We start from the raw sequence: 57,671 nt of genomic DNA, 5'->3' as shown, positions 1-57,671 counted from the left end.
CATTAAGTAGCGAATAGTAATTTATCGAGTCGTGCCAATCCGTGCTTGATAAACAATTACTTATGGGCTTAATTGCTACGTTTATTAGCACATTATGGCATTAAGTGTAGCTTTCTTGAGCTTAAATGCTAGTTGAGCTTTTTATCTGTTTTTTACTATTAAACTTTTATTTGGGAGCAAACCATGGCGGTTGAACGTACCTTATCTATTATCAAACCTGATGCTGTCGCTAAAAATGTGATTGGTGAGATTATTTCTCGCTTTGAAAAAGCTGGTCTTAAAGTGGTTGAAGCAAAAATGGTGCAGTTATCTCGCGCTGATGCAGAGGGTTTCTACGCAGTGCACAAAGAGCGTCCTTTCTTTAATGACTTAGTTGAGTTCATGATTTCTGGTCCAGTGTTTGTGCAGGTCTTAGAGGGTGAAAATGCGATTGCTAAAAACCGTGAATTGATGGGTGCGACCAACCCTAAAGAAGCAGCGCCAGGCACTATTCGTGCTGATTTCGCTGAGAGTATTGATGCTAACGCAGTACATGGTTCAGACGCCCCTGAAACGGCTGCCGTTGAAATTGAGTACTTCTTCGCTAAGTAATACAATTTCTATTTCAATGACTGAAAAGCAAAACTTATTAGGCTTAGATTTAGACGCCCTGAGCGCCGAACTACAGGCGGCAGGGCATAAGCCTTTTCGTGCTAAGCAGTTGCTGCGCTGGGTGCATCAGCGCGGCGAAGCCGATTTTGCATGTATGAGCGATTTGGCCAAGGACTTTCGTGCTGAGCTACAAAATCGCTACACCGTAGCCACGCTTACGCCTATCGTGGATAAAATTTCTAGCGATGGTACGCGCAAATGGCTGTTCGATGTGGGCGATAATAACGCCATCGAATCCGTTTTTATTCCTGAGGATGATCGCGGTACTTTGTGCATTTCAAGTCAAGCTGGCTGTACTGTGGCATGTCCTTTTTGCTCAACCGGTTATCAGGGTTTTAACCGCAATCTCACCACGGCTGAGATAATTGCTCAGCTTTGGTATGCGCGAGCTGAATTACTCAAGAATCAATCCGCTGCACGCACCGATGGGCAATTGCCTGTTGAACCATTACGCGTCATTTCCAATGTCGTGATGATGGGTATGGGTGAGCCCTTACTTAACTATCGCGAGTTATTGCCCGCCTTAAAATTAATGGTTGAGGATAATGCTTACGGCCTATCACGTCGTCGGGTGACGGTTTCCACCTCTGGCGTGGTGCCGATGATGGATCGTTTGGCTGAGGATTGTCCCGTGGCTTTGGCTGTTTCATTGCATGCGCCAAATGACGATTTACGCGATCGTTTGGTCCCTTTAAATAAAAAGTATCCTTTACGTGAGCTGCTTGCTGCTTGTAACCGTTATTTAGCACATGCGCCCCGTGATTTCATAACATTTGAATATATTATGCTTGATGGGGTAAATGACTCCGATCAGCATGCAGATGAATTAATTGCAATCGCTAAAGAGGTGCGTTGCAAATTAAATCTGATCCCATTTAATCCTTTCCCGCAATCTGGTTTGAAGCGCTCTTCCAATAATCGAGTGCGAGCTTTTGCCGAGCGTCTACAAGCGGCTGGTGTGATCACAACGACGCGTAAGACACGTGGTGATGATATTGATGCTGCCTGTGGTCAATTAGCGGGTGATGTTAAGGATCGCTCCAGAATTACTCAAAAGCGCCGTGGTGACGAGGTGATTCCCGTTGCCGATGGGGTTATTCCAATATACGAGGTACAAAAGTGAACCCTCAAGATCAAATGCCTGATTTAAGCAAAGAATCTGCGCCACAGCCCGAATTAGCGGATTCCTTAGGCGGTTTATTGCATGCCAGCCGTCTTCGTAAGAATTTAAGCTTAGAGGATGTGGCTAATGTGACTAAATATAGTAAGCGTCAATTACAAGCACTTGAAGATAAAAACTGGGATTTGTTACCTCAGGGTTTTGCTTTACGTGCCTTGGTGCGTAAGTACGCCCAGGCTTTAGACGTTGATCCTGCGTTAGCGCTTGAAATGTTGACTCGTGAGACGGGTAATAAGCCCGCTGTTGCTAAGGCGTCCAAGTCAAATTTAGTCAGTAGTCTGGATTATCGTATGTCGCCTACGCCGACCGGAGCACCTAAAGGGGGTGGTTTTTCCATTTTTACCATCATTTTCTTGTTGTTATTAGTGATTGTGATCGTGCTGGGTGTGGCACTTTGGCAGGGTGCGATTAGCTTTGATGACCTCAATTTGGGCTTTGTCAAAGACTGGTTTGAGGCTGTTTAAACACGATGATAAAAACAAATCTTGAGTTGAGTGATAAACCATTTGCTGTTGGTCCACTAAGACGGCACCATACACACCAAGTCAACATTCAATGGCAGGACCGGATTGTTGCTGTTGGTGGCTCAGCCCCGGTGGTCGTGCAGTCCATGACCAATACTGACACGGCGGATGCGATTGCGACAGCAATTCAGGTCAAGGAATTAGCCTTGGCAGGCTCTGAGTTAGTGCGTATTACGGTAAATACATCGGAGGCGGCTAAAGAAGTGCCAGCCATTCGTGAGCAGCTTGATAAGATGGGCGTTAATGTACCCTTGGTGGGGGACTTTCACTATAACGGTCATAAGTTGTTAAGTGATTATCCCGAATGTGCTCAAGCTCTTTCAAAATACCGTATTAATCCCGGCAATATGGGTGGTGGCAAGCGTCGCGATGATAATTTCGCCAAAATGATTGAGGTCGCCCTCAAAAATAATAAGCCAGTACGCATTGGGGTGAACTGGGGTAGCCTGGATCAGGACTTGATGGCCAAGATGATGGATGAAAATAATCATCGTGCCAAACCTTGGGAGGCGCAGGCCGTTATGCGTGAAGCGCTGGTTGTATCGGCTATTAGCAATGCTATGCGCGCTGAGGAATTGGGTCTGGCCGCAGATAAAATTATCTTATCTTGCAAGGTCAGTCATGTGCAGGATTTAATTGCCGTTTACCGTAATCTCGCTACTCGCTGTCATTATGCTTTGCATTTAGGTTTAACTGAGGCAGGGATGGGCTCCAAGGGCATCGTCGCATCGACGGCTGCCTTAGCAGTGCTGATGCAAGAGGGGATTGGTGATACCATTCGTATTTCATTAACACCTGAGCCGGGCGGTAATCGCGCTAATGAAGTGATTGTGGCACAGGAAATGCTTCAATCCATGGGACTGCGTGCCTTTACACCGATGGTGGTCGCTTGTCCTGGCTGCGGTCGTACTAGCAGTACGTTTTTCCAAGAGTTGGCGGATAGCATTCAGCAGTTTTTAAGAAAAAGTATGCCTGAATGGAGTCAACGCTATCCCGGTGTTGAAAATATGAATGTGGCGGTGATGGGATGTGTGGTAAATGGCCCTGGAGAAAGTCGCCATGCAGATATCGGTATTAGTCTACCGGGCACTGGTGAAGTGCCTGCGGCGCCAGTATTTATTGACGGCGAGCGTCGCATGACGCTAAAGGGTGAGGGTATCGCTGAAGAGTTTCAACAGATTGTCGAAGCATATGTTGAGCAGCGTTATGGTCAAAAGTCTTAATTAAAACTATTTACAAATCGTTCTTATGTCAAAAACCTTTAATAAAGTTCATGCCATTCGCGGCATGAATGATATTTTGCCCAATGAAAGTTATAAGTGGGAGCAACTAGAAAATATCATCAAATCCTTACTCGCACAATATGGATATCAAAATATCCGTACCCCCATTCTTGAGCAAACCCGTTTATTTGCACGAGGTATTGGTGAGGTGACCGATATTGTAGAAAAGGAAATGTACACCTTCACCATGAAAAAAGACGCTGATAAAGTCGACCCTGAGGATATGTTGACGATGCGTCCGGAATTTACTGCTGGCGTGGTGCGAGCCGCTATTGAGCATAATCTGTTATATGAGCGTCCGCTGCGGGCTTATGCCATGGGGCAGGTTTTTAGACATGAACGCCCACAAAAGGGTCGTTATCGTCAATTCCACCAATTGTCAGTCGAAGCGATGGGCTTCGATGGGCCGGATATGGATGTGGAAATCATCCTATTATTAGCCCGTTTATGGCGTAAATTAAAATTAACTAATATTCGTTTAGAGCTTAATTGTTTAGGTCAAAGTGCTGAGCGTGCACAGCACCGTGAGGCATTGATTGCCTATTTGGAAAAGCATGTGGCTATTTTAGACGAAGATGCTAAGCGTCGTATGTATAGTAATCCCTTGCGTGTGCTTGATACTAAAAATCCCACCATGCAAGAGATGGCTAATAATGCACCTAAATTATTTGATTATTTGGGGGCAGAGTCTAAAGCGCATTTTGAGGCGGTATGTGAACGTCTGCAGCAAGCAGGTATTGATTATGTTATTAATCCACGCTTAGTGCGAGGTCTAGATTACTACAACCTCACAGTTTTTGAGTGGGTGACTGATGCCTTGGGTGCCCAGGGTACTGTGTGTGGTGGTGGTCGCTATGATGGTTTATTTGAGCTCTTAGGCGGTAAAGCGACCCCTTGTGTAGGCTTTGGTTTGGGCTTAGAACGTTTATTAGAGTTAGCTGATGAGCAGGGTGTATTTGAGAGTCCGCAAGAAACAGAAATTTATTTTGTGCATCAGGGCGAAAAGGCTTCACAGGTAGCTGCCTTATTGGCTGAAAAATGTCGTGATGCGGGTTGGAAGGTGATGGTTCACGCCGGTTCAAGTGGCTTTAAATCACAATTTAAACGTGCTGACCTCAGCGGTGCTCGTTGGGCGGTTGTGATCGGCGAGGAAGAATTAGCGCAGAATAAAGTAGCACTTAAGCCGTTACGTGCAACAGAAAATGGTACTATTGAACATCAGTTTGAGGTGCCTCAAGCCGATTTAGTTCAGGTGTTAGCAGAAAGGAAGTAGTAAAGCATGGCTTTTGATTTAGAAGAACAGGAAAAAATTGACCGGCTTAAGGCATGGTGGGAGCGTTGGGGTAATCTACTCAGTGGTCTGATACTTGTTATCTTATTGGCTATTTTAGGTTGGTATGGTTGGAACTGGTACCAAAGCTATCAAACACGTAATGCGCTGGCCTATTATGATATTGTAAATAGCACCTATAAAGCCAAAGATGAGGCCAGTTTACGTCGTTTGCAAGAGGCTAATCAAATCTTACAAGATAAGTACAGTGCTAATGTCTACGCCGGTCGTGCGGCCTTGTTGGCTGCACGTGCTTATGCTGATAAGGGTGATGATGCTCAGGCTGAGGCCGAGTTACAGCGTGTGTTAGATGCTGCTAATAAGCATCCAGAATTACAAGGTGCGGCCAAGTTGCAATTAGCGACCTTGTACACGAATCAAGAAAAGTATGATTCAGCTTTCAGTCTATTAACGCAGGATGTCAGTGGTTACGAGGCATTGTTTGCTGATAAACGCGGTGATATCTATTTTGCTCAAGGTGAGCTCAAGAGTGCGCTTGAGCAATGGTCTCAAGCAATACAAACTGCCGGCGTAAGCGCTGAATTCATTCAGACAGTACAGTTCAAGCTTAATGTATTAGGAGGGGTAAATGAGCAACCTCAAAGCTAAATTCAAATCAACTCGTTTATTTGCTGTGGCTGCACTGAGTGCCATGAGTTTAAGTGCTTGCGGCTTATTTTCATCCGAAAGTCGTTTTGACCCGGTGGAGTTAACGAGTTATGAGCAAACTGCACAGGGTCATCTGGTGTGGTCCCAAGCGATTGGTTCTGCGGGTGATCATGGTTTTGCTCCTATCGTGTTGGGTGATGAGGTCTTTGCAGCAACGCCAAACGGTCAAGTTGCGCGTCTAGCCCTAGCAAATGGCGCTGTTCGCTGGAATACAAATATAGGCACGCAGTTAGCGGCGGGCGTGGGTACCGATGGTCAAGTCGTTGTCGTCACCACGCGTGATGGTCGTGTTATTGCTTTGGATGCAGCCAGCGGTTCGCAGTTATGGGAAAGTAAGACCTCAACTATAAGCTCAACACCACCCGTGGTTGCCGCTAATATGATCGTTGTGCGTAATGATGATTATCGTGTCCAAGGGTTTGATCGCCAAAGCGGTGAATTGCAGTGGTCATACATGCGTACCAATGCACTGCTATCACTAAAGACTGATACCCGCATGATTGTGGTGGACAACTTAGTGATTGTGCCGGTGCCAGTAGGACGTATTGTGGCACTTAATTTAGTGGATGGTCGACCGCTATGGGATATTAAAATTAGTTCAGCGATCGGTGCGACCGATTTAGATTCGGTCATTGATGTTGTTGGTTTGCCGGTACGAGTGTCTGATGCGGTATGCGCTAACAGCTATCAAGGGGCGATTTTATGTTATCAAGGCGGTAGTGCTCAAGTGGCCCCTCAACTAAAATGGACTCGTCCTTTTTCTAGTTCGGTTGGTTTAGGCGCCTATCAAAATCGCCTATTTGCCTCTGGTATGCACGGTGAAGTGACTGCCTTAGACGGTGCGAGCGGCGAGATTATTTGGCAGGATAATGAATTGCGGAATCGCGGTTTAACTAATCCGGTTTATTTTAACAATAAAGTTTTTGTTGGTGATTACCAGGGCTATGTGCACTTCTACGAGCCTAATACAGGTCAGTTACAGGGCCGTATTTCGGTAGGCGATAGTCGCGCTATTCAATCACCGTTGACTGCCACTCCCTATGGTGTGCTTGTACAAACGGGTGGTGGTCGTTTAGTTATGCTAGGTGCGCAGTGAGGTCAACATTTAAACCTGTAGTGGCCATTGTTGGTCGTCCCAACGTTGGTAAGTCCACTTTATTTAATCGTCTGACACGCTCACGCGATGCGATTGTAGCCGACTTCCCCGGTCTGACGCGCGACCGTCACTATGGTGAAGGGCGGATAGGTGATTCACCGTATTTGGTGATCGACACGGGCGGCTTTGAGCCTGAAACGAAAAGCGGTATTCTGGTCGAAATGGCCAGACAAACCGAGCAAGCCATCATCGAATCGGATGTGGTTATCTTTTTAGTAGATGTTCGCGCTGGTATTAACAGCCATGACCATGATATTGCAGTTAAAATTCGCCGTATTGGTAGACCGGTGATTCTTGCTGTGAATAAGGCTGAGGGTATGCAAGCGGGGCAGGCTGCAGCGGAATTCTATGAGTTAGGTTTAGGTGAGCCCTATCAAATTTCCTCGGCCCATGGTGATGGTGTTAAGCAGCTGATTGATTTGGCACTCGACAAGGCACATGAAACTTATGCTAAGCACGAGGATTTAATTAGTCTTGATGCGGAAGAGTCCTCTCTGGATGAGCTGTACGATCCGGAGGCAGAGCTTAGCGAAGAGGCCATTGCTGCCTTAGAACAAGAGGCAGATGCGCTTGACGTTGATGAGCTGCTGCCACATGAGGCTGAGGCAGCCGAATCTGCAACGGCGGCTTTTAACGATCATCGTATTAAATTAGCCATTGTCGGGCGTCCTAATGTCGGTAAATCCACGTTAATTAATACCTTGCTGGGTGAAGAGCGCGTGATTGCCTATGATTTACCTGGTACTACGCGTGATGCCATTGAGATTGAATTTAATCATGGTGATCGTAAATATACCCTCATTGATACAGCTGGTTTGCGCAAGCGTGGACGCGTATTTGAGAGCATTGAAAAGTTCTCTGTAATTAAAACATTGCAAGCCATTGAGGCTTCGAATGTAGTCGTTTTAGTGTTGGATGCACAGACTGAAATATCTGAGCAGGATGCGCATATTGCCGGTTTTGTTATGGAAAGCGGTCGCGCCTTGGTCGTCGCAATTAATAAATGGGACGGCTTGGACGACTATAACAAAGAGTGGATTGAGCGTGAGTTTAATCGTAAATTACGCTTTTTAAGCTTTGCCAAGATGCATAAAATCTCTGCCCTTAAGGGACGCGGTATCGGTGCTTTATTGCGTTCAGTAAATGAAGCCCATGCAGCCGCTTTTCTTAAGCTTTCTACGCCTAAATTAACCCGCATCTTGCGTGAGGCGGTCGAGCAACAAGCGCCACCCCGCAAGGGGATTTTCCGCCCTAAATTGCGTTATGCCCATCAGGGTGGTCAAAATCCGCCATTGATTGTGATTCATGGTAATCAGTTGGAAGCGGTGCCAGATTCCTATCGTCGTTATTTGGAAACGCGTTTTCGTAAGGCGTTTAAATTGGACGGCACACCGTTGAGGATTCATTTTAAATCCTCCCGTAATCCCTATATTTAAATTATAAAATAGCCTGTGACCTCAAGGGTTTAGGCTATTTTAGTTGAATTCTATCCTGTTCATAAAGTCACGATTGAGTTAAGCATGAGTAAGTTTTGGAGCCCCTTTGTTGAGTCATTACAGCCCTATGTGCCAGGCGAGCAGCCTAAAGAGGGAGAGTTTATTAAGTTAAATAGTAATGAATCGCCGTTTCCTGCGGCGCCGGCGGTGGTGGCTGCGATTAAAGCAGCTGCGGACGGTGCATTGCAGCTATATCCACCGGCTGAGTCGGAAGAACTGCGCCAGGTAGTAGCCGATTACTACGGGATTGAAGCAGCGCAGGTATTTGTTGGAAATGGCTCCGATGAGGCTTTAGGACATGCCTTTAACGCGTTATTTCGTCATCCAGGTAAAAAACTGGTATTTCCGGATCTCTCCTATAGTTTCTACCCAGTATATGCTGGTTTATATGAGATTGATTTTGCGACGATGCCAGTGACTGAGGATTATCGTATCAATATTGATGATTACTGTGCCTTAGATCCAGCAGAGGTTTCCAGTATTATTTTTCCAAATCCTAATGCACCGACCAGTGTGGCGCTGGGGCTAGATGAGATTGAGCGTCTCCTAAAAGCGCAGCCCAATATCCTGGTGGCAGTGGATGAGGCTTATGTGGACTTTGGTGCCGAGACAGCGATCCGCTTGATTAGGGATTATGCCAATTTGATAGTTTTTCAAACCCTATCTAAATCACGTTCCTTAGCGGGTTTAAGAGTGGGTTTTGCCTTTGCCCAGGCGGATTTAATTCAAGCCTTAAACCGTGTCAAAAATAGCTTTAATTCCTATCCTATCGATCGTTTAGCACAAGCTGGGGCGATTGCTGCATTTCAAGCGGATGATTATTTTCAAGAAACTCGTCAAAAAATCATCCAGTGGCGTGATGAACTCAGTGCGGATTTAAAGGCCTTAGGTTTTGAGGTGCTGCCTTCATCGGCCAATTTCCTCTTTGTCACTCATCCTGCACATGATGCAGAGGCATTGGCGCTCGCTTTACGGGAAAGAAAAATTTTAGTGCGTCACTTTAAAACAGAGCGTTGCGCCCCATATCTGAGAATTACAATCGGTCTTAAGGAAGCGTGTGATGCTTTAGTTAAGGCCTTAAATGATTATTTTAGTGCTACCGACACTAAATAAGCCTTTAAAAAGTGTTAAAGTAATAGCTTCCATTACATAATTACAATTTTAATCATATAAATACTAACGGAGTCTCAAGCATGAGCAATAAAGGACAATCATTACAAGATCCTTTCCTAAACACACTACGTAAAGAGCATATCCCCGTATCAATTTATTTAGTTAATGGTATTAAGCTACAAGGTCAAATCGAGTCTTTTGACCAGTATGTGGTGTTATTAAAAAATACCGTAACACAAATGGTCTATAAGCACGCTATTTCAACAGTGGTTCCTGCCCGTGCCGTTAATTTACAGGGCGAAGGGGAGCCGGAGGCTGAAGCTTAAGCCACGCCTAACATATACAGAGAGCACTTGGTATGACGACGATTACCAAGTTTTTTTAGCCGTAATAAGCCCGCTTTTTACGCGGGCTTTTATTGTTAATAGCCTGGTATATTAGTTGATTTCTATTACTTACTACCTTGAGGGAGATTCCCATACACGCACCTACAATGCAAGCATTTATTGTTGACGTTAATCTTTATGGCGATCTTGATTTCCAAGCCCATCACGAGGAGTTAATCATGTTGGCCAAAGGTGCAGGAGCAACGATTGTCGGCACCCTAGTGGCTAATCGAGAGCGTCCGGATCCTGCCTTTTTTATTGGTAAGGGCAAGGTTGAGGAAGCGGTGGCATTGGCAAAGGCGGCTAGTGCAGAGATCGTTATTTTTGGTCAACCCTTATCACCAGCACAACAACGCAACCTGCAAGAGGAGTTTAATTGCCGTGTGGTCGACCGAGTGGCACTGATTTTGGATATTTTTGCCCTTAGAGCGCAAAGCCATGAGGGTAAGATTCAGGTAGAGCTTGCGCAATTACAGTACATGCGTACCAGATTAAGTATGATTTGGTCCAAGTTCGAACAGCAGCAGGGCGGTATTGGCACCCGTGGTCCCGGTGAGACTCAGCTAGAATTGGACCGACGTATTATTGGTGGACGCATTAAGGCCTTGGGCGAACGTCTTAAAAAGGTGCGTAAGCAGCGTGAGAATCAACGTCGTCAACGTATGCGTAGTGGTACCTTTATGGTGTCTTTGGTGGGCTATACCAATACCGGTAAGTCCACATTATTTAATGCCATGACGCGGGCTGATGCGTATGCCGCCGATCAGCTCTTTGCTACGCTGGATACCACCACCCGGCGTGTTTGGATAGAAGGGGCGGGGCAGATAACTTTATCAGACACGGTGGGTTTTATTCGTGAATTGCCGACGACCTTAATTGAGGCCTTTAAGGCCACGCTTGAGGAGAGTTTATATGCCGATGTATTACTGCATGTGATTGATAGTAGTAGCCCTCAAAAAGAGGAGCAGATTTTTGAAGTAAATAAAGTTCTACAAGAGATTGGTGCGCAACACATCCCCACCATTCTTGTTTACAATAAGACTGATTTGACTGAGCAGGAGCCTAGACTGGAATTGGATGAGTCCGGCCGTGTTAGTCGTGTCTTTTTAAGCGCCGCCGAGCGCAGTGGTTTAGAGTTTCTTAGAGAGGCTATCGTTCTAACTAAACAGCAATTAGAGAAAACTATTGATGCTAAGTAAGATTTTTAATTTAAATGATCCGGGTTGGGGCAAAAAGCCTCAAAGCGATGAGGGTTCACGTGAGCCTAAGCGACCACAAGAGGGACCTAATAGTCCACCCGATTTAGACCAGGTTTGGTCTGATGTAGAACAAAAGTTTAAATCACTCTTTGGCGGTGGTAATCGCGGCGGTTCCCCCCAGGGTCCACGACCGGCAGGCGGCCGTTCTGGCAAACCCTTATCACCGAATTTCTTCCGTAAAGGCATTGTATTTGCTTTAATTGTCGGTCTGTTATTGTGGTTGGCTAGTGGCTTTTTTATTATTCGTGAGGGTCAAGTTGGCGTTATAACCCAGTTCGGTGAGTATAAACGTACGGTGATGCCTGGTTTTCAATGGCATATCCCACAACCAATCGAAAGTGTGGAGCATGTTGATATTGCTAATGTCCGTGCCTTTTCTATTGGTTACCGTGAAAACTCTCGCAACAAGGTTTTACCTGAAGCCTTGATGCTGACCGAGGATGAAAATATCGTCGATGTGCAATTTGATGTACAGTACCGCATCAAGGCGGGTGTGGCCGATGTGGAAAATGGGGATGTTAATACCCGCGCCTTAAGTCCTGCGGCGAGTTACTTATTTGCCACCGCTGACCCTGACGAGTCGGTACGCCAAGCGGCTGAAACCGCTATGCGCGAGGTGGTGGGTAAGGAATCAATGAATAATATTCTTTACGAAAGTCGTACTCAAGCGGCGCAAGATGTGATGCGTTTAATGCAGGTGATTTTAGACCGGTACAATACGGGGATTGAGGTGATCACCGTGGCGATTCAAAACGTACAGCCGCCGGAGCAAGTGCAGGCCGCTTTTGAAGATGCGATTAAGGCAGGTCAGGATAACGAGCGCCAGAAAAACGAGGGTCAGGCCTATGCTAGTCGCGTCATCCCAGAGGCTCACGGTCGTGCTTCTCGCTTATTACAAAGTGCTGAGGGTTATCGTGCCAAGGTGGTGGGTGAGGCCATCGGTGAAGCCGAGCGCTTTAAGCAAATCGCGTCTGAGTATGCGGCAGCACCTGAGGTGACACGCGAACGTATGTATATCAGCACCATGGGCGAAATCTATTCTAATGCCTCTAAGGTGATGCTTGATACGGCTGAACAGCAAAATAATCCTCTGATGTTTATGCCTTTGGATAGCATTTTAAATCGCAAACCTGCTGCTACCACTCGTACTGTGCCAGCGCCGCAGCAAGCGTCTGCGAGTGATGCCTCGTCCTTTGAGCATGGCAGTGCCAATGAATCGCACAGCACCACTAGCAGTGCCTCTACTGAGGCCGAGTATCGTAGCCGTAATTTAAGTCGTGATCGCGAAGCGTCGGCGCGCCGTTAATTAAGAGGAAGTTAGTTATGAAAAGACCTGTTTTTTGGGCAATATTACTAGGGCTTGCATTTATCATCATTTCCTCTAGTGTGTTTACGGTCAATGAGCGTAATTTCGCCTTGGTGTTTAAACTAGGTGAATGGCAGCGCACGGAGACAGAGCCGGGCCTAAAATTCAAAATGCCGGCCCCATTTGCTAATGTGGTATTCTTGGATAAGCGTATCCAGTCAATTGAATCCAGAGATGCTGAGCGCATTCAAACGTCAGAGAAAAAGAACTTAATTATCGACTCCTACGTTAAGTGGCGTATTTCTGATCCTCGTCTTTACTACATTTCTTTTGGTAACTCTACCCAAGCTGCGCAGGATCGTTTGGCCGCACAAATCCGTGATGCGCTTAACGCAGCGGTTAACGTACGAACTGTGAGAGCGGTGATTTCCTTTGATCGTGATGTGGTGATGCAGGAAATTTTGGCAAATATTTCTACTCGTGCGGCTCCGCTAGGTATCGAGGTGGTTGATGTGCGCTTAAAACGGATTGAGTTCTCAGCCGAGGTTTCTGATTCAGTCTATTCTCGTATGCAGGCTGAGCGTAAGCAGGAGGCGAATAGTCTTCGCGCCAGCGGGGCAGCAGAAAGTGAGCGTATTCGTGCGGAGGCGGATCGTCAAGTAGCCGAAATTATTGCTCAAGCGCAAGCCGAAGCCGAAGCGGTACGTGGTGCTGGCGATGCCGCAGCAACCAAAATTTATGCCGAAGCGTATTCGCAGCAGCCTGAGTTTTTTAGCTTTTTTAATAGCTTAAATGCTTATCGTTCATCTTTTGCTAATAAAGAAGATACGATCGTGGTTTCGCCGGATTCCAGCTTCTTTAAATACTTCGGTAATCCGGTTGGCGAGTAGATGGAGTAATGATGCGAGCTAGTAACTGGTTATTACCGGAATTTATTTCAGATATTCTACCGGCAGAGGCGCGTAGACTTGAGGAATTGCGTCGTCAGCTACTTGATTTGTATCGATGCAGTGGCTTTGAATTGGTGGCACCACCTTTAGTGGAGTTTACCGAGTCCCTTTTTGCTGGACAACGCAATGACTTACCACTTAAAACCGCTATACTAGTAGATCAATTGAGTGGTCGCACCATTGGTATTCGTCCCGATATTACCCCACAGGTGACGCGTATTGACGCACATTTACTTAATCGTCAGGGTGTAACGCGTCTCTGTTATTGTGGTGTGGCTTTTCATACTAAGCCCAACGATCTCATCGGGGACCGAGAATTGGTACAAATCGGTGCCGAGATATTTGGCTACGCAGGTATAGAAGCGGACTTACAGATTATCGGTTTGGCGCATCAAACCTTAAAAGTGGCCGGTGTTCATAATGCGACCTTGGATTTAAATCATCCCGGCATTATGCGAGCGCTGGTAGCCTCCCATCCCGTTTTAGAGTCTGAGGCTGATAAGTTGAACGCCTTTGTGCGCGAAAAAGCCATTACTAGTTTGCGGGTCTTTTTAAATCAGTTAGACGAGGTGCCTGAGGACATTAAAAAGGCACTCTTGGCATTACCCAATCTTTATGGTGGTAAAGAGGTGCTTGAGCAAGCGCGTCAATGCTTGCCTAAATTAGCCGAGATTGATAGCGCACTCAATGATCTAGAGCAGGTTGCACAGCGTTATCCAACGCTTAGCATCGATTTAGCTGATATTAGCGGCTATGATTATCACACGGGTATTAGCTTTGCTTTATATGCCGAGGGTTGGCACAATGCCTTAGTGCGTGGTGGTCGTTATGATAAGGTGGCTACGGCATTCGGCAGAGAGCGTCCTGCGACCGGTTTTAGTTTAAATTTGCGTAGTTTGGTCCAAGGATTAGCCCGCGCTGAGCCTGCTGAAGCGATTAAAACGCTTTGGACTGACGATGCGGCTCAGCTCGCCATCATCCAGCAGCTGCGCCAAGCGGGGCAGATTGTGGTACAGCTTTTTCCTAACACTGAGCAAACCATTGAGGAGTATGTCTTTACGCAAGAATTGGTCTTAGATAATGATCAATGGCAGTTAAAAAGCATTAATAATTAAATTACTGCCGAATATGCAATTTTTGCGATAGACTAGCATAGTTGCGGTTTTTTTTTTATCTAAAATATGAGCAAGAACGTTGTAGTGATAGGTACCCAATGGGGTGACGAAGGCAAGGGTAAGATTGTTGACTGGTTAGCAGAATCGGTGCATGGTGTGGTACGCTTCCAAGGTGGTCATAATGCCGGTCATACCTTATGGATTAACGGCGTTAAGACGGTATTACGTTTAATTCCATCAGGTATTATGCATCCACATACGGTCTGTTATATCGGTAATGGCGTGGTTTTATCCCCCGAGGCATTATTTTCGGAGATTAAGGAGCTTGAGAGTGCCGGTATTGATGTGCGCTCTCGCTTAAAGATTTCTGAAGCTTGCCCCTTGATCTTGCCTTATCATGTTGCCGTGGATAAGGCGCGTGAGGCTCAAAGCGGTGCCGATAAAATTGGCACCACGGGGCGCGGTATTGGTCCGGCCTATGAGGATAAAGTTGCGCGTCGTGCTTTGCGTGTGCAAGACTTGTTTATGCCAGAGGTATTCGAGAAGAAATTACGGGCGGCGGTGGATTATCATAATTCCATTTTAGAGCATCAATTACAGGTTGAGCCTATCTCATTTGCCGAGGTTAAGGCACTCTGTGAGGAGCTGGCTGAGGTGCTTGAGCCAATGGTGGCAGACGTATCGTATCTACTTTATGAGGCTAAAAAGGCGGGTAAGCGCCTATTATTTGAGGGTGCTCAGGGTGCTTTACTAGATATTGATCATGGTACTTATCCCTTTGTAACCAGTAGTAATTGCATTGCTGGTCAAGCCTCGGCAGGGGCTGGTGTGGGTCCGCAAGAGTTGCACTACGTGTTAGGTATTACGAAAGCGTATTGTACTCGCGTGGGTTCGGGGCCTTTCCCTTCGGAGTTGTTTTGTGATATCGGTAGGCATTTAGCCAAACAGGGTAATGAGTTTGGTGCGGTGACTGGCCGACCTCGTCGCTGTGGTTGGTTTGATGCCGCCGCGCTTAAGCGTTCAGTGATTATTAATGGCATTAATGGTCTTTGTGTTACCAAGCTTGATGTGCTGGATGGCTTAGAGGAAGTCGGTCTTTGCGTTGGTTATGAAATCGACGGCAAGCGTTTAGATGTGTTGCCTTATGGTGCTCACAAGGTAGCCGAGGCACAGCCCATTATCGAAATGATGCCAGGCTGGTCTGAAAGTACTGCGGGTATTAAGCGCTATGAAGATTTGCCTGAAAATGCACGTAAACTGGTAGCACGAATTGGTGAGTTATGTGATGTACCGGTAGCGATGATCTCTACTGGTCCTGAACGTTCAGAAACCATTATGCTAGATAATCCTTTCGGTTTATAATTAGCGCTCTTACGGATAATTTTAAAACAAAAGAGGGATTACACATGGGCATGCCACCAAGCACGGATAGAGACCTTTGGGTTAGTTGGAGTGATTATCACCGATTAATTGAACAACTAGCGCTCAAGGTGTATGAGTCAAAGTATCGCTTCGATGCCATTATTTGTTTAGCTCGCGGCGGTGTTAGGGTAGGTGATGTGTTATCCCGTATTTTTGATGTGCCCCTGGGTATTCTGGCGACAAGTAGTTATCGTGAGGCCGCGGGCACAGTGCAAGGTCATTTAGATATTGCTCAGTTTATTACTATCACACGTGGTAGTTTAGAGGGGCGTATTCTCTTGGTCGATGATATGGTGGATACGGGCTTTACTTTTCAAAAGGTCTATGAGCATTTGCTAAAGGAATTTCCGAGTATTGAGGAGATGCGTTCAGCCGTCCTATGGCTCAAGGGTCACGCTACTGTACAGCCAGATTATTACTGTGAGTATTTACCTACCAACCCTTGGATACACCAGCCGTTTGAGGATTATGATAGTTTACGCCCACATCAGTTAGAATCTTGGATTCGAAAGGGTACGAGTTCCGCAGATAGCTAGTTCTGTCGCTTAATCGCTCTACACCCCTTTATTTTCTGCTTTTTAAGCGGATAAGTATTAGATTTACTTGCTTTTTCTATGGTTTTAAGCTATAGTAGAGGGCTATTATTTTAGTTTCATTTATTAAACCTTTTTAGTTGATTGTCTATGCCACAAGTACGTATTAAAGATAATGAGCCGTTTGAAGTTGCTTTACGCCGCTTTAAGCGCACAATTGAGAAAACTGGTCTTTTAACTGAGTTGCGCGCTCGCGAATTCTACGAAAAGCCTACCGCTGAGCGTAAGCGTAAAAAAGCTGCTGCCGTTAAGCGTCACTACAAGCGCATCCGCAGCCAGCAATTGCCTCCACGTATGTACTAATTGATGTACTAAACGAGTAATTATCGTTATATTATTCTGAGTTGATTCCTGAAGACTTTATACAGGAGCTACTTGCACGAGTTGATATTGTTGATGTTGTCGGCAAGTATGTTCAACTAAAAAAAGGCGGCCAAAATCTCCAGGGACTTTGCCCCTTTCATCAAGAAAAAACACCTTCATTTACCGTGAGCCCTACGAAGCAGTTTTATCACTGCTTTGGTTGTGGTGCTCACGGTACTGCTATTCGTTTTGTCATGGATCATGTGGGCCTGAGTTTCCCCGATGCCGTACGGCATTTGGCGGACTCGGTCGGTATGGTGGTGCCTCAACCGAATTATAGCCCTGAGGCGCGAGCTCGTTTTAAAGCACGTAAAACACGCTATGACCTATTGCATGAGGCCTTAGATAAGGCACAAAACTTTTATCATCATCAATTAAGTCAATATCGTCCTGCGCAGGATTATCTGTTGCAGCGCGGCTTAACGCCTGAAGTTGCTCAGCGCTTTGGATTAGGTTGGAGCGGCAGCGAGCGTCAGAATCTGCGACATGTTTTTGAAGACTATGCTGATGAGATCTTAATTGACGCAGGTATTGTTATTCAAAACGAGCAAGGCTTGCGTTATGATCGCTTTCGTGAGCGCATTACCTTTCCAATCTACAATCAACGGGGTCGTATCATCGGTTTCGGGGGGCGTATCATTGGCAAAGGGCAGCCTAAATACCTTAACTCGCCTGAGACTGAGCTATTCCATAAGGGTAGCGAGCTCTACGGCTTATGGGAAAACCGACAAGGTATTCGTAAGGCTGCCACCGTGCTAGTGGTGGAGGGCTATATGGATGTGGTGTCCTTGGCTCGTTATGGTATTGACTATGCTGTAGCCACGCTTGGCACCGCAACCACGGCCGATCATATTAATAAATTAGTCAAAGTAACGAATCGCATTGTTTTTTGCTTTGACGGCGATGCCGCAGGCCAACGAGCGGCATGGCGTGCCTTGACGACTTCTTTGCCTTTATTGCGAGATGATATTGCTTTACGCTTTTTGTTTTTACCGAAAGAGCATGATCCCGACTCCTTTGTGCAAGCCTATGGCTTAAAGAAGTTTGATGAAAAGGTGAGTGAGGCTCAGCCTTTGTCAGCCTTTTTTTTAGAGACACTGGCAGCGGATTACAATTTAAATGAGGCGGAGGGTAGGGCGGCTTGTCTTAATGCAGCGATTAGCTTAGTCGATCAAATACCGACCTCAACGATTCGCACCCAAATTGAAAAAGAATTGGCACGCTTAGTACGTTTTACTGCCGATGAGTTTAGCGTGGTCTTACAGCGTCATCAAGCGGGTAAAAATAGTACAACTAGTGTGCACTCAATGGCATCATCTAGCGCTAGTGAGCCGCTGCCCGAGCGTGTTGCGCCGACTGCGCCGTTGTCGGAGCATGCTACTCAAACAAGGAACACTAGCAGCTATCGTGCCACCCCCACTTACCAACGTGCTCGACCCAAAGCTGATGCTATCCGTCAGCCGATGCCTTTAGCGCGCCAGCTATTGAGCCTATTAGCGAATCATCCGAGCCTTTTGGATAAGATTGGGGAGCGACAGCTTGAAATTCTGCGTCAACATCCCCATATGGAAGTTGTCGTTGAGTTTATCAGCTTTGCTTTTCGTAGTGGGGCACGTCATATTGGTTCTCTGATACAGCAAGCAGAACATGGAAGCCCGCTTCATCAGCTCCTACTCTCATTAGGCAAAGATAGCTCAAGCATTGAGGCACTCCCAAATCCTGAGGCGGAGTGGAACGATGCACTTAAAAAGCTTGAACTGGATATTTTACAAGCTGAAATCAATACATTAATAAGCTCAGGGATGGAAACAGAAAGTGAACGGCGGCGTTATATGGCGGTGCTAGCGCGTTTTAATTTTCTAAAGTCTTAAGCAGTTCATGCTACAATATTTAGTTATTTTACCGCCGAAACTTATGTTGACAGGGTACTCATTAAATGGTTAATAAAACTAGCACTACAAAAAAAGTGGCTGCCAAAAAAGCAGCATCAAAAGCATCCGAGTCTATTGATGAGACTATCAAAACTACGACAGCGTCAACTGAGGATGTAAGCGGCGCCGTTGCAAAAAAAGCGGCAAAAAAAACTACCGCTAAAAAAGCAACGGCCAAAAAAGCCACTGCAAAGAAAGCGGCAGCAAAAAAGGTTGCCGCCAAAAAAGCGGTTGCTAAGAAAGCACCAGCAAAAAAAGCGGCTGCTAAAACCGTCCCTGAAATTAAAGCGGCTCCAGCTACCAGTGATGATTTCGATGATGATTTCGATGGTGAATTATCGGATGATTTCGATGCCGATGGTGATTACGATGAGTATGATGATGCGGATGAAATCGTTGATGTAGATGAGGACTTAGACGAGGTTGCGGCGACATCTACTAAGAGCCGTGCTGCCAAGGCAGGACGTAAGAGTCGTTCCGGCCGTGGGGCTGGCGGCAGTTCACGTAATGCCTCTCCTGAAATGTTGGAGGAGCGTCGTAGCCGCCTTAGACAGTTGATTAAGCTGGGTAAGGATCGGGGTTATCTGACCTTTAGTGATATTAATGACACCATGTCGGATGATCTGGTAGATACCGATGCGATGGATAGCATTATCGGCACCTTCGACGAGATGGGGATTAAGGTCTACGACCAAGCGCCTAGTGCTGAGGATTTATTACTGAGCGATGCCAATCCTATCAGCGATGATGACGATGTTGAGGATGAGGCTGAGGTTGCATTAACCACGGTAGATTCAGATTTCGGTCGTACCACAGATCCGGTGCGCATGTACATGCGTGAAATGGGTCAAATCAACCTCTTGGATCGCGAGGGTGAGATTGAAATCGCTAAGCGTATCGAAGACGGTTTAAAGCACATGGTGATGGCCATCGCAACTTTCCCTGCAACCATTGAAGAAATTCTCAATAGCATCACCAAGGTACGTGAGGGTGAAGCTGCCATTGATGACTTTGTTGATGGCTTAATTAACGAAGAGGGCGAGGATTACGCAGGCTCTGGTGTGACTGCTGAGGGTGAAGAGGCGCAAACCGGTGCGATGAGCTCTAAGCAAATCGAAAATCTTGAGCTTCAAACCTTAGAAAAGTTCGATATTATTGAGCAATGCTATAAAAAAATGCAGGCCGAGGTTGATGCCGGCAATATTCGCTCCAAAGTATATTTGGAGGAGCAGGCTAATATGCTTGATGAGTTGGTCGGTATACGCTTTACCGCAAAAATGACGGAGTCCTTATGTGACTTGCTACGTCATAAAATGGAGAGTGTGCGGGCCTTAGAGCGTTCGATTTTAGCTACGGTAGTGGACCGTGTGAAGATGCCACGTTCTGATTTTATCTCTACTTTCCATGGTAATGAGACGAATCTTGATTGGGTCCATCAGGTACTTGCTAAAAAGCCACCCTATGCAGAGGTTTTAGAACGTGCCATTCCTGATATTCAAGATGATCAGAAAAAGATTCTCGAGATCGAAGACGAGATGATGATGTCAGTGCAAGAGCTAAAAGAGATCAATCGTCGTATGGTTAATGGTGAGAATAAAGCCAAAAAGGCCAAGAGCGAGATGATTCAGGCAAACTTGCGTCTGGTGATTTCGATCGCTAAAAAGTACACGAACCGTGGCTTGCAATTCCTGGATCTGATCCAAGAGGGTAATATCGGTTTGATGAAAGCGGTTGATAAGTTTGAGTATCGTCGCGGTTATAAGTTCTCAACCTATGCTACTTGGTGGATTCGTCAAGCGATCACTCGTTCCATTGCGGATCAGGCGCGGACAATTCGGATTCCGGTGCATATGATTGAGACAATCAATAAGATGAACCGTATTACACGTCAAATTCTCCAAGAAACTGGTGCGGAACCTGATCCAGCAACAATTGCCCAGAAAATGGATATTACCGAGGATAGAGTTCGCAAGATTCTTAAAATTGCCAAAGAACCTATTTCTATGGAAACACCAATAGGTGATGACGATGATTCACATTTAGGTGATTTTATTGAAGACACAACCACCATGTCGCCGGAGGAGGCCTCTACTTATAAATCCATGCAGGAGGTATTTGATGAGGTACTGAACTCCTTAACTGAACGCGAGGGTAAGGTACTCCGTATGCGCTTTGGTATTGGTCTAAGCTCTGATCAAACACTAGAAGAGGTGGGTAAGCAGTTTGATGTAACACGTGAACGTATTCGTCAGATTGAGGCAAAGGCCTTGCGTAAATTGCGCCATCCAAGTCGTGCAGATAAGTTAAAAAGCTTCCTAGATAGCGACAACTCTAACTAGTGATTTTTTGTTATTCATCTGATCTTAAAGCCGAGAGTGAGCCCCCTCATGACTCGGCTTTTTTACTGTATCTATGTATTACCGAGCACAACATGCATAATGAAAATGATATTGTGATGTCAATCAAGGGCATCAGTAAATCCTACGATAATGGCTTTACCGCATTAAAAGAAGTGAATTTAGATATCCATCGGGGCGAAATTCTAGCCCTTTTAGGTCCGAACGGTGCAGGTAAAACCACGCTTATCGGTATTATCACTGGCTTGGTCAAGGCGAGTTCGGGTGAGGTGGTAATGAATGGATTAAATACCATGCAACATCAGCGCCAATTACGTCAAAAAATTGGTTTGGTGCCTCAAGAACTGCTGACAGAGTCTTTTGAAACCGTGTTAAACACGGTGCGTTTTAGTCGAGGTTTATTTGGCTTAGCACCTAATCCCGCATTTGAGGAACAGTTGCTGAAGGATTTATCGTTGTGGGACAAGCGTCACAATAAAATTCTCAGCCTCTCGGGTGGTATGAAGCGGCGCGTGTTAATTGCTAAGGCTTTAATTCATGAGCCGGAGGTTTTATTTTTGGATGAACCAACGGCTGGCGTCGATGTGGAGTTACGCCATGACTTATGGCGTATGATACGTCGCCTTTCCCAAGACGAGTCATTAACTGTGATTTTGACCACGCATTATATTGAAGAGGCCGAGGATATGGCGGACCGAATTGCGGTGATTAATGCGGGTGAAATTATGCTGGTCGAAGAAAAGGAGAGGCTGATGCAACAATTTGGGAAAAAAACACTGCGCATCAAGCTAAAAGAGCCACTTACCGAGTTGCCCAAAGCGTTGCAGGAGGCTGCCTTGGAGTTGGTGGATAATGGACAAAGCCTGCTGTATACCTATCATCAAGATGGTGACGTGGCTAATCAGGACGGTGCTAGTTTATCAGAGCTACTCAGCTTATTATCGGCCAATAATATAGAAATTCTGGATTTGATCTCGCAGAAAAGCAGTTTAGAAGAGATTTTTGTTTCTTTGCTGGAGAATCAAGATGGCGCAGCGAAAGCGCTTAAGGAGTAGGGATGAATTTTTTTGCAATTAAAGCGATTTATCGTTTTGAAATGGCGCGTGCTTTACGTACTTTTTGGCAAAGTATTTTTTCACCGGTGATAACGACTTCATTATACTTTATCGTTTTTGGTGCAGCGATGGGCTCTAGAATCGGTGATATCTCAGATGTCAGCTATGGCGCTTTTATTGTACCGGGCTTATTAATGATGTCTTTGCTAGGCCAAAGTGTCAGCAATGCCTCTTTTGGGATTTATATGCCGCGTTGGAATGGGGCGATTTATGAGGTATTATCAGCACCGATTAATGCAATGGAAATTATGCTCGGCTATGTCGGCGCTGCAGCCACAAAAAGTATTATTTTGGCTATTTTGATTTTAGTCACTGCTCGTCTTTTTGTGGATTATAGTATTCAGCACCCAGTCTGGATGGTGATCTTTTTACTACTGACAGTGATTAGCTTTAGTATGTTCGGATTTATCATCGGTCTCTGGGCGGATAGTTTTGAGAAGCTACAAGTCATTCCTTTAATGGTATTGACACCCTTAACTTTCTTAGGCGGTGCCTTTTATTCAATAGACATGCTCCCCGGTATTTGGAAAACGATTGCCTTATTCAATCCGGTGGTTTATTTAATTAGTGGTTTCCGTTGGAGCTTCTATGGGGTATCTGATGTTAATCATATCTTGAGTTTTGGGATTATTCTCGCTGTATTATGTGCGTGTAGCGTATTAATCACTATTATTTTCAAAACCGGGTATAGACTAAGACCGTAGTCATGGTAGGCGGTGGTCAATGAGTTTATAGTAATGAGCGATATTGGATTTTTCTGATATCGCTTTTTTGTTAAAAATACGTTTTTTTGTGCTTGTCTCATGAAAAAAATCGGGGTGATTTTTTTACAATTGATCGTTTTTTTCTTGGCTGTGCTGATACATATGTTTTTTTGGCTTAGGTATGAAGCATACTTTCCTGTTTATCCTGAGTGGTTTATTCATTTGGTGCTCAGAATTTGCCAAATAAGTCAAAGATACTGCGGTCAAGAGACGCTTTACGACTTGTATTTCTTGAGCGGTTCCATTATTAATGTCAGCGTACTTGCGCTAAGTATCTATTTGATTTATCGTTTTTTAAAATCAAAGCAAAAAGCCGATAGCAGTACTTAGTCTGTCTATCGGCTTTGCGTTTTAGTCAAAATGACAAGCTACTTATTATCTTCCACTTTACGTAGATGTGGGAAGAAGAGTACATCACGGATGCTGGCGCTATCGCTTAAAAGCATAATTAAGCGGTCAATCCCGATACCACAACCACCGGTGGGTGCCATACCATATTCTAAGGCACGAATATAATCAGCATCGTAGAACATGGCTTCTTCATCACCCGCATCCTTTGCTTCAACCTGTGCTAGGAAGCGTTGTGCTTGATCTTCAGGGTCGTTTAACTCCGAGAAACCATTGGCGATTTCACGACCTGTAATAAAGAGCTCAAAACGCTCAGTAATGTCAGGATTATCATCCGAAGCACGTGATAGTGGGGATACCTCAGCCGGGTAGTCAATGATAAAGGTAGGATGCCATAGTTTACTCTCTGCCGTTTCTTCAAAAAGCGCCAACTGTAAAGCACCTAAGCCAGCACGACTTAATACCGGGCCATCCACTTCTGAGCCTAACAACTTTCTTAATTCATTGCGTACAAAGTCGACGTCTTGTAATTGGGCTTCAGTGTATTCTGGCGCATGCTTTAAAATGGCTTGGATAATAGTTAGCCGCTCAAATGGCTTGGATAAATCCAGTGCTTGACCTTGATAGCTTAGCTCCTGCGTGCCTAGGGTGCGTTGCGCAACCTCGCGAATCACAAATTCGGTAAAATCCATCACCCAGCGATAATCACGGTAAGCAGCATAGAACTCCATCATGGTAAATTCCGGATTATGGCGCGGGCTGACCCCCTCATTACGGAAGTTACGATTAAGTTCAAACACACGTTCAAAGCCACCCACGATCAGACGCTTTAAATAAAGCTCTGGTGCAATGCGTAAGTACATATCCATGTCTAAGGCATTGTGGTGGGTAATAAAGGGTTTGGCCGCAGCGCCCCCAGGAATCGGGTGTAGCATTGGCGTTTCCACTTCCATAAAGTGATGCTCCGCCATGATCTGACGTAGGTTATTGAGCGCTTTACTGCGGGTGCGGAAAGTCTGACGTGTTTGCTCGTTCATAATCAGATCGACATAGCGCTGACGATAACGAATTTCTTGATCGGACAAACCGTGGAATTTATCTGGTAGTGGGCGCAAGGACTTTGAAATCAGACGCAAGCGATTAGCATGAATGGATAATTCACCGCGATTAGTTTTAAACACGCGTCCTTCAACCGCTAAAATATCACCAATATCCATGTGCTTAAAGGCCTCGTAGGCCTCCTCGCCAATGGCTTTTTTATCTAAGTAAATCTGGATGCGACCGCTACTATCTTGGAGAGTTGCAAAGCTCGCTTTACCCATAACGCGCTTTAGCATCATACGGCCGGCAACCTTAGCTGGATTAGCTTGGGGGTCAAGCACTTCTTTTTCTAAATCATCATATTTAGCGTGTAAATCAGCAGCATGGTCTGCGGGTACGAAATCATTAGGGTAGGCTTGTCCCTGCTGACGTAACTCGGCTAACTTTTGACGACGTTCGGCAATTAAACGGTTCTCATCAAGTTGGCCTTCAGCAGTGGCTGTGCTATTTTCTTGTTCTGACATATTTAAATTCCTTGTTTTAAGCTGGCCTCAATAAAGGGGTCTAAATCCCCATCCAGCACCTTTTGTGTATTTGAAACTTCAACTCCAGTGCGCAAGTCCTTGATGCGACTTTGATCCAGTACGTAAGAACGAATCTGATTACCCCAGCCTACATCACTTTTAGCATCTTCGACGGCTTGTAGTTCACTTTGACGCTTGCGCATTTCATACTCATAAAGCTTAGAACGCAACATGGACATGGCTTCGGCTTTATTACGATGTTGAGAACGGTCGTTTTGGCACTGCACCACAATACCCGTAGGATTGTGCGTAATACGCACAGCTGAGTCGGTACGGTTCACGTGTTGGCCACCAGCTCCACTGGCGCGAAAGGTGTCGATACGTAAGTCGGCAGGGTTAATTTCAACCTCAATTGAGTCGTCAATTTCCGGATAAACATAAATGCTGGCAAATGATGTATGTCTGCCCTGAGCCGAATCAAAAGGGCTTTTACGTACCAAACGATGAACCCCGGTTTCAGTTCTTAAAAAACCGTAAGCATAGTCACCCTCAATTTTAAGTGTGGCGGATTTAATACCGGCCACGTCACCATCGGACTCTTCGAGTACCTCGGCTTTAAAATCCTTATGCTCACAATAGCGCAAATACTGTCTTAATAGCATCGATGCCCAATCCTGGGCTTCGGTACCGCCGGCACCGGCCTGAATGTCTAAAAAACAGTTTAAGGGATCAGCGGGATTAGAGAACATCCTTCTGAACTCAAAATCTTCAATGATTTTGGCGTAGCCAGCCACGCTTTTCTCAAGGGCAGCAAAGGCTTCCTCATCATTTTCATCAATAATCAAATCAAGTAACTCTTGGCTATCCTGCAAATTGACTTTAAGCTTGTCTAGTACTAACACTACATCATCTAGGCTCTTTTTCTCCTTGCTGATAGCTTGAGCTTTTTCTGGCTCATTCCAAAGTTCGGGATTTTCAAGCTCTAAATTAACCACTTGTAAGCGTTGCCACTTACCTTCGTAGTCAAAGATACCCCCGTAAACCGGCTTCTCGTTCGATTAAATCATCAATTTCAGCAGCCAAACTATTTTGCTTTTCGGCTTCCATGGATTATTCCTTTAAGTGTAAAATATATTATCTCTTCTAAACCCTATATTTTACAGGGTTTAGCAGCTTTTTGGGCAAAGTAGAAAGGTTTAAATGCTAAGGACTTGGTGGGTTAGAGATGTTTCTATAAGCGCCACCTACTGTACCTACCATCTCATCAATTGCGCCGCGAGGATTTGGGTGAGCGCAAGCAAGGAGCGTACTTAGCAGTCCTAGCAGTAATGCTTTAGTCAAGGTATTCATATCCATTTGAATCAAGATCGATAGGCACAAAAGCTAATCACTGAACCGCCGTGTAAGCTTCTGCATGTTGTATCAGTAATTGTACATTGACTTGCCCATTCCATTCATTGGCTTTCAGCTCATAAACCACACGTGCCATCTCTGGTAGTAGTTCTGTATGATTAAACCAAATGGCGTCATATAGCACCTGATCTTTTTCCAGTCGTAGCTTTAAATGCTTATCTTTGAGGATGCGTTGGGAACGCACGATAAATACATCATTAAAGCAGGGCGGCGGAAAACCGGCACCCCATACTTGTTGATCTAGTAAAGTGGCCACCCGGCTGCTCGCATGTTCAGTAGCAAGCGGACCATCGGTTTCAATCACAGAGGCAAAGCTGCTTTTACCGCTCATCGTGATAATGGCTTCGTGTAAGGCGAGCTTAAAAGCCTCAAAGTCTTCTTGGCGAATACTTAAACCGGCTGCCATGGCATGACCACCAAATTTTAAAATCATCTCAGGATGACGTTTAGAAACCAAATCTAATACATCTCTTAGGTGTATCTCTGGAATAGAGCGTCCAGAGCCACGCAGCTCACCATTATCGGCTGGTGCAAAGGCGATTACCGGGCGCCAAAACTTTTCTTTAAGGCGTGAGGCAACGATGCCAACCACACCCTGATGCCAATCCTCCTTATAAACAGCAATGGAGGCTAAGGGGGTAGCATTTTGCTCCTCTTCTTGGGCTAATGATTCCAAGGCCTGCTCATTCATTTCCTGTTCGATATGGCGACGCTCTTGGTTGATTTTATCGAGTGCCTGAGCTAGTTGCATCGCTTCTGCTTCATCTTCGGTGATTAAGCAACGAATACCAATGCTCATATCGGCTAGACGTCCAGCGGCATTAATTCGAGGACCGATTCTAAAGCCTAAATCACTGGCACTGGCTTGATGATAACTGGTACCAGATACCTCAAACAGGGCTCGTATGCCGGGGCGCATCAGTCCTCTGCGCATGCGTTCAAGACCTTGGCTTACTAGAATACGATTATTTGCATCTAGCTTGACCACGTCAGCCACTGTACCGAGGGCCACTAAATCCGCTAAGCTGTCTAAACGGGGCTGATTAGTTGCATCAAAATGACCACGCTGCTTTAATTCGGCCCGCAACGCCATGAGTAAGTAGTACATCACCCCCACGCCGGCCAGGTTTTTTGATGGAAAATGGCAATCCGCTTGGTTAGGATTAACAATGGCTAAGGCAGCGGGCAATTCATCCCCGGGTAGGTGGTGATCCGTCACAATCACATCAATGCCTTGTGCTTGGGCATAATTCACGCCATCGACACTGGCAATGCCATTGTCCACGGTAATAATCATGTCAGGTAGCTCATCGTAACGTGCCAAAATCAGATCAATGACTTCACGTGATAGACCATAACCCGTCTCAAAGCGATTGGGTACCATGAAGTCGACCGTAGCGCCCATAGCTTTAAGCCCACAGATTGCTACTGCGCAGGCAGTGGCACCGTCACAATCGTAATCAGCGACAATCAAGAGGCGCTTATTTTGTTCAATGGCATCAGCAATCAACTGTGCCGCTTTTTGGTTTTGGCTCAGTTGCTGGGGATGGATTAATTGATTCCAACGGTAGTCGGTTTGGCTTGCGGATTGTACACCGCGCGCTGCATATAAACGGGCGAGTAGGGGGTGTAGGCCGCTCGCCTCAAGTGCTTGACTATGTGCTGTTGAGCCTTGACGCTCTTTGATTATGACTGATGCCACCATGATTTCCAATGATTTGATTGTTTAAAGGTATTGACTGTGCGTTGCCAGAGGCTCAATGGTTGAAGCTTGATTAACTGATCGTAGCCGGCCAATAAAAACCGGCTGCTTTTGGGAACCGCAGTAACGGGTCCTCGATAAATAATTGGCGCGTGGCTATCCGCCTCATCCTGCCCTGGTTTTAAACTATTAAATGGGTTATCAGCCTTGGCCTTGGCTGCGGCACGGGCGTGATGGTATTGGGCACTTTGGACCGTGTTAATATCCGCTTCAAGTTGCGGCAACAGATCAAGCCATTGGCCCCAATTCTCATTGCGATAGGCTTGCTCTAAGGTAGTAATCACGGCATAGGGAGATAAGGGAGTCGCCTGAATTTGCTTAGGATGTACACCGCCGTATAGCCACGGGCTGTTAATTTCTTTCAGTCCTTGAGCCTTGCGCTGCTGATTGACCTCATGCTCATGCCAAAGCATTTGCACTTCGTTTAGCAATTGGCGTAAGGACTGATTTTTGTCGTCTTTAGGCCAATAGTCGTGTAATTCTTTATACGATAATAGATTTGGTGTGGCAATACTGCCGGCAAAGGATTGGGGCAGGGAAATGACCCAATGATCGGCATGAATTGCAATTAATTTAATTTTTTTCTCAGCAAATAGATATTTGACCGCTTCAAATAATGCTAAGCTTTGCTCTTTAGTTATCTGTAGCTCATGACTTGGGAACAAGCGTGTACTTTGGAAGTCTATGTGTATATTACAGAGGGCTAGCGTGTAAATGCCGTGATAGTCATCAATGCGTTGCGTCTGATAATCCAAACTTGGCAACGCATCCGCATAGCGTTGACCGGCAATGGGGTTAAAATCCTGCTGTTGCACCTGATAGTATTCCGCTGGGGTGCAGCCAATCAGCTCACTATCAAGTTGATAGCGAGTCGGCTGATGCTGCTGTAAGCGCTTAATAAAGGCCGAGTCTTGAGGGATTTCTTTGATAAGCGCAGTTGCGATGCGCTTTGGTGGTAGTGCACCGGTAATAATAATTTCCATCATATAATTGTAATAGTTAACGCAGTAGAAAGGTTTAAAGTGTTCAAAACACCATATGAATTATGGATCGGTAGTCGTTATGCCGGTTTAACTCGTTCGCGCGGGCGCGGTAAGCGTCGTGACGGCTTTGTGTCATTTGTAGCCGGTAGTTCCATGGCCGGTATTGCTTTGGGTGTGGCCGCGCTCATCGTCGTGATGTCGGTGATGAATGGCTTCCAAGTGCAAGTCCGAGATCGTATGTTATCAGTTATTCCCCATATACAGGTCTTTCAAGCAGATGTGGATGCAGTGACAGGCTTAGAAAAATGGCAAGAAATTGCTGCTATTGCACAGCAAAACCCCCATGTTATCGGTGCCTCGGCCTTTGTTTCGTCGAGCGGTATGCTGAGCCGAGGCGATACCTTACGTGGGGTAGAAATCCGCGGTATTGATCCGCTCAATGAGCATCAGGTCTCTGATTTGCCTAAGCAAATGATTGCCGGTGAGTTGGCAAGCTTAGAAAAAGGCTCTTTTAATATTGTGCTCGGTCGTTATTTGGCTAATATGTTGGGTGCCTATGTGGGGGATACGGTGCTGTTAATGTCGCCTCAAGGCTCAATTAACCCATCGGGTTTTGCCCCTAGAATGCGCCAATTTACCGTATCCGGCATTTTCTCATCGGATCATTATGAGTACGACTCCTCCATGGCCTTTATCAGCGTGGATGATGCAGCGATTTTATTTAGGGACAAGGGCTTAGCCGGCGCCCGTTTGCGCATTAAGGATATGCTCAAGGCACAAACGGTGGCCGATGAGCTGTTAGTTTCTATGCCTGCAGGTTTGGTCGTCAGAGATTGGACGCAGGATAATCGCACTTGGTTTGCAGCGGTTAAAACTGAGAAGCGTATGATGTTTTTGATTTTAACCTTAATTGTGGCGGTGGCTGCCTTTAATTTACTGTCATCTTTAGTGATGGCGGTTAAAGATAAGCAGTCGGATATTGCGATTTTACGTACTTTGGGTGTGAGTCCTTTTTCTATCGCAAAAATCTTTTTGGTGCAGGGGTCCTTAATCGGTATTATCGGCACCTTCTTGGGGGTCGTGTTGGGTTGTTTGATTGCCTATCATATTGATGTGATTATTCCGGCGATTGAAGGGCTGTTCGGTGTGCAATTTTTGGATCCGAGCATTTACTTTATTACCCAATTACCATCCGAGCCGGTGCCTCATGATATTTTAGTGGTGGCTGTGGTGTCTTTGGTGCTGTCGTTATTGGCTACACTGTACCCAAGTATTCGAGCTTCACGTTTACAACCAGCGGAGGTGCTACGTCATGACTAATTCCGTAGCTAATCAAGCCGTGATTATCGCCAAGGATGTGACCAAGGTCTACCATGACGGTAGGGAAGAGTTGCAAATACTTAGTGGTGTTAATATCTCAGTGGCTTTGGGCGAGATGCTAGCCATTGTTGGCGCATCTGGTTCAGGTAAAAGTACCTTATTGCATATTCTTGGCTTATTGGATAAACCAAGCTCTGGTGAGGTATTAATTGACGGCCAAAGTAGTCACAATTTATCGGAGCATGAGCGTAGTCTTATCCGCAATCGTAAATTAGGCTTTGTCTATCAATTCCATCATTTATTGCCCGAGTTCTCAGCCTTGGATAATGTCGCCATGCCCTTAATTGTACGCCGGATGCCGCGCTCAGAAGCACGCGAACAGGCGGCTGAGGTGCTTGAAAAAGTGGGCCTAGCAGAGCGCATATTGCATAACCCCGGCCAATTATCTGGTGGTGAAAGGCAGCGTGTGGCCCTAGCACGTGCTTTAGTGACGCAGCCTTTATGTTTGTTGGCAGATGAACCTACTGGTAATCTTGACAGCCGCACAGCGGCCAATATGTTTGATTTGCTAGTGCAGATTCGTCAAGATTTTAATACTGCTTTTATTATTGTGACTCACGATCAGAAATTAGCTGATTTAGCCGACCGTCAACTCCTGATGGAGCGTGGGGTGCTATCAGCCGCTAGATAAGAGTTATATTAAATTCTGATGCCTATGTTGATCGATAGCCACTGCCATTTAGATGATGCTTTGTTTGACTCTGACCGCGAGGATGTGATTCAATCTGCACAGTCTGCTGGTGTCAAAGCTATTATTATCCCAGCCGTGATGCAGGCAAATTTTGCTGTGGTACGACAAGTGGCGCAGCAATTCGAGGGTGGTTTTTATACCTTGGGTATTCACCCGATGTGTGTGCAGCAAAGTGATGAGGAGGATTTAGACTTTTTGGCAGATGCGGTAAAGGAATCCATGTCAGATCCACGTTTTGTTGGTATCGGTGAGATAGGACTGGATTTTTTTATCAAGAACATTGCTGAGGGTGAGCCGCGTCAAAAGCAAGAATATTTTTATAATGAACAATTAAAGTTAGCTCGACGTTATGATTTCCCCGTGCTACTGCATGTGCGCCGTTCACAGGATATCATTTTGAAGTATTTGCGTCGTTATGATGATTTACGAGGCATTGCGCATGCCTTTAACGGGAGTGAGCAGCAAGCTAATCAGCTGATTGAATTAGGTTATTTACTTGGCATTGGTGGCGCCATGACTTTTGAACGTGCCAAACAAATACGCGCTCACGCCACACGTTATGATTTGAGTCATTATGCCCTGGAGACCGATTCTCCGGATATTGCGCCTGCGTGGTTGGGGTCGCACACAGCCCGTAATACACCTGCTCAGGTCAAGGGGATTGCCGAAGCCTTTGCTGTGCTTAGAGGGCAGAGTTTAGCAGAGATACATCAACAAACAGGGGAAAATGTCTTAAACACTTTCCCCAAAATCAAAGCGTTATTGATTTAACACAAGTGCTGGATTAGTACATGTGTAAACCGCCGTTGATAGCGATATTGGCACCGGTCATAAAGCCTGCGCTTTCAGAGCAGATATAGGCGACTAATTCACCGATCTCCTCAGGCTTACCTAAACGACGCATCGGGATTTGTGGGATGATTTGCTCATTCACAATCTCTTGAGGCATTTGAGCTACCATCTCAGTCATGATATAACCCGGTGATACCGTGTTAACGGTAATGCCTTTAGCCGCAAACTCTAAGGCTAAGGTTTTGCTAAAGCCATACATACCGGATTTAGCAGAAGAGTAGTTAGCTTGACCAAACTGACCCTTGCTACCATTGACCGAAGAAATGGTCACAATACGACCCCACTTGGATTCAAGCATATCATCAATGACTTGCTTAGTGACATTAAATACTGAATCTAAGTTAGTACGTAATACGGCTTCCCAGTCTTCATAAGACATTTTGCGGAATGAACGATCCTTGGTGATACCGGCGTTATTAACCAAAATATCAATTTTGAAACCATCCGCATGAATTTTTTCAACCATTTGCTGACAAGATTCAAAATCGGCAACGTCAACAGCATAAGCTTTAAAATCATAGCCGTCTTCTTTTTGCTTGGCGAGCCACTCAGTGGGATTGTCGGATACATAGTAGGCAACTAGTACTTGATGACCGCGATCGGCAAGTGAACGAGCGATAGCAGTACCTAAACCGCCAATACCGCCGGTAACCAAAGCTGTTCTTTTTGTTTCACTAGTCAAAACACTTCTCCTAAAAAGGTTAATTAATAACGTGTTAATACTTATCTAAATAATAACAAGTTATTATGAAAATAATGTTGCAACGCAACAAAAAAAGTTCGAAATTTAAGCTTCGTCAAAGGATAAACAGGGGAGAAATTCACCGCTTTTTGGGTTTCTATAGTACAAAATACCGGAGGCGATACCAAAGTAGGCCCCGTGTAGAAATAAATCACCGCTTTCTACACGTTCCTTAACCGTTGGGAAGGTCATTAGATTATTAAGACTATGCTCAACCACACCTAATTCAATTTGACGAATCCAAGAGACCTCATCCTCTTCAGCTTCGGGGCGTGGACCGATTTTATCCACCACACCTTTGATTTGCGACATCCATTTGCCGATAAAATCACTTTTTGAAAGCGGGGCGATTTTATTCGCATAGGCGCGCACACCGCCACAGTTAGCGTGACCTAAGACCACAATATGACGTACACGCAGTGCATTGGTTGCGTATTCGACCGCCGCAGAGGTGCCATGTTGGGTGTCGGCATTAGAGTGACCGCTCTCGACTGAGGGCACTAAATTAGCAATATTACGAATGACAAAGAGTTCACCCGGTCCAGCGCCGAAAATAATCTCCGGTGCTACGCGTGAGTCACCACAGCTGATGACCATAATTTCAGGGACCTGTCCCTGCTCACCGAGTTGCTTATAGAGATGGCGCTCCTTTTCCATGCGCCCGTTAAGGAAGTCGTTATAACCGTTAATTAATCGTTGGGGAAACATAGTTAAAAAGATTAAGTTAATACCCTTATATTTTACACTGCAGCACACCATTTCTCTTTAAAAAAGCCGCTTTGAATGGACAAATTTAGCCGCTGGTGAACTATGTAATTGCTGTTGCAGTAGCCTAAGCCTATGGATGACAGGGTTTGGAAAGATGGTAATTTGGTTTTTAATGATCTTGTCGGCGCTTAGTGGTTTTGTGGTAGTGCAGCAATTACCAAGTTTGGTGGCACTTACTAACTTATTGTGGGCCTTTGGCCTTTGTTTAGTGAGTGGCTTGTATATTACTTTTTTTAGTACTTGGCGTGCTGAATTACGGCAGCCCTTAGTGTTGCTTATGAGCTGTTTGTTGCTGTTTTTAATGAGTTTTACTTATGCCACGTGGCGTGCAGAAACTAGACTAGCTGATGCACTGGCGCCCCAGCATGATAATCAAGTATCTAAATTGGTAGTAGAAGTCAGTGATCTAGTGAACTACGGTGATAGCTATTTACAGTTTGCGGCGCGCGTTCTGAGCTCTAGGCCAGCAAGCGGGATTCCTAAGCAGGTGTATTTGCGTTGGTCCTTTGGCGCTTTTAGTGGACCTTATCAGCAAAGACCACCACTGCAAGAGCCCATGCCTGAAATTAAACCGGGTGAGATCTGGGAATTTTCGGTGTTATTAAGAAAACCTTATGCGGCCTTTAATCCAGGGCAAGGGGATATGCTGAGTTATCGCTTTGCGAATAATCAGCGTGCGATTGGTACGATTAAGGGGCAAGGCAAACGTCTGGCTGAGCAAGGGGATTGGCGTTGGTCTATAGAAGTAGCGCGCTGGCGCCATGAGTTACGTAAGACAATGAATCGTTACTTAGTCGATAAGCGCTATGGTGCCGTTATGATCGCTTTGGTGATGGGTGATCAAGCAGCGATTTCGCAAGAGGATTGGCGCCTATTTAATCGGGCTGGATTAACCCATTTGGTTTCAATCAGCGGCACCCATATTACGATGCTTAGTTCTTTAGCCGCTTTGCTCAGCCTAATGTTGTTACGCCGTTGCTCCTTGGCTACAAAACTGTTGGCTGAGCGTGTGGCAGCACAGCGTTTAGCGGCTATCGTTGCTCTCTTTGTTGCTTTTTTATACTGTCAAGTAGCGGGCTGGGGTGTGCCAGCACAGCGCAGCTTTTTTATGCTGTTGATTTTTTTTGTAAATTGGCTATTTGCTTTGCAATGGTCTATTCAAATGGTGCTTAGTCTCGCGGCCTTATTCATATTAGTACTTGATCCGTGGGCATTGATGAGTATTGGCTTTTGGCTTTCCTTTGCGGCTATGTTGCTGCTAGTTACTCTTCTCAAAGAAGTGGCTAAAGGGCAGAATCTCAAGCAACGATTACAGTTCGCTATACGCTCATGGCTGCGGGCGCAGCTTGCGGTGTTTGTCGGCTTAGCTCCCTTATTAGCTTTGCTGTTTAATCAAATTTCATTGATTTCACCGATAGCCAATGCCTACGCTATTTTTATCATCGGTACTGTAATCACGCCCGCAAGTTTACTGCTAGCCTTTACCTCACAATTTGATGCCTTAGCCTTTATTAACCAAGCGCTTGCTGATGCCGTGCATTTTTTATTGTACTTAACGCTGACACTCAGTGCCAAACTGGCGGCCTGGCCTTATGCCTTATTAGATGTGTCAATGCTTTCAAAAGCAGCTGTGGTGTTTGCCTCGATGGCGTTCTTGCTGTTACTTAAGGTAGGTTTATCTAAATGGACTGTGCTTGCGATGTTGTCTTTTGTGCCGATTGTTAGTGGCAGCGGTAGTACTAAGGAGCTTTTAAAGGCAGGGGAATGGCAAGCCCATGTGTTGGATATCGGTCAGGGTAGTGCAGTTTTAATCAGTACCGAAAATAAGCATTGGTTATTTGATTTAGGACCTCGTACCTCCTATGAACATGAGGCTTCTAATCGTATTACGATACCGGTCTTAAGAGCTTTGGGTGTTAAACATCTGGATTATGTTGTGGTCTCGCATAGTGACCTGGATCATGTGGGTGGTTTTTCTGAATTGATTAGTCAAGTGTCAGTCGGGCATGTGTTTGCCTCTTTTCGAGTGGATCAGTGGCTTAATCAGGAGGAACAGGTATTTGCTAAGGACTATAGTCCATTAAATTCCGCACTTAAGGCAGAGGCTTGTTATGCTGGGCAGCAGTTCGAGCACGATGGGGTGCGTTTTAGCTTTATTTGGCCTGAGCCCCTGGATACCTTACCGCTTAGCGCAAAAAGTGCCAATGCAGAGAGCTGTGTGTTATTAGTTGAGGGGCGCTACCATAAGTTGTTGCTTACTGGCGATATTGATAAAGGTGTGGAAAATAAACTGCTGGTGGCACAGCGTTTGCCACCGGTGGATGTGATGGTGGTTGCTCATCATGGTTCAAAAACCTCTTCCTCTAAGGCTTTTGTAGAGCATAGCCAAGCGACGATAGCGATTGCTCAAGCAGGGCATTATAACCGCTATCATCACCCTGATCCGCAAGTGGTCCGTCAATGGCAGCAAGCAGGCAGTCTTTTTTACAGCACCATTGATAGCGGCGCCATCCGGGTGCAGTCACGTGCCTTGGGTCTATTGCATCAAGCAGAAAAAGAGCAACGAAAGCGTTATTGGCATTAAAGGACTATAATAGAACAAGCTTAAGTTGTTAGATCAACGCTAAAATTTATAGGATAGCTCATTGAACAATAATCATTTTATGCCAGTGGATTTGCATTGCCACTCTACCATTTCAGATGGTGTTTTAGCACCTGCCGCAGTAGCTGAGCGTGCCTACCATAATGGGGTACGTTTGTGGAGTCTCACTGATCATGATGAAGTAGCAGGTCAAGCAGAAGCACAACAAGCGGCCCAGGCCTTAGGCATGGATTATGTCACGGGGATCGAGATTTCAGTGACGTGGCAGGATCGTACCTTACATATGGTGGGCTTAGCCTTTGATCCTGAAAATCAGACCCTAAATGAGGGTTTAGCGGCGATTCGTGAGGATCGTAACAGTCGCTCATTTAAAATTGCTGAAAAATTCGATGCCTTAGGTATTCCAAACACCTACCAAGGTGCTTTAGCCTTGGCTGACAACCCAGACTTAATCAGCCGTTCTCATTTTGCCCGTTATTTAGTACAGGCAGGGCATTGTAAAAGCATGCAGGAGGTGTTTGATCGTTATCTGAGTGATGATGGGCCAGCCAATGTACGAACAGCCTGGGCCTCATTACCCGAAGCCGTGTCTTGGGTGAAGGCGGCTGGTGGGGTTGCGGTGATTGCGCACCCGGGACGTTATAAGTATAGTCGCAGTCAGTTTGTGGAGTTATGGCGTACTTTTAAGGCCTTGGGCGGAGAGGGTGTTGAGGTTGTCACCGGTTCACACACACCGGATCAGTATTATCAATACGCTGATGTTTGCAGACAATACGGCTTTTTTGCTTCTGCCGGATCGGATTTCCATGGGCCTAAGGAGGGGCGTTTAGATTTAGGTCATTTACCGCCCTTACCAAGTGGCTTAACACCCATTTGGCATCATCTTGGGTACCGCCAGTATTAATTTGGATTGAATAATGAGTAAGGCGTTTGTAAAAGAAGATAGCGAGCTTGATGATGACTTAATGACTGCGGATGCATCAATTCCGCAGGGCGTTAAAAACTATATCACGCGTGAGGGCTACAATAAAATGCGTGAGGAATTAGCGGATTTGCTCAATAACGAGCGTCCCGCTGTGGTCAATACCGTTTCTTGGGCCGCCTCAAATGGCGACCGTTCGGAAAATGGTGACTATATCTATGGTAAAAAGCGCTTGCGTGAAATCGATCGACGCATCCGTTTTTTAACTAAACGCATTGAAAGCATTGAGGTTGTGGATACGCATCTACAAACAAATCGTGATCAAGTGTTTTTTGGTGCCACGGTCGACTATATCAACCAAGACGATGAGGCTTTCAAGGTGACCATTGTCGGGATAGATGAAGCAGAGCCATTAGCCGGAAAAATCAGTTGGATATCACCGGTTGCACGTGCCTTAATGAAAGCAAAAGAGGGGGATGTGGTGTTTGTTAAAACCCCTAATGGCATGCAAGAACTGGAAATCCTTGAGGTTACCTACCCAGAACACTAAGGTTTTGCTCCGTGTACATTGATTCTTGATGATAGATAGTTGATAATGATTCTCAATATTGTATTATTTCATCATACTTAAGTTAAATTGAGGAGTGTCAATGACTAAGTTAGCAAAAGTACTGTTAGTGTCTTTTTTGTTTAGTCTACCCACTCGCTTATCGGCGTTTGAATTAAAGCACAGTGAGGGTATCGTAAAGTTGGCTACACCCCCTCAAACCATCGTTAGTTATGATTTGGCGATACTTGACAGTTTACATTATCTGCAAATACCAGTGGTTGGTATGCCCGATGTGCGTCAGCGTGAGCCATTTCAAAAATATGGGGAAATGCCTAGCGTTGGTACCTTGTTTGAGCCTGATTATGATGCTTTGAATAGTCTTAAGCCTGATTTGATTTTTGCCAGTCGCCGCACTCAGGATAAGTTAAGCAAGCTGAATCAAGTCGCACCGGCTGCCTATTTGTCAACGGCGCCGGGGCAGTTTTTAAGTGATTTTAAATCGCATCATTTACATCTAGCGAAAGCTTTTTCAAAAGAAGCGGAGGTAGAGCCTAAGTTGGCAGCAATTGAGGAGGATTTAACTAAGCTACATCAACTCAATCAGGGGCGGACTGCAGCCTTATTAATGGTCTTTAATGATAGAAAAATCATCAGTCAAGGAGCCGGCGATGTGATGGCTTATGCCTTTGAGGTACTAGGACTTAGCGTCGTGCCGACTGCTAAGCCTGAGCCAGCTGCTCAAGCCAAAGCTCACCAAGCTCATTCACCAAAGAAGCGTAAGCAAGGGGCAGCTGAAAATGCTTACCGACGTCATCAGCAACAACTACAAGCCATCGCCGAGGCAAATCCTGATTGGTTGCTTGTGATGGATCGCCAACAAATGCGTACAGGAAAGCTGCAAGCGGATGCCATCATTCAAGCGCATCCTGTGTTAGGCAATATGGATGCGGTAGTGCATAAGCGGGTACTTTATCTTGACCCGGCTAGGTGGTATTTGATGCGAGGTGGTCTTGATAACTTGCACCAACTTATCACTACGACGAGCCAAGCGATGCAAGGAGACTAAAAGCGCATTATTTTAATGACGAGCCGCCATTCTTCTTTATTAATCCGCTTTTCATCTTAAAATGATGGGTTAATTATTTACTCAATTCATGGATATAGATTGAATGTTAGATTTTATTCGTAAACATCAGAAGTGGATGTTGGTGTTCATCATTATTCTTGTGGTGCCGTCTTTTGTGTTTTTAGGCGTAGCAAACTATCAAGGCATGCTAAGTAATGATGCAACACTTGCCCAAGTAAAAGAGCAAAAAATTAGCCGCGAGCTATTTAATATGGAATGGCGCGATCGTCTAAATCAGCTTAGAATCCAAGGTGGCAATCAGTTCGATATCAGTCAGGTAGATGTTCCGCAAAATCGTCGCGCCTTTTTAGATCAAATGATTAATGCACGTGTGCTGCATGAGCAAGTGCTGGCTAAGCATTACTCAGCGACTGACGATATGGTGCGCCAAGCCATTGCTGCAGATCCTCAGTTCCATGATGAGGGTCGTTTTAGTGTACAAAAATACAGTGATTTTTTACAACGCCTCGGTATTGATGCCAATATGTACCAAAATAGCGTGCGTTATAGTTTGGCCTTGGAGCAGGTGACTGAGCCTGTTACTGCTGCATTATCGGTGCCCGTAGCGGTGGAAAAGGCAGTACTCGCTTCTTTATTACAAGAGCGCTCGGTACGTTTAAGACTGTTTGAGGCCTCAACATATTTTGCAGAAAATGAGCCGACAGAAGCTGAAGCAAAAAGCTGGTATGAGCACAATAAAGAGTCGCTCAAAGTTCCTGCCTCAGTGGATGCACAGTATATTATTCTGAATGAAGCGGCGGCGGTCAAGGCGGTACCTCAACCGACGGATACCGAATTAGAGCAGTATTATGAGTCTAATAAAGCGCGCTACGTATCACCGGAGCGTCGTTCCATTAATCATATTCAGTTAAATCTACCTACCGCAGCAACGCCTGAACAAGTGGCTGAGGTTGAGCAAAAAGCAACTGAGCTCAAGCAACAATTAGATGCTGAGCCAGCAAAATTTGCTGAGTTAGCGAAGCAATACTCTGATGATGCTGGTTCGAAGCAATCGGGCGGTCGTTTGGGTATGCTCGCCAAGGGAGATATTCCGGAGTTAGATGAGCTGGCGTTTAGCCCCGCAGAAACCGGTATTTATGGTCCGTTGCGTATTGATAACGCCTTGCATATTATTCAGCTTGATAGCATTGAAGCCGCAGTGACAAAACCCTTTGCTGATGTACGCGATGACTTAATTCATGAAGTCCGCTTACAAGTGGCTTCCGACCGCTTTGCTGAGTTATCGAGTGAGTTAGTATTATTGGCCAATGATGCGCATCAAAGTTTAGAAGATATTTCTACACGTTTAGAATTGCCCATTCATACGGTAAAAGGGGTAGGCCAAGCAGGCATGGTGGCTGGTGCTGAGCAAACTGAGGACACAGCTATTTTTACTAAGTACCCGCAACTGCGTGAGACCTTATTTAGTCATGCCTTATTAGAGGAAGGCGCAACCTCCGGGGTAGTGGAATTATCACCCACCGAATTGGTGGTGCTTAAAGTAAGTGAGCACACGCCAGCTTATGTACCCGAATTTGATAAGGTTAAAAATGAGGTGGTGACGGCGGTTAAAACGGAGAAAAGTCTGGCTCAAGCAAAGGCCTCTGCAGAGGAAGCAATGGCTAAGCTAAGCTCTGGACAAAGCACCTCATTAACAGATTTTGATGAGCCCATCACGGTTAGCCGCTTAATGGGTAATTTACCACAAAGTTTATTAGATGCGATTATGTCGGCGCTGGTAGATAATTTACCGTCTTATACCACCTTCTGGATCCCTCAGGGCTATGTGGTGGCTAGAATTGAGTCGGTACAAGAAAGCCAAGCAGCTGACGATGGCTTGAAAGCACAGATTGAACAGTTATTGTTGATTGGTCAACAAACGGAGCTGCAAAGACAGATGCTATATACGCTTAGAAATAATATGAAGGTCAAAGTTTTTGACGAAAGTGAGCGTGTCATCAACGATGTGGGCATGGAATGATGCTGATGCCAGTGCATAGCTAATAATAAGGGGTTGTGACGTTTTGTGTTACAACCCCTTTTTAGTGACTGCCTGTAGGCCAATATTAGTTTTTAATGCGAGTGATTCGATGGACTGCGCGAATGGTACGTAGCTTACGAATCACTTTGGCTAAGTGGTCGCGATCCTCGACTTGAATGGTGGCATGAACCTTAGAAATATTCATACCACCGTCCTTGGTGGTGATATTAATAATATTTGAATCCGCCTCGGCAATTTTAATCATTAATGCTCCTAAGGCACCTTTTTCATTGTCCAAAGTGATTTCTAAGCGCGTCGATAAATGCTTAGAGGGATCCTCATCCCAGGCTACCTTAACCCAACGCTCAGGTTCTTTTTCTTTGGATCGTAAAGCGGTAGGACAGTCATTGGTATGTACGACAATACCGTAACCAGGTCGTAATACAGCCATGATCTGATCGCCGGGGATCGGCATACAACAAGGCGCTAATTGAACAGCTTGTCCTTCTTTGCCTTGGATTAAAATGGTGGAACGATAGGCGGTTGACATTTCATCTAGCACGGCGGCCGTGGTTGCCAACAGTGGATTGTCGATCAAGAAACGCCGTGCTACCACCTGTGCTAGGCGTGTGCCCAGACCAATATCTAGAAATACTTCATCAATGCTCTTGGCACCGGCATTAATTGCCAAGCGATACCAAATCGGGTCTTCATCTTCAGGGATGCGAATGCCTAATTCAGCCATCGCTCGATGTAACAGCTTTTCGCCGAAGCGCATGGAGTCATTAGAATTTGATTTACGTAAAAAATTACGGATTTCTGCGCGTGCTCGTCCAGTACGTACAAACTCCATCCATGAGGTTTTAGGGGTGGCGTCCTCAGCCGTGATGATATTTACCGTTTGGCCGCTGTGCAATGGTGTATTGATGGCAACTGCTTCACCATCAATCTCGGCCGAAACAACGTGATTACCCACATCGGTGTGAATAGCATAAGCAAAGTCAACTGGTGTCGCACCGCGCGGTAATGAAATAATCTTACCGCGTGGTGTGAGCACAAATACCGCATCGGGGAAAAGATCTACCTTAACATAATCCAAGAACTCCGCTGAGTCATGCGTTTGTTGTTGGATATCGAGTAGCGACTGTAACCATTGATGCGTTTGCTGCTGAATATCGTTAAGATTGGCTCCCTTGGATTTATAGATCCAATGCGACACCAAGCCTTTTTCAGCCATATTATGCATATCACGGGTACGGATTTGAAATTCAACGGCATTACCATGTGGACCGATTAGGGTCGTATGCAATGACTGATAGCCGTTAATTTTAGGGATCGCAATATAGTCTTTAAACTTTCCCGGCACCGGTCGATAGAGCTGGTGTAATACACCGAGCGCTAAATAACACTCCGGCAGAGTATTAACAATCACTCTAAAACCATGCAAATCCAGGACTTCCGCAAAACTTTTCTTTTGCTCGACCATTTTTCGATGCACGCTGTAGAGTGACTTTTCACGACCATTGACCTCTGCCTCAATGCCTTGGGCTGTTAAGCTAGAGACCACGGTATCGAGGATTTTAGTTAACACCTCACGGCGATTACCCTTGGCTGCCATCATCGCTTTTTCAAGCACTTGATAGCGGAAAGGGTGGGCCGCAGCCAGACAAAGATTGTGGAATTCACGTACTAAGGTATTGAGACCAAGTCGGTCAGCAATAGGGGCATAAATTTCTAGGGTTTCACGTGCCACACGGCGCCCCTTTTCAGGTGTCACGCCGCCTAGAGTGCGCATATTGTGCAATCTATCCGCTAGCTTGACCAAAATCACACGTACATCCTTAGCCATGGCCAGGAGCATTTTTCTAAAACTCTCAGCCTGTTGTTCGGCCTTTGATGTAAAGCGGATTTTATCTAATTTGGTGAGGCCGTCAACGAGTTCAGCAACGTCGCTATTAAAGGCTTCAGCAATTTCCTGTTTGGTGACGTCTTGATCTTCAATGGTGTCGTGCAATAATGCTGCCACCAAAGCATTAATATCTAGCTTCCACTCAGCGCAGATCTCACACACGGCTACCGGGTGCGTAATATAGGGTAGACCGCTATCACGCATTTGCCCTAGATGTGCTTTATCTGCAAAATGATAAGCACGGACAACGGTATCGATATCTTCATCAGAGAGATAAAGACTGATTTTTTGTAAAAGATTATCAAGAATCCCAGCCTTTGCGGGATCCTTGTCCTGTGACTTAGCTTTAGCGTAGCTATTTAATAATAAGTAGTTTTGTACCACAACTTGAAGGTTTTTTGCTTTAGGCACAGCCTTGTCCTCGCGTGATGCTGAACCACGTCTAAAACGACTTAAGAAATCGCTTGCGCCTTTTTTACTCATAAGCTTGTATTATTCCAATTCATTACGCACAGTACAAATGCCACTACTTTCAGTATAAAGCATTAAAGCGGCACTTTGCGAAGCATTTCTAAACCAGTTTTACCTGCTGCAATTTCGCGCAAAGCAATCACGGTAGGTTTGTCACGGTTGACATCGACACGCGGTTCATGACCTTGTGCAATTTCACGGGCACGGTAGGTTGCTACTAGGGTTAAATCAAAGCGGTTATTAATTTTTTCTAAACTATCTTCAACGGTGATACGAGCCATATGTTAATAATTCTCATGAAAATGGGTTAAAAACTGAAGCCATTCATTAAAGATGGCTTCAATATACTGATAAAAAAGCTGGTGAAGGCTATTTATTGAGCTAAAATTCCATAACTTTGGAAGAGCTCACTATGCTTTTTTGCTTGACTGGCAAAACGCAGACGAGCAACCGCAACAATTTGTTGCAATTGCTGTAGCGCCACACTAAAGTCATCATTAATAATAACATATTCACATTTATCAGCTTGCGCTATTTCTTTGCTCGCTGCAAGGACACGACGCTCGATCACTGCCTGACTATCTTGGCCACGCTTATTTAAGCGTTCATTTAAAATTTCAATCGACGGTGGCAGGATAAAAATATCAATCACTTGTGGAAATTGCTCACGTACTTGAGCAGCACCTTGCCAGTCAATTTCCAATAAAATATCTTGTCCCTTGTCGATACGCTCCTGGACATAGGCTTTAGGAGTGCCATAGTAGTTGTCGTGCACTTTGGCCCATTCCAGCAGTTCATTACTATCTCTTAGCGTTTCAAATTCCTCGACCGAGAGAAATTTATAATGCACATTATCCTGTTCGCCGGGACGCGGCGCACGGGTAGTGCAGGAGATAGATAAGCCGATATTGCTGTCTTCCTTTAAGAGTGCACTGATCAAGCTGGATTTACCAGCACCACTGGGTGCCACAACCATAAAGACATTGCCTGGGAAATTTTTCATGGATGCTACTTTGATAATTCAATAATTCAATTAATATATTACAAATTGTACATAATTTAGATCGTTTATCGGAGTTTTAGGTGCAAAGTTGGCAAGAGTTAATTGAACATGAGCAGTCGCAATCTTATTTTAAAAATTTATGTTTATACCTTGAGCAGGAACGTGCCGCAGGGCAGGTGATTTATCCACCGTCTGCAGAGATATTTAATGCCTTTAAATTAACTCCTTTGGAACAAGTTAAGGTGGTGATTTTAGGTCAAGATCCCTATCATGGTCCGCAACAAGCCCATGGATTGGCATTTTCAGTAAATCCAGGCATAGCCATACCACCATCGTTAAAAAATATTTATAAAGAGTTAGCAAATGATATTGCAGGCTTTACCACGCCGAGACACGGGGACTTACGCAGTTGGGCCAAGCAGGGGGTATTTTTACTTAATACGGTCTTAACCGTGCGTCATGCGGCTGCGCATTCGCATGCCGAGATTGGCTGGGAGCGCTTTACGGATGAAGTGATTGCCACCTTAAATAAGCAAAAAACTGCTTTAGTCTTTTTATTATGGGGCTCGCATGCCCAGAAAAAAGGTCGCTTTATCGATAAGCAAAAGCATTTGGTACTGACTGCCCCACATCCTTCACCTTTGTCTGCTTATCGGGGATTTTTCGGCTGTGGGCATTTTTCAAAGGCGAATAACTATTTAATTAAGCACGGTGTGGCGCCTATTCATTGGCAGCTTTAAGGAGCTCGGCCACTGCCTGTCAAGCACATTGCGTATGGATATCCATAGTTAGTTCTGTTGATTGTTGTTTGATCTGCTCTGTAGGAAACTGAAATACCAACACACATTTCAGGAGTAGAAAATGACAATATCCAAGCATCATCCCATGACAGGCGGTGCCGCTGCATTGCCTGCGCAAGGCAAAGCAACAGTGGCAGCTCGGGGTCGCAGCTTGTGGCGACAAAGTGGTCAAGCCATGACCGAATACATTATCATTGTGGCCTTAGTGGCGGTGGCTGCCATTGCTACTTATCAGCTGTTTGGTCAAGTGGTTCGTTCGCAAACTGCTGCCATGGCCAAAGAACTGGCTGGTGAGGACGGTACTGCGCAATCACAGATGGCACAGTCAGCAGCCCAGTCGGCCGAGCAGCAGACGGCCTCAAAATCTTTAAAATCCTTTACTGGCAACGCAGACGCCGCCGGTGGCTAGTCATTGTTAAGAGGGTGTTGACGATGAAAGGCTTTAAGGCGCTCGCTTTGTCTTGTCCGCTTAGCTATATGCGCATGTTTAGAACACAACAGGCATTGAACCAGCAAAGCGGACAGGCATTGATACTCGGTTTAGCCATGTTACTGGTATTGGTCGTGCTTTTGATGAGCTTATTTCAACAAAGTCGACTAGTGAATGCTAAGGCTAAACAAATTCATACCGTAGAAGCGGCGGCTTATTCTGGTGCCTTAATCCAAGCGCGTGCTTTAAATATGCAGGGCTATATCAATTTGGCTCAAGTTGGTCATCAAATCGCGATGGCGCATTTAGTGACCTTAGGCTCTTGGGCCAAGTTTGCGGCCACTGAAAATCGTCAATACCTCATTGCTAATCCACCTTCTTATCTGATTGGTATGATGTTTGGTATTTCTCATCAAAATGCTTATGCGGCCTCACGTCGAGCAAGTTCAATTATTTCTTTTGCAGAACGTCATAATGAGTTAGAGCAGCGCTACGCCAAACACGATGAGATTGTGAATCAGGTGCTATTGGAAGTCGCTTACGCAATTCGAAAGCATCAAACAACGACGCGTGATGCGGCGATACAAGCAGTAATTGAAGCCAATTATCCGGCCTATCAAGTGGCTATCACAGACGCTGCTCTCAGTTCAGCTACTGTTGATATGTCAAAGCAAGTACGTTGGCAGCTGACGGAGCAAGATAATCAGCATTTCACTACGGTTTATAAGCCAAGCGGTAATTATCGCTCCTTGATCAATCAGGTTGCAAAAGTATATAAATTTTTAGATCCGCGTCAGGAATTAACAAGAAATAACTGGCCTGTGAGTAAACGTTGTCCGCATTTACGCCATGAATTAAGACGCCAAGGCACTACCATTTTGAATCAGCATGGTAATTGGCAAGCTACCGATACGCAATCTTTCCATGCTTTACGCTCTAACCGTTGGATTGGCTGCTATTACCGTGAATATCCGATGGCTTGGGGTTGGGTTTCGGGGGCATTGAATACTATCCCAGAGGGTATGGAGTATAGCGAAAATCCGCCGGATGATTTTGCGAATCAAGACTTTTGGCGCTGGGTCAAAGAGGCGACACAGTGGGATTTATTAGGCGGCGTACAAAATCCTTTGGCTAACTCCCGCGCTATCAAGCAGCGCGTGCAATGGGGTGGTGGCGGTTTAGTGCCTTATGTGGATATCAATCCTGAGGCTAAGGATAAATTAAGCTTTCAATTGCATTTAAGTGGGCCTGAAGTGGACGGTCAATTGATGACGGTGAGTGCCCAGGCTGAGAGTTTTTTTGAGCGTTTTAAAGCACGTACTGACGCTAAGCATGAAAAAGCCAATCTATGGCATCCCTATTGGTTAGCACGTTTAACTGAGACCGCTGAATCCTCCTCAGAAGCGGCTGACAGTGCTAGCAAATTAGCAAATTTTAAGGAGTAGCTATGGCTAGTTATTTATTGACATCATGCCGCCATCCAAGTTTAGCAGCGCAAAGTGGTCAATCCATTGTGGAAAGCTTGGTTTTGTTGTTAGTGCTGATAGTCTTTTTTAGCGCCATCCCATGGTTTGGGCGTATTAGTGATATTGCACTACAACAGATGAATGCTAGCCGCTATGCCGCATTTCAATTAACGCGGCATGAAGAGGGTATTGATGAAGCCGATTTAAAGCATCGTTTCTTTTTATCAAAAGAACATCAGTGGCGCGATCGTGCGCATAACAAAATCATTCAGCACGATAGGATTCACGTTCAATTGGATCGCTCAAAAAAACTAGCCGCCGCAATGCAGCCGGGTGCAGATGAAATCCATGCAACAAGGCTGCGGCAAGAGTGGCAGGTTGAGGATAAGGGAGTGGCAGCGGTGCATGTGACTACCCGCCCTCACTACACCCAAGTTGACGATCGAAGTCATGTAGCGATGAGTCCAGGACTGTCATTTTTTGATCAGCAACTGCTTAATATTCAACGGCATACTGCCATATTGACTGGTGCGGCGCATAGTGCCACCGATATGAATGCGCATCGCCGAACAGCAGAAAGTGATTTGGCGTGGGGTGAAGCAAGCCAAGCTTCTTATGAAAGTGGTCGTAAGGTGGCGGAGATTGCTGCGCCTATTGATGCCGCATGGAAGCGTCCTGCACCAGTTTTTGATTGGCTATCTCCTTGGGCAGGGGCATTACCCGGCCATCATTTAGAGCATGTAACAGATGGGAGTAAGTGATGCGGCTGACTTTAAATGATTGCAGAGCGCTGTTGGTCTTGCTATTGATGATGGCGAGCACACTTGGCAGGGCTTCAGAGATTGAGCAAGGGGCGACCATGGTGGCACATGAAGTAAGTCAACGCCTATCGCTGGAGCTTAGGGAAAAGGTTTTTCAAGGGCAGGTGTTTTCTCAAGCACTGAGTGCCTGGCAAGTGAGTTCGGAGACTGATTTTTCTAATTTGCTGAGGCGCTTAGCTATGCAAAGTGTTTTTCAGCAATATCACAGCATTGGCAATGTCATCATCTTAAGCGGTGAGTTGGGCAAGTATTCGCTCTTGTTGCAGCTTGAACGCATCAATTTCGACGCTTATCAGGGCCTCTTAAGTGTGATGCCGGCGACTCCGTTTGCATCTCATACGAGCTCATCGGCACCGCTCTATACGCACTTAGTCAATGAGTTTAAGGGGCTTAGTCCTCAACGCTTAGCTTGGTTGCCATCATCGTCGTTGCTATTAATGAATATCCAAAGCGATAATCAGCGCTCGCAACAGATTTATTTTGATGCGATGGATATTGCATCGTTCCAGCAGCAGCTTGAGAACAATTTAATCTTAGCTGGTTGGGAGCGGAGTAACAGCACAGAGTTTGGGCTCAGTCTGTGGTCTAAGCAAGAACGTCAAGTTCGTCTGTATTACAGTGCGCAGGCCGAAGGTACCGCACTGTATGTATTAAGTGATGACTTATCAAAGGATAGTTATGAAATTACAGATCAATAAAAAAGCGACGGTTGTGATTTCTTTGGCCATTTTTGCCGGCTTGTTAGCTGCTTGGTCAGCACAAAAGTACATTAATGAAAAGGTGGAAATGTTGGAAGCGCAAGCTCGTGTCGAGACCGTGCAACGTGTCGTGGCAGCCTATGATTTACCAGAGGGCACAAGAATTGATTCACACCATGTAGCGGTGCGTGATATTCCTAAGGAATGGGTTGCCGGTGGCAGTATTTTGCCCGAGGAATTTATTCATATTCAGGGGCAGGTGGTGACAGCTTCGCTAAAGCGTGGTGATCAGCTTTTATGGGCAAATACGGCGCATGTTAAAAGCAAGCCTTTTTCTGACAAAATCAGCCCAGGACGTCGTGCCGTCACCATCCCAGTGGACACCATCAACTCGGTCTCAGGTATGTTGGTGCCTGGCGATTTAATTGATCTTTATGTCTCCTTTGAATATCGACGCAAGCAAATTACCGCCCCCTTATTACAGGGTGTATTGGTAATGGCTACGGGTCAACAAAGTCGTCCGGGTGTGGAGCCAGGTGATGTTAATTCAAGGTATTCCACGGTAACCCTGGATACAGCACCGGAGGAGGCGGCAAAGTTGGTAGCGGCCAGACAAGCCGGCACCATTACGGCCTTATTACGTAATCCGGCGGACGATAAAGCCGCTCAAAAAGGGGTGAGAGGTGATTTAGCCAATATGCTCGGTATTGCGACACCGCCACCACCGATTAAGCGTAAACCACAGGTGATTTATGGTGATCAAAATAATAAGAAACTGCCTAATTTAGCCATTAATCCAGAGGTTGAAACGAGCACCAAGGACGATCGCGGTGTCTTTGACTTACCAGCTCAGGAGGATTTGGTTAGCGCTTGGATTAACTCATTACCTAAGACCCAAATTAGTGAGGAGCTTAGCTTAAATGGCCCGCTAACTGAGGAACATGAAATGGTATTAGGCGATTAACGGTCTAGCACTTGAAATGCTTTACAAAAAGAGGAGATGTCTAATGAGTCAGTTTAAATCACATGCAAAAGAGGGGTATATGCTTAAGTCCTTAAATACTATTTGTTTTTATGTTCTGAAGATTTTGCTACTGCTATTCCCTGCGCTTGCCATGGCGCAGCAGAAAATTAATTTAACCGTAGGGCAAATTCATGTTTTGCCATCTGAAAATATAGCGCGGGTAGCGGTAGGTGATGGAAATGTGCTGAATGCCGTAACCGATGATGATAAGGAGGTGGTACTCTTTGCCAGAGCAGCGGGAGATACCAGCTTACAGTTATGGGATGTGGATGGTAACTCCAAAAATTATCATATCACGGTAGGCTCGGCCGTGCAGAATCGCTTACAGCATGAGATTCGCAATATGTTGAATCGCATTCAAAATGTTAAAGCGACTGTACTCGGTGAAAAAGTCATCGTGGAGGGCGAAAAATTAAGTGATGCCGATAGAGAACGTGTGCAGTTATTAGCTAAGCATTACCCACAAATAATTGATATGACCAGTCAGATAGGGTGGGATCAAATGGTGTTATTGGATGTGCAGATTCTCGAGATTCCAAGAAGTTTTTTACAAGAGCTGGGCGTCAGTTGGCAGAGCAATACGGTGGGAGGTTTTAATGCCGGTGTGGTTTGGGATAGTGTTGGTCGTAATTTATTAACGCGACCTGGTGAACAAGCGCTGGATGCTGTTTTAGCCCAAAGTCACCCCCTTGGCTATTTCGGCGTGAATGCTTTACTGAGCTCTAGTCTTAAGGCCATGACGAATGAAGGTAAGGCCGTGATGCTAGCGCAGCCTCAGTTAATGGCTCGTAGCGGTGCGACCGCTGAGTTTTTAGCTGGCGGTGAGGTGCCATATGCCATCGCAGACGGTAACGGTAATACCCAAACCGTGTTTAAGCCTTACGGCGTCAGCCTACAAATCACACCACGGATTGAGAAAAACGGTATTGTACGCTCGAGTATTAATGTGGAAGTAAGCTCCATTGATGGTTCTATGGCTTTGCAGGGTGGACCAGCGCTGAAAATTCGTCGTACTAATACGGAATTTAATGTGCGTTCGGGTGAAACCTTAGTGCTGTCCGGATTTATTTCTCGGGATCAAATGCAGAACATGGATAAGGTGCCGGGAATGGGTGATGTGCCAATCTTAAATGCTTTATTCCGTTCTAAAAAGTTTCAAAACCAGGAAACTGAATTAGCTATTTTTGTGCGCCCGGTCGTTGTCTCCTCAGATAATGAAGATATGCAAAGACGGATTATGCGTTCTCAGGCTATTGTCGATAGTAGCTTTGAACAACAACCCTTAATTAATGTAGCGATTCGCCAAGAGGTGGGTTCTAAAGCTGCACAGATGCCAGTATCTACTCAAGCGAAAGTGCAGAACGGTCGTGTTGATGTGGCTAAAACCTTTGCTGCGCATCATTTTTATAGTCGCGAGCTACCGGCATTCACCGTGCCTAAAAAGTCCAAATTAATCCTTCGCCCGCTTAATTCTAAAAAACTAAAAAAAGGAAAGGCCTCATGAATCGACTATGCTTAAATTTACAATTTGAAGATGGTAGATGCGAAGAAAAGTGGTTTGACTTACCCCTTGATATCGGCAGGCATAGTCAGGGATTAGTGCTTAAAAGTTGGCGCGTGGCAAGAGAGCATGCCAAAATCGAAGCTAAGGACGGTGAGCTTTATCTGCAGGATCTGGGCTCCTTGGGTGGTACGCTATTAAACTCGCAGCGTATTCATCATCTTCATCCCTTAAAGCTCAATGATCAAATCGTCATCGGTCCTTGCTTAATACGCATTGTAGCGATTGATAGTGGTCAGGAACCGGGGCACACAGTTAACGACGCCTCTGATCCTCAGAAAAACCGTGTGCAAACCACGGCAAGGCCTTTGTCTAAAGCAGACTCCGCTACTATTATGCCTCAGGCTGTACCACCCTCCGAGCGGACGAGCGGTATTGTGCAAGCGCCTGATGCTAGGACCTTGATTGCGCAACGAAATCAATTGCATAAGCTTTTGCTTGAAGCACTCGATCTGAAGCGTAATAACATCACGGCAATGGATGATGCTTTATTACGTGAGGAAGCGGCTAAATTGCTAAACAAAATTATTCAAGCTGATAAACAATTTAGTGAATTAAGTTATGCTCAAGAGCTATCGCAGATGGTCATTGATGAGGCAGTAGGCTTGGGTCCTTTAGAGCCATTATTACAGGATCCAAGCATTACCGAGATTATGGTAAATCGCTTTGATGAGATTTACATCGAACGCAATGGCAAGCTTGAAGCCCATCCCATGAGTTTTAGCAGTAATCAGTCGGTGATATCCATCATTGATCGCATTGTCTCCCCCATTGGCCGACGGATTGATGAAAGTTCGCCGATGGTGGATGCACGCTTAAAAGATGGTTCCCGAGTCAATGCAGTGATCCCACCCATTGCCATCAAGGGGCCCAGTATCACCATCCGTAAATTTCCCCTCAGACGTCCCGCCATGGCAGATCTAGTGGCCTTGGAGTCGTTGGATAACTATATGCGTGAATTCTTGGATCTATGCGTGAAGCATCGCATGAATATGATTATATCTGGTGGTACCGGCTCGGGTAAAACCACCTTATTAAATGTGCTGTCAAATTGTATTCCTGAGGATGAGCGTATTGTGACCATTGAGGATGCGGCGGAGTTGCGTCTGAATCATCGTCATCTCATTAGCCTTGAATCACGCCCAGCAAATACTGAGGGTAGAGGGCAAGTAAGTATACGTGACTTAGTGAAAAATGCCTTGCGGATGCGACCGGATCGTATTGTGGTGGGAGAATGCCGTGGTGGCGAGGCTTTTGACATGCTTGGGGCCATGAATACTGGCCACGAAGGCTCTTTAACCACCTTACATGCGAATTCACCACGTGATGCCATTGCTCGCTTAGAAGTCATGATCTTAATGGCTGGCATGGATATACCGCTTAATGCGATCCGTGAGCATATTGCCTCCAGTATTGATTTTATTGTACAGCAAACACGATTAAGTAATGGTCGCCGCGTGGTGTCTTCCATTGTTGAGGTGTGTGGTTTAGAAAGCGGAATTATAAAAATTCAAGAGATATTTAAATTTCAAAAGGGGGCGAGCAGTGGTTTTTATGGGCTTGGTATTATCCCGGAGCAATTTGAGCGTCTAAAGGAGCAGGGCTTGGCCTTGGATATCGAGCAGTTTAATCAAGTGACCTTGTCAACGACGCAGTCTGCGCATAGTTTGCATTGATAGAGGAGTCACCATGGTTTTGCTTAGTCTCTTTTGTGCTGCTATCTCCATTACACTAATTTGTTGGTTGCTCTTAAAGGGCTTTAATCAAGCAGCTAATCGTTATGAGCATCAGCTCAAAGAACAAATGCGGGTGCAGCTAAGTGATGCGTTTATTTTCTTTGACCCAGTACAGCTTTGGAGTCTTTCGGTAGCTGCAACGGTTAGTGTGTTTTTTGTGTCATGGCTACTGTTTCAGTTGTGGTGGCTGTCCCTGTTATTCGCATCGCTCGTTTTTTTTATGCCTAAGCTATCGTTGTATTTGCTAAAGAAACGACGTTTACATACTTTTGATAAACAGTTACCTGACTTTTTAATGGCCTTATCCGGTGCCTTAAGAGCGGGTTCTGGAGTGCAAACTGCTATTCAATCGCTGGCTGAGGATGTGCCTTCACCCTTGGCCCAAGAGCTTTCACTGGTGCTTAGAGAGCAGCGATTAGGGGTGCCTTTTGAGCAATGTTTACAGCACCTGGCACTACGTATGCCTTCGGAAGCGTGTGAGTTATTTGTTTCCTCGCTACGGATCAGTGCTCAAACGGGTGGTAATTTATCCGAGGCGATTGAAAGAATTGCCTCTACCTTGCGTTCGCGCTTACAAATTCAGGCAAGAATTAAGGCCTTAACCTCACAAGGTAAAATGCAGGCGGTGATTATGTGCTTATTACCCATTGGCTTGATGTTTGTGTTACATCATTTGGATCCTGATGCCATGGGTCAATTATGGCAAAGCTATATGGGCTGGGCTGTGTTAGCAATTATCTTCTTTCTAGAGGCTTTAGGCATTTGGATGATTAGCAAAATCGTTGCCATTGATGTGTAGGAGTGTTTATGTCGCCCTTATTCATTTATTTAAGCTTGTCCGCTACTGCGCTCTGCTTAGGGCTGATGGTGTATTGGCTCTCAATGCCTGGTATTAAAGAGGATGTTGAAAAGCCCCAGCAACTGGAAATTCATCGTGCTTGGGGACCAGTGTGGCCATGGATTACTTTATTCGCCAATTTAGCTAAGCCCTTTATGTCATGGCGTTATCGGCTGGCTGTGGAAAAAGCGATTATCAGGGCGGGGCGCTTGGATTCACTGGCGCCAGAGCATGTGTTGGGCATGCAAATCGGATCGGCAATGTTTGGTGCTGTAGTCGCTTATTTTCTTGCTGTAAGCCTGGACTTTTCTCAGCTAATCGCGGTGATATTGTCCTTTTGTAATGCATTATTATTTTTTTATTTGCCACGTTATCACTTAGTGCAGCAAGGCAAGCTACGGCAAAAGCAAATTCTTAAGCAGTTTCCCTTCTTTTTAGACATGATTACGCTTTCGGTTGAGGGTGGTTTAAATTTTCACGGAGCCTTGAGCCAAACCCATCACTTATTACCTAAAGGACCTTTAAAAATGGAGATAAACCATGTGCTCAGTGATATCAGGGCCGGACTTTCAAGAAACGATGCCTTAAAAGCCTTGGCGCAGCGTACTGATTTAGAGGAGTTAACTCATTTGGTTTCATCCATTGCGCAAAGTCAGAGGCTCGGGGTTAGTTTAGGACCTATTCTAAGGGCACAATCTGAACAGCGACGTAGCGAACGCTTTATGCGTGCTGAAAAGCTTGCCTTGGAAGCGCCTGTCAAAATGCTTTTTCCTTTGGTGACATGTATTTTTCCTTGCACCTTTTTAGTGATTGCCTTTCCGATTGGACTAAAACTGATGGAGGCAGCATGGTAGCTAGCGGCAGACAGCAAACAATCACTTACTGCTTAAGTCCTTTGGCCAAAATAAAAGGCTTATTAACTAAAACTAGTCTGCCGGCAGGGGAGTATTATGTTTTTCCGTCGTGTCGAGCGATTCATACCTTTGGTATGCGTTTTGCTATTGACGTGATTTTTTGCAATAAAGAGGGATTAATCCTAAAGTATTGTCGACAAGTCGTTCCTAATCGTATAGTCTTTTGCAGAGATGCTTTTTTTGCGATCGAGTTGTGTGCAAATGAATTTTTAAATCAAGAGCAGCTTAAAATCATTGTAAGCACATGTTTAAAACTTGATAAATCGTATCCACAGCGTATTCGGTGGATTTAATTAGCTACACGATTTTTATAAACTAGATGGAGGGGGTATGAGTTACAAAGTACCTGTCGATGATATTAATTTTAATCTTAAAGTGATGGGTTTATTGGAGCAGATCCAAGCCTTGTCGGCTTACGAAGAGATTAGCGATGATTTGGTTGATGCCATTATCGAAGAAAATTCACGTTTAGTTGAGGAAGAAATTGCGCCATTAAATGTGGTCGGTGATCAGGATCTTCCAAGCCGTGAGCAGGGTGAAGTGAGCTTATCCAAAGGCTTTAAAGAGGCCTTAGCCTTATTCGCCGAGGGTGGATGGCAATCGTTGGCGCATGGGCCTGAGTTCGGTGGTCAAGGTTTTCCAAAGCTCATTTCTACCGTTTTATTTGAAAATCTAAACGCGGCTAATATGGCGTTTGCCTTATGCCCAATTTTGACTGATGGTTGTATTGAGGCAATCAACCAAGCCGGCACCGAAGAGCAGAAGCAATTATATATTCCACCGATGGTGGAGGGGCGTTGGACGGGAACGATGAACTTAACTGAACCTCAAGCGGGTTCTGACCTAGCGCTTTTGAAAAGCAGAGCAGTACGCCAGGACGATGGCAGTTATCGCATCAGTGGTCAAAAAATCTTTATTACTTGGGGTGAGCACAATGCCTCAGAAAATATTATTCACCTTGTCTTAGCGCGCACGCCGGACGCTCCCGCCGGGGTTAAGGGGATTTCTTTATTTGTGGTTCCTAAGTTCCTGGTCAATGAAGATGGTAGCTTAGGCAAACGCAATGATGTGGTGTGTGCCTCACTTGAGCACAAACTAGGTATTCATGGTAGCCCTACCGCCGTGATGGTTTTCGGTGACAACCAGGGTGAAGTAGGCGAGGGCGCAATTGGCTACCTCATTGGCGAAGAGAATGACGGTCTACGCCATATGTTTGTGATGATGAACGAAGCTCGCTTTGCTATCGGTTTACAAGGTACTGCAATCTCTGAACGGGCTTTACAAATGGCTTGGGCTTATGCTCAAGAACGTTTGCAGGGGAATGCGGTTGAAGGCGGTCATCGTGATACCGTCGCGATTAATCAGCATCCCGATGTACGTCGTATGTTGATGACCATTAAAAGCCTAACCGAAGGTAGTCGCGCCACCGCCCTGTATGCGGCGAGCTGTGCGGACCTGGCTAAGCATCATGAAGATAGCGAGCAACGAGCGCATTATCAAGCGATTTATGAATATTTAGTGCCAATTGTTAAAGGCTTTGCGACAGAAATGGCGCAAGAGGCTACCTCATTGGCTCTGCAAGTCCATGGCGGTATGGGTTATATCGAGGAAACCGGTGTGGCACAGCTGTACCGTGATGCGCGCATTCTGCCAATTTATGAAGGTACGACCGCCATTCAGGCAAATGACATCATTGGTCGTAAGACCATGCGTGACGAGGGCGTTGTGGCTAAATACTTTGTGGCAGAGATATTGGAGACGGCTTCGCGTTTGGCAGCTCACCAGCATGCAGACTTGAAGTTCATCGGCAAAGCGCTACAAGCTGCCGCAGAATCCTATGCTAAGGTGGTTGATAGCATTTTGAGCTTGGGTGCTGAACGTGCTATGAGGCAGGTGTTTACAGCCAGCGTATCTTATTTAATGTTGGCAGGTTATATGCATACTGGTTGGCAATTAGCCCGCCAAGCGCTCGTTGCCGCTGAGCTGGATAATGGCAATAATAAAATAGCAACAGCCTTATTTTACGCTGCACAAATTTTGCCACGTGTGGATGCATTAGCAAATGCTGTATTTGACAGTGAGCAATGTGTAAGAAGCTTTGAGGGTATTGATTTTGATGCTTAATCACTCAAAGCATAGCTGCTGATCTATCAACGGGGACCTTTGTGTCCCCGTTGGCTATTTATGGCGCTAACTTGTGGACATCAAAACGATTAGCTAAACGACTTGTTGCAATAATACCGCAAGCCGCACGCAGGATAAAAATAAGCTTGCTAAAATTACTGTATAAGTGTACAGTACTAGATATCGATACAGTAGTTTTGTTCGATTATCAGGTTTAGGGTCCTGATAGGTTTGCTCAGTTGTTTATGTGCAAAGTTTAGACTGAGCAAACCACCACAGATAGACCCATTGGCAATGCCTGTTAGCAATCCTATAAGTCAATCAGGTTTAGGAGTCAGTTATGTCTAGTAACGCGCCGATTCGTAGTATTTATAGTGTAAACAAAAACGATACACAGTTACAAGCTTCACGGCATGATGCTGTGCAGGATGCTTTATCCATGCATCCAAGCTTTACCCACCAGTATAGTCACAACTATGTGACGCTTTACAAGCGCCGTCCGAGCTCATTTTTATCTAAGCTCAAATCAATTGATATGGCTAGAGTAGGTGATGTCTTAGGAGTAGTATTATGGGCGGTATCCATACCCTTTGTCTTCAGCCTAGCTGCTGTTGCAGTCGTTTAAGCTAGTAGGACTCCGACCATTCAATTACTATTACTTTATGTGCGTTCAGCGCCATGGTAATCGTGATGAAGATTAGCTAGGCCTTATGCCGCCAAAGCTTAAATTGAAGTGGACAGGGCATCTTGAGGGGCTTGGGTGAGCAAAATTTCTAGCACATAATAATGCTATAAAACAGAAAGCCCCACATTATCAAAGCATTATGGGGTTTGTGAAATTCTTTTTATGATCCCATCTAGGTATTGGTATGTGGGACTTGGTGCGTAAATTATTCTGAGCCTGTAAGTGCATGTTTCGGCAAAGAGCCTGTAAATAATCTTGAATATCCAATATTATCTTTCTAAATCGTCGTTATCTTTACTCAATCTGTATTGGATAGCGTGATTGCTTTCAGCTTTCTTTAAATAACTGCTATTCGTTTCGATTAAGTTTTCTAATAGCTCATTATCAGCGTTAAAAGAGTTGATAGACGCTTCTATGTATTTTTCTTTACTCATTGAGCGCCAATCAATTTCATAGCCAGCTTCATTCGCTAGTTGGCTAATGAATGCTCTGTTAGTTCTTCCATTGCCCGGTATTTGTCAAGATAGTTGTCACTCATACATA

52 protein-coding genes are annotated in these 57,671 nt (G+C 45.4%); 42 read left to right on the top strand and 10 right to left on the bottom strand.

Features of this window, described 5'->3' with window-relative positions; translation table 11 throughout:
- Positions 1-183 precede the first annotated feature (183 nt).
- The 21 genes from ndk (at position 184) to HMPREF3144_RS09870 (ending at position 22,903) form a co-directional block, all read left to right on the top strand.
- Positions 184-591, top strand: coding sequence for a nucleoside-diphosphate kinase (gene ndk / locus HMPREF3144_RS09970; RefSeq protein WP_018026013.1), 408 nt, complete (start codon positions 184-186; stop codon positions 589-591).
- Between the two features lie 10 nt (positions 592-601).
- Positions 602-1,774 (top strand): dual-specificity RNA methyltransferase RlmN, encoded by a 1,173-nt coding sequence (gene rlmN, locus HMPREF3144_RS09965; protein WP_246823946.1) that lies wholly within the window; start codon positions 602-604, stop codon positions 1,772-1,774.
- The gene (locus tag HMPREF3144_RS09960; protein ID WP_070477726.1) at positions 1,771-2,295 is read left to right on the top strand and encodes a helix-turn-helix domain-containing protein; all 525 of its coding nucleotides are present in this window, start codon (positions 1,771-1,773) and stop codon (positions 2,293-2,295) included. The genes rlmN and HMPREF3144_RS09960 overlap by 4 nt, the downstream gene beginning before the upstream one ends.
- A 5-nt stretch (positions 2,296-2,300) precedes the next feature.
- Entirely contained in the window at positions 2,301-3,578 is a 1,278-nt protein-coding gene (ispG, locus tag HMPREF3144_RS09955; protein WP_070477724.1) for a flavodoxin-dependent (E)-4-hydroxy-3-methylbut-2-enyl-diphosphate synthase, read from the top strand.
- Positions 3,579-3,603: 25 nt separating this feature from the next.
- The gene (hisS, locus tag HMPREF3144_RS09950; RefSeq protein ID WP_070477722.1) at positions 3,604-4,911 is read left to right on the top strand and encodes a histidine--tRNA ligase; all 1,308 of its coding nucleotides are present in this window, start codon (positions 3,604-3,606) and stop codon (positions 4,909-4,911) included.
- Positions 4,912-4,917: 6 nt separating this feature from the next.
- Positions 4,918-5,577, top strand: a complete 660-nt coding sequence (locus tag HMPREF3144_RS09945; RefSeq protein WP_018026018.1) for a YfgM family protein — start codon at positions 4,918-4,920, stop codon at positions 5,575-5,577.
- Complete coding sequence (gene bamB, locus HMPREF3144_RS09940) at positions 5,558-6,733, top strand: outer membrane protein assembly factor BamB (RefSeq protein ID WP_083290440.1); 1,176 nt, start codon at positions 5,558-5,560, stop codon at positions 6,731-6,733. The genes HMPREF3144_RS09945 and bamB overlap by 20 nt, the downstream gene beginning before the upstream one ends.
- Entirely contained in the window at positions 6,730-8,229 is a 1,500-nt protein-coding gene (der, locus tag HMPREF3144_RS09935) for a ribosome biogenesis GTPase Der (RefSeq protein ID WP_036557695.1), read from the top strand. The genes bamB and der overlap by 4 nt, the downstream gene beginning before the upstream one ends.
- Positions 8,230-8,313: 84 nt before the next feature.
- Entirely contained in the window at positions 8,314-9,402 is a 1,089-nt protein-coding gene (gene hisC, locus HMPREF3144_RS09930) for a histidinol-phosphate transaminase (protein ID WP_018026021.1), read from the top strand.
- 80 nt (positions 9,403-9,482) lie between these two features.
- A complete protein-coding gene (gene hfq, locus HMPREF3144_RS09925; protein ID WP_018026022.1) occupies positions 9,483-9,728 on the top strand; it encodes an RNA chaperone Hfq in 246 nt (81 codons plus the stop codon).
- A 167-nt stretch (positions 9,729-9,895) separates the two neighbouring features.
- Positions 9,896-10,987 (top strand): GTPase HflX, encoded by a 1,092-nt coding sequence (hflX, locus tag HMPREF3144_RS09920; RefSeq protein ID WP_036557690.1) that lies wholly within the window; start codon positions 9,896-9,898, stop codon positions 10,985-10,987.
- A complete protein-coding gene (gene hflK, locus HMPREF3144_RS09915) occupies positions 10,977-12,353 on the top strand; it encodes an FtsH protease activity modulator HflK (RefSeq protein ID WP_070477720.1) in 1,377 nt (458 codons plus the stop codon). The genes hflX and hflK overlap by 11 nt, the downstream gene beginning before the upstream one ends.
- 17 nt (positions 12,354-12,370) lie before the next feature.
- Complete coding sequence (hflC, locus tag HMPREF3144_RS09910) at positions 12,371-13,243, top strand: protease modulator HflC (protein ID WP_018026025.1); 873 nt, start codon at positions 12,371-12,373, stop codon at positions 13,241-13,243.
- 11 nt (positions 13,244-13,254) lie between these two features.
- The gene (locus HMPREF3144_RS09905; RefSeq protein ID WP_070477718.1) at positions 13,255-14,418 is read left to right on the top strand and encodes an ATP phosphoribosyltransferase regulatory subunit; all 1,164 of its coding nucleotides are present in this window, start codon (positions 13,255-13,257) and stop codon (positions 14,416-14,418) included.
- Between the two features lie 66 nt (positions 14,419-14,484).
- Positions 14,485-15,780 carry an adenylosuccinate synthase gene (locus HMPREF3144_RS09900; RefSeq protein WP_018026027.1) on the top strand — a complete coding sequence of 432 codons (1,296 nt, stop codon included), beginning with the start codon at positions 14,485-14,487 and terminating at the stop codon, positions 15,778-15,780.
- A gap of 44 nt (positions 15,781-15,824) precedes the next feature.
- Positions 15,825-16,376 (top strand): phosphoribosyltransferase, encoded by a 552-nt coding sequence (locus HMPREF3144_RS09895; protein WP_018026028.1) that lies wholly within the window; start codon positions 15,825-15,827, stop codon positions 16,374-16,376.
- Positions 16,377-16,523: 147 nt separating this feature from the next.
- Positions 16,524-16,736 (top strand): 30S ribosomal protein S21, encoded by a 213-nt coding sequence (gene rpsU / locus HMPREF3144_RS09890; RefSeq protein ID WP_018026029.1) that lies wholly within the window; start codon positions 16,524-16,526, stop codon positions 16,734-16,736.
- A 41-nt stretch (positions 16,737-16,777) separates the two neighbouring features.
- Positions 16,778-18,667, top strand: coding sequence for a DNA primase (dnaG, locus tag HMPREF3144_RS09885; RefSeq protein WP_070477716.1), 1,890 nt, complete (start codon positions 16,778-16,780; stop codon positions 18,665-18,667).
- A gap of 65 nt (positions 18,668-18,732) precedes the next feature.
- Positions 18,733-21,066 carry an RNA polymerase sigma factor RpoD gene (gene rpoD / locus HMPREF3144_RS09880; RefSeq protein ID WP_070477714.1) on the top strand — a complete coding sequence of 778 codons (2,334 nt, stop codon included), beginning with the start codon at positions 18,733-18,735 and terminating at the stop codon, positions 21,064-21,066.
- Positions 21,067-21,158: 92 nt separating this feature from the next.
- Positions 21,159-22,139 (top strand): ABC transporter ATP-binding protein, encoded by a 981-nt coding sequence (locus tag HMPREF3144_RS09875; RefSeq protein ID WP_070469265.1) that lies wholly within the window; start codon positions 21,159-21,161, stop codon positions 22,137-22,139.
- A 2-nt stretch (positions 22,140-22,141) separates the two neighbouring features.
- A complete protein-coding gene (locus HMPREF3144_RS09870; protein WP_070477712.1) occupies positions 22,142-22,903 on the top strand; it encodes an ABC transporter permease in 762 nt (253 codons plus the stop codon).
- Positions 22,904-23,331: 428 nt separating this feature from the next.
- On the opposite strand, the gene lysS is transcribed toward HMPREF3144_RS09870, so the two are convergent.
- From lysS to HMPREF3144_RS09845, 4 genes are all read right to left on the bottom strand, one after another.
- Positions 23,332-24,876: a lysine--tRNA ligase gene (lysS, locus tag HMPREF3144_RS09860; RefSeq protein WP_070477707.1), complete on the bottom strand. Its 1,545-nt coding sequence runs from the start codon at positions 24,874-24,876 to the stop codon at positions 23,332-23,334.
- Between the two features lie 2 nt (positions 24,877-24,878).
- Positions 24,879-25,983 (bottom strand): peptide chain release factor 2 gene (gene prfB, locus HMPREF3144_RS09855; RefSeq protein WP_102705923.1). Its coding sequence is split into 2 segments (ribosomal slippage): positions 24,879-25,901 and positions 25,903-25,983, totalling 1,104 coding nucleotides; the frame shifts between segments, so codons are not numbered across the junction.
- Positions 25,984-26,263: 280 nt separating this feature from the next.
- On the bottom strand, positions 26,264-27,994 hold the full coding sequence (gene recJ / locus HMPREF3144_RS09850; protein ID WP_070477705.1) for a single-stranded-DNA-specific exonuclease RecJ: 1,731 nt from the start codon (positions 27,992-27,994) through the stop codon (positions 26,264-26,266).
- Positions 27,976-29,037 carry a hypothetical protein gene (locus HMPREF3144_RS09845; RefSeq protein ID WP_244912587.1) on the bottom strand — a complete coding sequence of 354 codons (1,062 nt, stop codon included), beginning with the start codon at positions 29,035-29,037 and terminating at the stop codon, positions 27,976-27,978. Before HMPREF3144_RS09845 ends, recJ begins: the two co-directional genes overlap by 19 nt.
- Before the next feature lie 36 nt (positions 29,038-29,073).
- On the opposite strand from HMPREF3144_RS09845, the gene HMPREF3144_RS09840 reads away from it, so the two are divergent.
- Genes HMPREF3144_RS09840 through HMPREF3144_RS09830 form a run of 3 tightly spaced genes read left to right on the top strand, consistent with a single transcriptional unit; the run spans position 29,074 to position 31,876 of the window.
- On the top strand, positions 29,074-30,354 hold the full coding sequence (locus HMPREF3144_RS09840) for a lipoprotein-releasing ABC transporter permease subunit (protein WP_036557664.1): 1,281 nt from the start codon (positions 29,074-29,076) through the stop codon (positions 30,352-30,354).
- Positions 30,347-31,045, top strand: a complete 699-nt coding sequence (locus HMPREF3144_RS09835; RefSeq protein WP_070477700.1) for an ABC transporter ATP-binding protein — start codon at positions 30,347-30,349, stop codon at positions 31,043-31,045. The genes HMPREF3144_RS09840 and HMPREF3144_RS09835 overlap by 8 nt, the downstream gene beginning before the upstream one ends.
- 24 nt (positions 31,046-31,069) lie before the next feature.
- Complete coding sequence (locus HMPREF3144_RS09830; RefSeq protein WP_070477697.1) at positions 31,070-31,876, top strand: TatD family hydrolase; 807 nt, start codon at positions 31,070-31,072, stop codon at positions 31,874-31,876.
- A gap of 13 nt (positions 31,877-31,889) precedes the next feature.
- Here HMPREF3144_RS09830 and phbB read toward each other — a convergent pair whose 3' ends face one another.
- Together phbB and HMPREF3144_RS09820 are read right to left on the bottom strand one after the other, a co-directional pair.
- On the bottom strand, positions 31,890-32,639 hold the full coding sequence (gene phbB, locus HMPREF3144_RS09825) for an acetoacetyl-CoA reductase (protein ID WP_018026042.1): 750 nt from the start codon (positions 32,637-32,639) through the stop codon (positions 31,890-31,892).
- A 105-nt stretch (positions 32,640-32,744) separates the two neighbouring features.
- Entirely contained in the window at positions 32,745-33,407 is a 663-nt protein-coding gene (locus HMPREF3144_RS09820) for a carbonic anhydrase (protein WP_070477738.1), read from the bottom strand.
- Positions 33,408-33,561: 154 nt separating this feature from the next.
- Here HMPREF3144_RS09820 and HMPREF3144_RS09815 point away from each other — a divergent pair, with 154 nt between their 5' ends.
- From HMPREF3144_RS09815 to HMPREF3144_RS09795, 5 genes are all read left to right on the top strand, one after another.
- On the top strand, positions 33,562-36,051 hold the full coding sequence (locus tag HMPREF3144_RS09815; RefSeq protein WP_070477695.1) for a DNA internalization-related competence protein ComEC/Rec2: 2,490 nt from the start codon (positions 33,562-33,564) through the stop codon (positions 36,049-36,051).
- 79 nt (positions 36,052-36,130) lie between these two features.
- Positions 36,131-36,973: a PHP domain-containing protein gene (locus tag HMPREF3144_RS09810; protein ID WP_018026045.1), complete on the top strand. Its 843-nt coding sequence runs from the start codon at positions 36,131-36,133 to the stop codon at positions 36,971-36,973.
- Positions 36,974-36,986: 13 nt separating this feature from the next.
- Positions 36,987-37,541 carry a transcription elongation factor GreB gene (gene greB / locus HMPREF3144_RS09805; RefSeq protein WP_070477693.1) on the top strand — a complete coding sequence of 185 codons (555 nt, stop codon included), beginning with the start codon at positions 36,987-36,989 and terminating at the stop codon, positions 37,539-37,541.
- A 100-nt stretch (positions 37,542-37,641) separates the two neighbouring features.
- On the top strand, positions 37,642-38,607 hold the full coding sequence (locus HMPREF3144_RS09800; RefSeq protein ID WP_048768873.1) for an ABC transporter substrate-binding protein: 966 nt from the start codon (positions 37,642-37,644) through the stop codon (positions 38,605-38,607).
- A gap of 103 nt (positions 38,608-38,710) precedes the next feature.
- Complete coding sequence (locus tag HMPREF3144_RS09795) at positions 38,711-40,648, top strand: SurA N-terminal domain-containing protein (protein ID WP_070477691.1); 1,938 nt, start codon at positions 38,711-38,713, stop codon at positions 40,646-40,648.
- An 85-nt stretch (positions 40,649-40,733) separates the two neighbouring features.
- Here HMPREF3144_RS09795 and HMPREF3144_RS09790 read toward each other — a convergent pair whose 3' ends face one another.
- The 3 genes from HMPREF3144_RS09790 to gmk form a co-directional block, all read right to left on the bottom strand.
- Positions 40,734-43,040: a RelA/SpoT family protein gene (locus HMPREF3144_RS09790; protein WP_070477689.1), complete on the bottom strand. Its 2,307-nt coding sequence runs from the start codon at positions 43,038-43,040 to the stop codon at positions 40,734-40,736.
- Positions 43,041-43,102: 62 nt separating this feature from the next.
- On the bottom strand, positions 43,103-43,309 hold the full coding sequence (gene rpoZ, locus HMPREF3144_RS09785) for a DNA-directed RNA polymerase subunit omega (RefSeq protein ID WP_018026050.1): 207 nt from the start codon (positions 43,307-43,309) through the stop codon (positions 43,103-43,105).
- 92 nt (positions 43,310-43,401) lie between these two features.
- Complete coding sequence (gene gmk / locus HMPREF3144_RS09780; protein ID WP_070477687.1) at positions 43,402-44,031, bottom strand: guanylate kinase; 630 nt, start codon at positions 44,029-44,031, stop codon at positions 43,402-43,404.
- A gap of 80 nt (positions 44,032-44,111) precedes the next feature.
- Here gmk and ung point away from each other — a divergent pair, with 80 nt between their 5' ends.
- The 13 genes from ung (at position 44,112) to HMPREF3144_RS09715 (ending at position 57,068) form a co-directional block, all read left to right on the top strand.
- Complete coding sequence (gene ung / locus HMPREF3144_RS09775) at positions 44,112-44,771, top strand: uracil-DNA glycosylase (RefSeq protein WP_070477686.1); 660 nt, start codon at positions 44,112-44,114, stop codon at positions 44,769-44,771.
- Between the two features lie 235 nt (positions 44,772-45,006).
- Complete coding sequence (locus HMPREF3144_RS09770) at positions 45,007-45,240, top strand: hypothetical protein (RefSeq protein ID WP_102705937.1); 234 nt, start codon at positions 45,007-45,009, stop codon at positions 45,238-45,240.
- Between the two features lie 23 nt (positions 45,241-45,263).
- On the top strand, positions 45,264-46,706 hold the full coding sequence (locus HMPREF3144_RS09765) for a hypothetical protein (RefSeq protein WP_070477683.1): 1,443 nt from the start codon (positions 45,264-45,266) through the stop codon (positions 46,704-46,706).
- 2 nt (positions 46,707-46,708) lie between these two features.
- Positions 46,709-47,488 (top strand): hypothetical protein, encoded by a 780-nt coding sequence (locus HMPREF3144_RS09760; protein ID WP_070477681.1) that lies wholly within the window; start codon positions 46,709-46,711, stop codon positions 47,486-47,488.
- On the top strand, positions 47,488-48,246 hold the full coding sequence (locus tag HMPREF3144_RS09755; RefSeq protein ID WP_070477679.1) for a hypothetical protein: 759 nt from the start codon (positions 47,488-47,490) through the stop codon (positions 48,244-48,246). Before HMPREF3144_RS09760 ends, HMPREF3144_RS09755 begins: the two co-directional genes overlap by 1 nt.
- Positions 48,227-49,210 carry a Flp pilus assembly protein CpaB gene (gene cpaB, locus HMPREF3144_RS09750; protein WP_070477677.1) on the top strand — a complete coding sequence of 328 codons (984 nt, stop codon included), beginning with the start codon at positions 48,227-48,229 and terminating at the stop codon, positions 49,208-49,210. The genes HMPREF3144_RS09755 and cpaB overlap by 20 nt, the downstream gene beginning before the upstream one ends.
- Before the next feature lie 43 nt (positions 49,211-49,253).
- Positions 49,254-50,774 (top strand): type II and III secretion system protein family protein, encoded by a 1,521-nt coding sequence (locus HMPREF3144_RS09745; RefSeq protein WP_070477675.1) that lies wholly within the window; start codon positions 49,254-49,256, stop codon positions 50,772-50,774.
- Positions 50,771-52,507: a TadA family conjugal transfer-associated ATPase gene (locus HMPREF3144_RS09740; RefSeq protein WP_070477673.1), complete on the top strand. Its 1,737-nt coding sequence runs from the start codon at positions 50,771-50,773 to the stop codon at positions 52,505-52,507. Before HMPREF3144_RS09745 ends, HMPREF3144_RS09740 begins: the two co-directional genes overlap by 4 nt.
- 13 nt (positions 52,508-52,520) lie before the next feature.
- Positions 52,521-53,366 (top strand): type II secretion system F family protein, encoded by an 846-nt coding sequence (locus tag HMPREF3144_RS09735; RefSeq protein ID WP_070477671.1) that lies wholly within the window; start codon positions 52,521-52,523, stop codon positions 53,364-53,366.
- Between the two features lie 8 nt (positions 53,367-53,374).
- Complete coding sequence (locus tag HMPREF3144_RS09730) at positions 53,375-54,259, top strand: type II secretion system F family protein (RefSeq protein WP_070477669.1); 885 nt, start codon at positions 53,375-53,377, stop codon at positions 54,257-54,259.
- Complete coding sequence (locus HMPREF3144_RS09725) at positions 54,253-54,612, top strand: DUF192 domain-containing protein (RefSeq protein WP_070477667.1); 360 nt, start codon at positions 54,253-54,255, stop codon at positions 54,610-54,612. The genes HMPREF3144_RS09730 and HMPREF3144_RS09725 overlap by 7 nt, the downstream gene beginning before the upstream one ends.
- Before the next feature lie 37 nt (positions 54,613-54,649).
- Complete coding sequence (locus HMPREF3144_RS09720; protein WP_070477665.1) at positions 54,650-56,443, top strand: acyl-CoA dehydrogenase family protein; 1,794 nt, start codon at positions 54,650-54,652, stop codon at positions 56,441-56,443.
- 340 nt (positions 56,444-56,783) lie between these two features.
- The gene (locus HMPREF3144_RS09715) at positions 56,784-57,068 is read left to right on the top strand and encodes a hypothetical protein (RefSeq protein WP_070477663.1); all 285 of its coding nucleotides are present in this window, start codon (positions 56,784-56,786) and stop codon (positions 57,066-57,068) included.
- A gap of 329 nt (positions 57,069-57,397) precedes the next feature.
- On the opposite strand, the gene HMPREF3144_RS11740 is transcribed toward HMPREF3144_RS09715, so the two are convergent.
- Positions 57,398-57,562, bottom strand: a complete 165-nt coding sequence (locus HMPREF3144_RS11740; RefSeq protein ID WP_168163064.1) for a hypothetical protein — start codon at positions 57,560-57,562, stop codon at positions 57,398-57,400.
- Positions 57,563-57,671 lie beyond the last annotated feature (109 nt).

Origin of the sequence: Oligella sp. HMSC05A10, from assembly GCF_001808335.1 — a bacterium.
GTDB classification, from domain to species: Bacteria; Pseudomonadota; Gammaproteobacteria; order Burkholderiales; family Burkholderiaceae_B; genus Oligella; species Oligella urethralis.
The sequence above is the reverse complement of the archived record's forward strand: the minus strand, read 5'-3'. Positions and strand labels throughout refer to the sequence as shown.

Coding starts and splice junctions, on each gene's coding strand:
- greB (WP_070477693.1), top strand. CDS start 36,987: ATGAGTAAGGCGTTTGTAAAAGAAGATAGCGAGCTTGATGATGACTTA.
- hfq (WP_018026022.1), top strand. CDS start 9,483: ATGAGCAATAAAGGACAATCATTACAAGATCCTTTCCTAAACACACTA.
- ndk (WP_018026013.1), top strand. CDS start 184: ATGGCGGTTGAACGTACCTTATCTATTATCAAACCTGATGCTGTCGCT.
- HMPREF3144_RS09800 (WP_048768873.1), top strand. CDS start 37,642: ATGACTAAGTTAGCAAAAGTACTGTTAGTGTCTTTTTTGTTTAGTCTA.
- HMPREF3144_RS09730 (WP_070477669.1), top strand. CDS start 53,375: ATGTCGCCCTTATTCATTTATTTAAGCTTGTCCGCTACTGCGCTCTGC.
- HMPREF3144_RS11740 (WP_168163064.1), bottom strand. CDS start 57,562: ATGAGTAAAGAAAAATACATAGAAGCGTCTATCAACTCTTTTAACGCT.
- HMPREF3144_RS09905 (WP_070477718.1), top strand. CDS start 13,255: ATGCGAGCTAGTAACTGGTTATTACCGGAATTTATTTCAGATATTCTA.
- hflC (WP_018026025.1), top strand. CDS start 12,371: ATGAAAAGACCTGTTTTTTGGGCAATATTACTAGGGCTTGCATTTATC.
- HMPREF3144_RS09735 (WP_070477671.1), top strand. CDS start 52,521: ATGGTTTTGCTTAGTCTCTTTTGTGCTGCTATCTCCATTACACTAATT.
- HMPREF3144_RS09835 (WP_070477700.1), top strand. CDS start 30,347: ATGACTAATTCCGTAGCTAATCAAGCCGTGATTATCGCCAAGGATGTG.
- ispG (WP_070477724.1), top strand. CDS start 2,301: ATGATAAAAACAAATCTTGAGTTGAGTGATAAACCATTTGCTGTTGGT.
- rpsU (WP_018026029.1), top strand. CDS start 16,524: ATGCCACAAGTACGTATTAAAGATAATGAGCCGTTTGAAGTTGCTTTA.
- HMPREF3144_RS09830 (WP_070477697.1), top strand. CDS start 31,070: ATGTTGATCGATAGCCACTGCCATTTAGATGATGCTTTGTTTGACTCT.
- HMPREF3144_RS09945 (WP_018026018.1), top strand. CDS start 4,918: ATGGCTTTTGATTTAGAAGAACAGGAAAAAATTGACCGGCTTAAGGCA.
- rpoZ (WP_018026050.1), bottom strand. CDS start 43,309: ATGGCTCGTATCACCGTTGAAGATAGTTTAGAAAAAATTAATAACCGC.
- hflK (WP_070477720.1), top strand. CDS start 10,977: ATGCTAAGTAAGATTTTTAATTTAAATGATCCGGGTTGGGGCAAAAAG.
- bamB (WP_083290440.1), top strand. CDS start 5,558: ATGAGCAACCTCAAAGCTAAATTCAAATCAACTCGTTTATTTGCTGTG.
- rpoD (WP_070477714.1), top strand. CDS start 18,733: ATGGTTAATAAAACTAGCACTACAAAAAAAGTGGCTGCCAAAAAAGCA.
- cpaB (WP_070477677.1), top strand. CDS start 48,227: ATGAAATTACAGATCAATAAAAAAGCGACGGTTGTGATTTCTTTGGCC.
- hflX (WP_036557690.1), top strand. CDS start 9,896: ATGCAAGCATTTATTGTTGACGTTAATCTTTATGGCGATCTTGATTTC.
- lysS (WP_070477707.1), bottom strand. CDS start 24,876: ATGTCAGAACAAGAAAATAGCACAGCCACTGCTGAAGGCCAACTTGAT.
- HMPREF3144_RS09875 (WP_070469265.1), top strand. CDS start 21,159: ATGCATAATGAAAATGATATTGTGATGTCAATCAAGGGCATCAGTAAA.
- HMPREF3144_RS09895 (WP_018026028.1), top strand. CDS start 15,825: ATGGGCATGCCACCAAGCACGGATAGAGACCTTTGGGTTAGTTGGAGT.
- HMPREF3144_RS09770 (WP_102705937.1), top strand. CDS start 45,007: ATGACCGAATACATTATCATTGTGGCCTTAGTGGCGGTGGCTGCCATT.
- HMPREF3144_RS09810 (WP_018026045.1), top strand. CDS start 36,131: ATGCCAGTGGATTTGCATTGCCACTCTACCATTTCAGATGGTGTTTTA.
- HMPREF3144_RS09715 (WP_070477663.1), top strand. CDS start 56,784: ATGTCTAGTAACGCGCCGATTCGTAGTATTTATAGTGTAAACAAAAAC.
- HMPREF3144_RS09820 (WP_070477738.1), bottom strand. CDS start 33,407: ATGTTTCCCCAACGATTAATTAACGGTTATAACGACTTCCTTAACGGG.
- HMPREF3144_RS09720 (WP_070477665.1), top strand. CDS start 54,650: ATGAGTTACAAAGTACCTGTCGATGATATTAATTTTAATCTTAAAGTG.
- HMPREF3144_RS09900 (WP_018026027.1), top strand. CDS start 14,485: ATGAGCAAGAACGTTGTAGTGATAGGTACCCAATGGGGTGACGAAGGC.
- hisC (WP_018026021.1), top strand. CDS start 8,314: ATGAGTAAGTTTTGGAGCCCCTTTGTTGAGTCATTACAGCCCTATGTG.
- gmk (WP_070477687.1), bottom strand. CDS start 44,031: ATGAAAAATTTCCCAGGCAATGTCTTTATGGTTGTGGCACCCAGTGGT.
- hisS (WP_070477722.1), top strand. CDS start 3,604: ATGTCAAAAACCTTTAATAAAGTTCATGCCATTCGCGGCATGAATGAT.
- HMPREF3144_RS09740 (WP_070477673.1), top strand. CDS start 50,771: ATGAATCGACTATGCTTAAATTTACAATTTGAAGATGGTAGATGCGAA.
- HMPREF3144_RS09870 (WP_070477712.1), top strand. CDS start 22,142: ATGAATTTTTTTGCAATTAAAGCGATTTATCGTTTTGAAATGGCGCGT.
- HMPREF3144_RS09845 (WP_244912587.1), bottom strand. CDS start 29,037: ATGATGGAAATTATTATTACCGGTGCACTACCACCAAAGCGCATCGCA.
- HMPREF3144_RS09755 (WP_070477679.1), top strand. CDS start 47,488: ATGCGGCTGACTTTAAATGATTGCAGAGCGCTGTTGGTCTTGCTATTG.
- HMPREF3144_RS09765 (WP_070477683.1), top strand. CDS start 45,264: ATGAAAGGCTTTAAGGCGCTCGCTTTGTCTTGTCCGCTTAGCTATATG.
- HMPREF3144_RS09790 (WP_070477689.1), bottom strand. CDS start 43,040: ATGAGTAAAAAAGGCGCAAGCGATTTCTTAAGTCGTTTTAGACGTGGT.
- HMPREF3144_RS09795 (WP_070477691.1), top strand. CDS start 38,711: ATGTTAGATTTTATTCGTAAACATCAGAAGTGGATGTTGGTGTTCATC.
- HMPREF3144_RS09760 (WP_070477681.1), top strand. CDS start 46,709: ATGGCTAGTTATTTATTGACATCATGCCGCCATCCAAGTTTAGCAGCG.
- HMPREF3144_RS09745 (WP_070477675.1), top strand. CDS start 49,254: ATGAGTCAGTTTAAATCACATGCAAAAGAGGGGTATATGCTTAAGTCC.
- HMPREF3144_RS09725 (WP_070477667.1), top strand. CDS start 54,253: ATGGTAGCTAGCGGCAGACAGCAAACAATCACTTACTGCTTAAGTCCT.
- recJ (WP_070477705.1), bottom strand. CDS start 27,994: ATGGTGGCATCAGTCATAATCAAAGAGCGTCAAGGCTCAACAGCACAT.
- HMPREF3144_RS09815 (WP_070477695.1), top strand. CDS start 33,562: ATGGTAATTTGGTTTTTAATGATCTTGTCGGCGCTTAGTGGTTTTGTG.